The organism is Microbacterium testaceum, assembly GCF_003075375.1.
GTDB lineage: Bacteria > Actinomycetota > Actinomycetes > Actinomycetales > Microbacteriaceae > Microbacterium > Microbacterium testaceum_E.
This window is the reverse complement of record NZ_QDFT01000001.1, coordinates 115,344-173,014: the sequence shown is the minus strand read 5'-3', so window position 1 is coordinate 173,014 and position 57,671 is coordinate 115,344. Positions and strand designations below refer to the sequence as shown.

General features: G+C 72.0%; 44 protein-coding genes (2 of these 44 cut by a window edge). 26 read left to right on the top strand and 18 right to left on the bottom strand.

Features of this window, described 5'->3' with window-relative positions; all coding sequences use genetic code 11:
- Positions 1 to 1,400, bottom strand: partial view of a sensor histidine kinase gene (locus tag DC432_RS00700; RefSeq protein ID WP_116536249.1) — the 5' portion only. It extends 97 nt beyond the left edge of the window; the window shows 1,400 of its 1,497 coding nt (coding positions 1-1,400); its start codon is at positions 1,398 to 1,400; the stop codon falls past the left edge of the window.
- Positions 1,401 to 1,762: 362 nt separating this feature from the next.
- On the opposite strand from DC432_RS00700, the gene DC432_RS00695 reads away from it, so the two are divergent.
- Both DC432_RS00695 and DC432_RS16135 read left to right on the top strand, forming a co-directional pair.
- Positions 1,763 to 2,212, top strand: coding sequence for an Rv3235 family protein (locus DC432_RS00695; RefSeq protein WP_116536248.1), 450 nt, complete (start codon positions 1,763 to 1,765; stop codon positions 2,210 to 2,212).
- A 498-nt stretch (positions 2,213 to 2,710) separates the two neighbouring features.
- A complete protein-coding gene (locus tag DC432_RS16135) occupies positions 2,711 to 2,971 on the top strand; it encodes a hypothetical protein (RefSeq protein WP_133177859.1) in 261 nt (86 codons plus the stop codon).
- A 71-nt stretch (positions 2,972 to 3,042) separates the two neighbouring features.
- Here DC432_RS16135 and DC432_RS00690 read toward each other — a convergent pair whose 3' ends face one another.
- Both DC432_RS00690 and secA read right to left on the bottom strand, forming a co-directional pair.
- Positions 3,043 to 4,269 carry a pyridoxal phosphate-dependent aminotransferase gene (locus tag DC432_RS00690; RefSeq protein ID WP_108317296.1) on the bottom strand — a complete coding sequence of 409 codons (1,227 nt, stop codon included), beginning with the start codon at positions 4,267 to 4,269 and terminating at the stop codon, positions 3,043 to 3,045.
- Between the two features lie 131 nt (positions 4,270 to 4,400).
- Positions 4,401 to 7,190, bottom strand: coding sequence for a preprotein translocase subunit SecA (gene secA, locus DC432_RS00685; RefSeq protein WP_116536247.1), 2,790 nt, complete (start codon positions 7,188 to 7,190; stop codon positions 4,401 to 4,403).
- A gap of 184 nt (positions 7,191 to 7,374) precedes the next feature.
- Here secA and DC432_RS00680 point away from each other — a divergent pair, with 184 nt between their 5' ends.
- On the top strand, positions 7,375 to 8,688 hold the full coding sequence (locus DC432_RS00680; protein WP_116536246.1) for a hypothetical protein: 1,314 nt from the start codon (positions 7,375 to 7,377) through the stop codon (positions 8,686 to 8,688).
- 65 nt (positions 8,689 to 8,753) lie between these two features.
- Here DC432_RS00680 and hpf read toward each other — a convergent pair whose 3' ends face one another.
- From hpf to mtrA, 5 genes are all read right to left on the bottom strand, one after another.
- Positions 8,754 to 9,416 carry a ribosome hibernation-promoting factor, HPF/YfiA family gene (hpf, locus tag DC432_RS00675; protein WP_116536245.1) on the bottom strand — a complete coding sequence of 221 codons (663 nt, stop codon included), beginning with the start codon at positions 9,414 to 9,416 and terminating at the stop codon, positions 8,754 to 8,756.
- Positions 9,417 to 9,520: 104 nt separating this feature from the next.
- On the bottom strand, positions 9,521 to 10,195 hold the full coding sequence (locus tag DC432_RS00670; protein WP_116536244.1) for a ComF family protein: 675 nt from the start codon (positions 10,193 to 10,195) through the stop codon (positions 9,521 to 9,523).
- 91 nt (positions 10,196 to 10,286) lie between these two features.
- Positions 10,287 to 11,945: an LpqB family beta-propeller domain-containing protein gene (locus DC432_RS00665; RefSeq protein WP_116536243.1), complete on the bottom strand. Its 1,659-nt coding sequence runs from the start codon at positions 11,943 to 11,945 to the stop codon at positions 10,287 to 10,289.
- A complete protein-coding gene (mtrB, locus tag DC432_RS00660; RefSeq protein WP_116536242.1) occupies positions 11,942 to 13,624 on the bottom strand; it encodes an MtrAB system histidine kinase MtrB in 1,683 nt (560 codons plus the stop codon). The genes DC432_RS00665 and mtrB overlap by 4 nt, the downstream gene beginning before the upstream one ends.
- 7 nt (positions 13,625 to 13,631) lie before the next feature.
- On the bottom strand, positions 13,632 to 14,312 hold the full coding sequence (gene mtrA / locus DC432_RS00655) for an MtrAB system response regulator MtrA (protein WP_108318159.1): 681 nt from the start codon (positions 14,310 to 14,312) through the stop codon (positions 13,632 to 13,634).
- A 163-nt stretch (positions 14,313 to 14,475) separates the two neighbouring features.
- Between mtrA and DC432_RS00650 the strand changes: the two genes are divergently transcribed.
- The 8 genes from DC432_RS00650 (at position 14,476) to DC432_RS00615 (ending at position 24,680) form a co-directional block, all read left to right on the top strand.
- The gene (locus tag DC432_RS00650; protein ID WP_116536241.1) at positions 14,476 to 15,786 is read left to right on the top strand and encodes a glycerophosphoryl diester phosphodiesterase membrane domain-containing protein; all 1,311 of its coding nucleotides are present in this window, start codon (positions 14,476 to 14,478) and stop codon (positions 15,784 to 15,786) included.
- Positions 15,783 to 16,433 (top strand): DUF4129 domain-containing protein, encoded by a 651-nt coding sequence (locus DC432_RS16290; protein ID WP_165801153.1) that lies wholly within the window; start codon positions 15,783 to 15,785, stop codon positions 16,431 to 16,433. Before DC432_RS00650 ends, DC432_RS16290 begins: the two co-directional genes overlap by 4 nt.
- The gene (locus DC432_RS00640) at positions 16,430 to 17,599 is read left to right on the top strand and encodes a DUF4350 domain-containing protein (RefSeq protein ID WP_116536239.1); all 1,170 of its coding nucleotides are present in this window, start codon (positions 16,430 to 16,432) and stop codon (positions 17,597 to 17,599) included. Before DC432_RS16290 ends, DC432_RS00640 begins: the two co-directional genes overlap by 4 nt.
- On the top strand, positions 17,596 to 18,624 hold the full coding sequence (locus DC432_RS00635; protein WP_431739666.1) for an AAA family ATPase: 1,029 nt from the start codon (positions 17,596 to 17,598) through the stop codon (positions 18,622 to 18,624). Before DC432_RS00640 ends, DC432_RS00635 begins: the two co-directional genes overlap by 4 nt.
- Complete coding sequence (locus DC432_RS00630; protein ID WP_116536238.1) at positions 18,624 to 19,925, top strand: DUF58 domain-containing protein; 1,302 nt, start codon at positions 18,624 to 18,626, stop codon at positions 19,923 to 19,925. Before DC432_RS00635 ends, DC432_RS00630 begins: the two co-directional genes overlap by 1 nt.
- Positions 19,926 to 20,050: 125 nt before the next feature.
- Positions 20,051 to 21,073, top strand: a complete 1,023-nt coding sequence (locus tag DC432_RS00625; protein ID WP_116536237.1) for a 3-oxoacyl-ACP synthase III — start codon at positions 20,051 to 20,053, stop codon at positions 21,071 to 21,073.
- A complete protein-coding gene (locus DC432_RS00620; protein ID WP_116536236.1) occupies positions 21,070 to 23,724 on the top strand; it encodes an alpha/beta fold hydrolase in 2,655 nt (884 codons plus the stop codon). Before DC432_RS00625 ends, DC432_RS00620 begins: the two co-directional genes overlap by 4 nt.
- Entirely contained in the window at positions 23,721 to 24,680 is a 960-nt protein-coding gene (locus DC432_RS00615; RefSeq protein WP_116536235.1) for an NAD-dependent epimerase/dehydratase family protein, read from the top strand. The genes DC432_RS00620 and DC432_RS00615 overlap by 4 nt, the downstream gene beginning before the upstream one ends.
- A 275-nt stretch (positions 24,681 to 24,955) precedes the next feature.
- Here DC432_RS00615 and katG read toward each other — a convergent pair whose 3' ends face one another.
- The 3 genes from katG to DC432_RS00600 form a co-directional block, all read right to left on the bottom strand.
- The gene (katG, locus tag DC432_RS00610; RefSeq protein ID WP_116536234.1) at positions 24,956 to 27,208 is read right to left on the bottom strand and encodes a catalase/peroxidase HPI; all 2,253 of its coding nucleotides are present in this window, start codon (positions 27,206 to 27,208) and stop codon (positions 24,956 to 24,958) included.
- Positions 27,205 to 27,666 (bottom strand): Fur family transcriptional regulator, encoded by a 462-nt coding sequence (locus DC432_RS00605; RefSeq protein WP_116536233.1) that lies wholly within the window; start codon positions 27,664 to 27,666, stop codon positions 27,205 to 27,207. Before DC432_RS00605 ends, katG begins: the two co-directional genes overlap by 4 nt.
- A gap of 71 nt (positions 27,667 to 27,737) precedes the next feature.
- A complete protein-coding gene (locus DC432_RS00600) occupies positions 27,738 to 28,733 on the bottom strand; it encodes a stage II sporulation protein M (RefSeq protein WP_116536232.1) in 996 nt (331 codons plus the stop codon).
- 16 nt (positions 28,734 to 28,749) lie between these two features.
- On the opposite strand from DC432_RS00600, the gene DC432_RS00595 reads away from it, so the two are divergent.
- Positions 28,750 to 29,580 (top strand): RDD family protein, encoded by an 831-nt coding sequence (locus DC432_RS00595; RefSeq protein WP_116536231.1) that lies wholly within the window; start codon positions 28,750 to 28,752, stop codon positions 29,578 to 29,580.
- 34 nt (positions 29,581 to 29,614) lie between these two features.
- On the opposite strand, the gene DC432_RS00590 is transcribed toward DC432_RS00595, so the two are convergent.
- A complete protein-coding gene (locus DC432_RS00590; protein ID WP_108320734.1) occupies positions 29,615 to 29,821 on the bottom strand; it encodes a DUF3499 family protein in 207 nt (68 codons plus the stop codon).
- Positions 29,822 to 30,067: 246 nt separating this feature from the next.
- On the opposite strand from DC432_RS00590, the gene DC432_RS00585 reads away from it, so the two are divergent.
- Positions 30,068 to 30,499 (top strand): hypothetical protein, encoded by a 432-nt coding sequence (locus DC432_RS00585; protein ID WP_243392968.1) that lies wholly within the window; start codon positions 30,068 to 30,070, stop codon positions 30,497 to 30,499.
- A gap of 176 nt (positions 30,500 to 30,675) precedes the next feature.
- Here the strand turns inward: DC432_RS00585 and DC432_RS00580 are convergent, their stop codons facing one another.
- The 4 genes from DC432_RS00580 to manA all read right to left on the bottom strand — a co-directional run bounded on the left by DC432_RS00580 (position 30,676) and on the right by manA (position 36,623).
- Complete coding sequence (locus DC432_RS00580) at positions 30,676 to 32,073, bottom strand: DUF5719 family protein (protein ID WP_116536230.1); 1,398 nt, start codon at positions 32,071 to 32,073, stop codon at positions 30,676 to 30,678.
- Positions 32,070 to 34,913, bottom strand: a complete 2,844-nt coding sequence (locus DC432_RS00575; RefSeq protein WP_116536229.1) for a glycosyltransferase — start codon at positions 34,911 to 34,913, stop codon at positions 32,070 to 32,072. The genes DC432_RS00580 and DC432_RS00575 overlap by 4 nt, the downstream gene beginning before the upstream one ends.
- A gap of 78 nt (positions 34,914 to 34,991) precedes the next feature.
- A complete protein-coding gene (locus DC432_RS00570; RefSeq protein ID WP_058232110.1) occupies positions 34,992 to 35,315 on the bottom strand; it encodes a WhiB family transcriptional regulator in 324 nt (107 codons plus the stop codon).
- Between the two features lie 144 nt (positions 35,316 to 35,459).
- The gene (manA, locus tag DC432_RS00565; protein WP_116536228.1) at positions 35,460 to 36,623 is read right to left on the bottom strand and encodes a mannose-6-phosphate isomerase, class I; all 1,164 of its coding nucleotides are present in this window, start codon (positions 36,621 to 36,623) and stop codon (positions 35,460 to 35,462) included.
- A gap of 61 nt (positions 36,624 to 36,684) precedes the next feature.
- Here manA and DC432_RS00560 point away from each other — a divergent pair, with 61 nt between their 5' ends.
- From DC432_RS00560 to DC432_RS00550, 3 genes are all read left to right on the top strand, one after another.
- Positions 36,685 to 38,082 carry an O-antigen ligase family protein gene (locus tag DC432_RS00560; RefSeq protein WP_116536227.1) on the top strand — a complete coding sequence of 466 codons (1,398 nt, stop codon included), beginning with the start codon at positions 36,685 to 36,687 and terminating at the stop codon, positions 38,080 to 38,082.
- 101 nt (positions 38,083 to 38,183) lie between these two features.
- On the top strand, positions 38,184 to 40,097 hold the full coding sequence (locus DC432_RS00555; protein WP_116536226.1) for a glycosyltransferase: 1,914 nt from the start codon (positions 38,184 to 38,186) through the stop codon (positions 40,095 to 40,097).
- A 2-nt stretch (positions 40,098 to 40,099) separates the two neighbouring features.
- The gene (locus tag DC432_RS00550) at positions 40,100 to 41,065 is read left to right on the top strand and encodes a glycosyltransferase family 2 protein (protein ID WP_116536268.1); all 966 of its coding nucleotides are present in this window, start codon (positions 40,100 to 40,102) and stop codon (positions 41,063 to 41,065) included.
- Between the two features lie 19 nt (positions 41,066 to 41,084).
- Here DC432_RS00550 and DC432_RS00545 read toward each other — a convergent pair whose 3' ends face one another.
- Together DC432_RS00545 and glf are read right to left on the bottom strand one after the other, a co-directional pair.
- Positions 41,085 to 43,127 carry an acyltransferase family protein gene (locus DC432_RS00545; RefSeq protein ID WP_165801152.1) on the bottom strand — a complete coding sequence of 681 codons (2,043 nt, stop codon included), beginning with the start codon at positions 43,125 to 43,127 and terminating at the stop codon, positions 41,085 to 41,087.
- Positions 43,124 to 44,260 (bottom strand): UDP-galactopyranose mutase, encoded by a 1,137-nt coding sequence (gene glf, locus DC432_RS00540; RefSeq protein ID WP_116536224.1) that lies wholly within the window; start codon positions 44,258 to 44,260, stop codon positions 43,124 to 43,126. Before glf ends, DC432_RS00545 begins: the two co-directional genes overlap by 4 nt.
- Before the next feature lie 164 nt (positions 44,261 to 44,424).
- Between glf and DC432_RS00535 the strand changes: the two genes are divergently transcribed.
- From DC432_RS00535 to DC432_RS00490, 10 genes are all read left to right on the top strand, one after another.
- Positions 44,425 to 46,341 carry a DUF6541 family protein gene (locus tag DC432_RS00535; protein ID WP_116536223.1) on the top strand — a complete coding sequence of 639 codons (1,917 nt, stop codon included), beginning with the start codon at positions 44,425 to 44,427 and terminating at the stop codon, positions 46,339 to 46,341.
- 1 nt (position 46,342) lies between these two features.
- Entirely contained in the window at positions 46,343 to 47,539 is a 1,197-nt protein-coding gene (locus DC432_RS00530) for a glycosyltransferase family 4 protein (protein WP_165801151.1), read from the top strand.
- Positions 47,536 to 48,732 (top strand): glycosyltransferase family 2 protein, encoded by a 1,197-nt coding sequence (locus DC432_RS00525; RefSeq protein ID WP_243392966.1) that lies wholly within the window; start codon positions 47,536 to 47,538, stop codon positions 48,730 to 48,732. Before DC432_RS00530 ends, DC432_RS00525 begins: the two co-directional genes overlap by 4 nt.
- Positions 48,732 to 49,859 carry a glycosyltransferase family 4 protein gene (locus DC432_RS00520; protein WP_116536221.1) on the top strand — a complete coding sequence of 376 codons (1,128 nt, stop codon included), beginning with the start codon at positions 48,732 to 48,734 and terminating at the stop codon, positions 49,857 to 49,859. The genes DC432_RS00525 and DC432_RS00520 overlap by 1 nt, the downstream gene beginning before the upstream one ends.
- Positions 49,856 to 51,100 carry a lipopolysaccharide biosynthesis protein gene (locus DC432_RS00515; RefSeq protein WP_133177858.1) on the top strand — a complete coding sequence of 415 codons (1,245 nt, stop codon included), beginning with the start codon at positions 49,856 to 49,858 and terminating at the stop codon, positions 51,098 to 51,100. The genes DC432_RS00520 and DC432_RS00515 overlap by 4 nt, the downstream gene beginning before the upstream one ends.
- A gap of 34 nt (positions 51,101 to 51,134) precedes the next feature.
- Positions 51,135 to 52,193 carry a glycosyltransferase family 4 protein gene (locus tag DC432_RS00510; RefSeq protein ID WP_165801150.1) on the top strand — a complete coding sequence of 353 codons (1,059 nt, stop codon included), beginning with the start codon at positions 51,135 to 51,137 and terminating at the stop codon, positions 52,191 to 52,193.
- Positions 52,194 to 52,230: 37 nt separating this feature from the next.
- A complete protein-coding gene (locus DC432_RS00505) occupies positions 52,231 to 53,112 on the top strand; it encodes a glycosyltransferase family 2 protein (RefSeq protein ID WP_165801149.1) in 882 nt (293 codons plus the stop codon).
- 47 nt (positions 53,113 to 53,159) lie between these two features.
- Entirely contained in the window at positions 53,160 to 54,110 is a 951-nt protein-coding gene (locus DC432_RS00500) for a UDP-glucuronic acid decarboxylase family protein (RefSeq protein ID WP_116536217.1), read from the top strand.
- A 230-nt stretch (positions 54,111 to 54,340) separates the two neighbouring features.
- Complete coding sequence (locus DC432_RS00495) at positions 54,341 to 55,477, top strand: NAD-dependent epimerase/dehydratase family protein (protein WP_116536216.1); 1,137 nt, start codon at positions 54,341 to 54,343, stop codon at positions 55,475 to 55,477.
- Positions 55,474 to 57,671: the 5' portion of a glycosyltransferase gene (locus DC432_RS00490; protein WP_133177857.1), read on the top strand. 43 nt of this gene lie beyond the right edge of the window; only the first 2,198 of its 2,241 coding nucleotides appear in the window; it begins with the start codon at positions 55,474 to 55,476; its stop codon lies beyond the right edge, outside the window. The genes DC432_RS00495 and DC432_RS00490 overlap by 4 nt, the downstream gene beginning before the upstream one ends.

The window sequence follows — 57,671 nt, the reverse complement described above, 5'->3', positions numbered from 1 at the left end:
TCGCCCTGGATGAGGGTGCGCACGATCTGCGTGCCCAGGCCCCGTCCGACCTGTCCCTCGGGAAGCCCCACGCCGGTGTCGCGCACGCTGACCTCGAGCATCTCGCCCGAGCGCTCCGCGGCAATCTCGACGTCGCCCTCCTGCCCGGCGAGGCCGTGCTCGACCGCGTTGGTGACGAGCTCGGTCAGCGCGAGGGCGAGCGGTGTCGCGAACTGGCTCGGCAGGGTGCCGAACTGCCCGGTCGTGCGCGTGCGCGCGCGGGTGTTGGGAGCTGCGGCGACCTCGGCCACGAGCTTGAGCACGCGGGCGAAGACGTCGTCGAAGTCGACGTTCTGCGCCAGTCCCTCGGAGAGGGTGTCGTGCACGACGGCGATCGCCGACACGCGGCGCATCGCCTGCGTCAGGGCGTCCCGCGCCTCGTCGGAGTGCGTGCGACGTGCCTGGATGCGCAGCAACGACGCCACCGTCTGCAGATTGTTCTTGACGCGGTGGTGGATCTCACGGATGGTCGCATCCTTGGTGATGAGCTCCTGCTCCTGGTGGCGGATCTCGGTCACGTCGCGGCTGAGCACGATCGCACCGATGCGCGTCCCGCGGTTGCGCAGCGGGATGGTGCGCAGCGACACCTGGACGCCGCGCGCCTCCATGTCGGCGCGCCACGGCGCACGACCGCTGACCACGACCGGCAGGGACTCGTCGACATCCTGGCGTTTCGCCGGGAGGATGCGGGCGGTCACCTCGGCGAGCGACTCGCCCTCGAGCTCGTCGTCGAAGCCCATGCGGTTGAAAGCCGAGAGCGCATTGGGGCTCGCGAAGGTCGTGATCCCGTCGACGTCGAGCCGGATGAGGCCGTCGGAGGCACGGGGGGCGCCGCGTCGCGGAGCGGTGGGCGCCGACAGGTCGGGGAACTCCGCCGACGAGATCATGCCGAAGAGGTCGTCGGCGCAGTCGTTGAACGTGATCTGCTGACGCGACGGCGTGCGCGTCTCGCCGAGGTTGGTGTGACGGGTGAGCACGCCGACCGTCGTGACCGCGTGGCCCTCGCGTGACAGCTCGCGCACGATCGGCACCGCGCGCACGCGCGTGGGGGTCTCTTCGAACCAGTCGGGGGATGCCGAGTCGACGATGCGCCCGCTCTGGAAGGCCTCGCGCACCTGCGTGCGCCACTGCGGACGCACCCGGTCGCCCACGATGTCGCGGTAGAAGAGCGTCGCCGCTCCCCCGGGCCGGGTGTGCGCGACCGCCACGAACGAATCGTCGGGGGTGGGCACCCAGATGACGATGTCGGCGAACGCCAGGTCGGCCAGCAGCTGCCCGTCGCCGGCGAGGCGGTGCAGCCACTCGACGTCGGCCTCGCTCGAGCGACCTTGGGCGTAGACGAGTTCACTGAGTGTCGACACGCCCCCAGCCTAGACGGCGCCCCCGTTCGCGACCCTGCCCGGAGGGGCCGCAGGGTGATCAGACGCGCGAAAGCCCCCGCCCACGCCAGCCGAACCCGGTGACAGCGCGGGTGATCTGACTCGAGGGGCCGTGGACCGCGCCCGGGTGACGGCACCAGGCCGGGCGAAGCGGCCGTTCCCCCCGAACGGTGGACACGGTGACACGCATGCCCACCATGGCTGAGCGCCCGCCCGGTTTCGCCGCGCCCACCACGCCGAAACCCGCCCCCCTCACGGCGGACACATACACATGTGTGCGCGATCCGCCCTACTGTCGGCGTCACCCCCGCTCGCGTGCCTCACCTCACCGACGGAAGGGAACCATGTCCGACTCCAGCACCCGCACCCCGCCGACGCGCGAGCGCGTCGCCACCGCGCCCGCTGCCACGGCATCCGCCGACGACTTCGGCAGACAGAAGACCGCGGTCGCGGATCTGCCCCCGCCCGACGCCTTCGCCGTGCAGGTCGTCCATGGAGTGCTCGAGGTCCTCGCCGGGGTCCGCGAGGTGGATCAGCTCGCGCGCTGGCTGTCCGGTGACGTGTACTCCGCGGTCGTCGCCCGGGCCAACCTGACCGCCCGCGCGCGGAGCGCCCGCGGCCTCCCCGCTCTGCGCACCACGCACGCGGTCCGCAACGTGCACGTGTCCTCACCGGCCGACCACGTGGTGGAGGCGGCGGTCATCGTCACCACCCGCGTCCGCACCCGCGCGGTGGCCCTTCGTCTCGAGGGGCTGGACGGTCGCTGGCGCGTGACCTCGCTCGGAGTCCTGTGACGCGCTCCCGGCCCGGTTTCCTCACGACAGAACCGTGAGGCGATCGGGCCGGGCTGCGGGGCGTCGCCCCTCTTGCTCCGCCGCACCCCGTAGCCTCGATCCCGACAGTCGACGACGGCGGCGGCTCCCGACGAGCGGTGCTCGCGTCGGCAGACGCCGATCCATGTCGCTACTCGCGGCAGTCAGGAACCCAGGAACCCAAGACGATTCACCTCGGACAGCGGTCTACAACCCCGTTCGAGGGTGAAGTCGCTCGTGAAATCCGATTTTTCTGGCGCCCGCCCTTGAGCCCATCTCTTGCACGTCGGCTGGCAGCCAGAGCGTCGTCAGCCCTATGGAGAAGCGTCTGAGGCCGCCGGCCCCGTCGCGGTCAGCAACATGCACAGCCTTGTTCACCAGCCCCCTGCGACGTCGATGTCCCCCAAATGGTCGGCACGCACGCGGGATGAGCATGCTGCGCGCGGTCAATCGGTCGCGAATGAAGACAAAGGAGTCAGCATGAGTCATGACGACTACCGCACGTCACTAAAATCACGTCTTCGCGTTCTGCTCTCGCCGTGGCGCGCTCTAGCGTTCGCGGTTTCCCTCGCGTGGTTTGTGGCCGGGACTGCCGCCTCCTGGGACCAGGAAGTGGCGAACTCGTGGCTCGGCCCACTGTCGGTCCTGCCCTTGCTGCTCTGGAGCCTCTCGACCATCGTCACGGACTGGTCCTACCGCCGCAAGGGTGCGCCTCGGGACGTTCGATCCGAGCGAAGCTGATCGAGCTCGGGGCGGCGCGGGGTGCGGACCTCCGTACAGCGCGGACGGTGCCGTAGCCCCGCGCCCGTCGGCTACGCCCGCCAGGACGCCAAGAAGTTCCCGAGACGCTCGATCGCGTCGCTGATGACGCGGGCCTCGGGCAGCGTCACGATGCGCACGTGGTCGGTCGCCGGCCAGTTGAAGCCCGAGCCCTGCACCAGCAGCACGTGCTCGGCGACGAGGAAATCGCGGACGAACTTGGCGTCATCCGGGATCTCGTACACCTCGGGGTCGAACCGCGGAAAGGCGTACAGAGCCCCGCGCGGCTTGACGCACGAGACCCCCGGGATGGCCTCAAGGCCCTCCCAGGCGGCATCCCTCTGCTCGTGCAGACGACCCGTGGGCGCGATGAGCGCGTCGATCGACTGCACCCCCGACAGGGCAGCCTGCACGGCGAACTGCGCGGGCACGTTGGGACACAGACGGGTGGATGCCAGCAGGTTGATGCCGTGCAGAAAGCCCTGCGCGTGCGACTTGGGGCCGGTGATCGCCAGCCATCCCGAGCGGTAGCCGGCGACGCGGTACGTCTTGGACAGTCCGTTGAAGGTCAACACGAGCAGATCGGGCGCGACCGTCGCCATCGGGATGTGCACGGCGTCGTCGAAGAGGATGCGGTCGTAGATCTCGTCGGCGAGGACGAGCAGCGAGTGCTCGCGCGCGATCGCGGCGATGCCCTCGAGCACCTCTCGCGAGTAGACCGCGCCGGTGGGGTTGTTGGGGTTGATCACGACGATCGCCTTGGTGCGCGGGGTGATCTTCGAGCGGATGTCCTCGAGGTCGGGCTGCCACTCGCGCTGCTCGTCGCACACGTAGTGCACGGGCGTACCGCCGCCCAGGCTCGTCATCGCCGTCCACAGCGGGTAGTCCGGGGCGGGGATGAGCACCTCGTCGCCCTCGTCGAGCAGCGCCTGCATCGTCATGGTGATCAGCTCGGAGACGCCGTTGCCGAGGAAGACGTGGTCGGGGTCGAGGTGCGGGAAGCCGGGCTCCTGCTCGTAGCGCGACACCACGGCGCGGCGCGCCGACAGGATGCCGCGGCTGTCGCTGTATCCGTGGGCGTTCGGCACCGACGCGATCATGTCGCGCACGATCTGGTGCGGCGCCTCGAAGCCGAAGATCGCCGGGTTGCCCGTGTTGAGCTTGAGGATCGCGTGCCCCTCGGCCTCGAGCCGATCGGCCTCGACGAGGGCCTCCCCGCGGATCTCGTAGAGAACGTCCTTCAGCTTCGACGACTGATCGAGGGGGCGCAGCGGGCTCATCGGTTCAGGATATCCCCGGCCCGGAACGGCCAATCGACACCCGGTGGACCGGTCCGTCCCGCCCACCGCGGCTTCGGAAGACGACGGATGCCGTGCCCCGGCGGGGACACGGCATCCGTTCTCTGCGGTTCTTACTTCTTCTTCGCGGCGCGGCGGTCGGCGCGGTTGGACGCCTCGGGCCGCTCGGCGACGTCGGTGCGCTGCCCGAAGGCTCCGCGGGCCCCGGCGGGCTCGGCCGACGCGGCGGGCTGCGCTTGACGCAGACGGTTGGTCGCGGCCGCCTGCACCTGGCCGCGGTCGTTGCGCACCTCGACCTCGCCGGCGTCGTTCGCGGCGGAGTACTCCAGACGCTGCGTCTCGACGGGGGTCGGCGCGAGGCCCTTGGCCTCGACCTGCGCCGCGGGCTCGCCGTCGACGCTGCGCACCTCGACCTCGAGGTTGTAGAGGAAGCCGACGGACTCCTCTTTGATCTGTCCCATCATCGACTGGAACATCTGGTAGCCCTCGCGCTGGTACTCGATGAGCGGGTCGCGCTGGGCCATCGCGCGCAGGCCGATGCCGTCCTTGAGGTAGTCCATCTCGTAGAGGTGCTCGCGCCAGCGGCGGTCGAGCACCTGCAGCACCACGCGGCGCTCGAGTTCGCGCAGGGCCTGCTCGCCGAGGGTCTTCTCGCGGTTCTCGTACGCGATGCGCGCGTCCGAGATGATCTCGCGCTTGAGACCCTCGGGCGTGATGCGGCCCTTGTTGCCACCCGCCTCGGCGACGACCTCGTCGATCGTCACGCTCACCGGGTACAGCGTCTTCAGCTCGGTCCAGAGGGCGTCGAAGTCCCACGACTCGGTGTGACCCGATCCGGTGTGGTCGTCGATGACGGCGGTGATGGCGTCCTCGATGAAGTGCTGCACGCGGTCGGCGATGTCATCGCCCTGCAGCATGTGGCGACGGTCGGCGTAGATGGCCTCGCGCTGGCGGTTGAGCACGTCGTCGTACTTGAGGACGTTCTTGCGCATCTCGGCGTTGCGGGCCTCGACCTGCGACTGAGCGCTCTTGATCGCGCGCGACACCAGGCCCGACTCGATCGCGACGTCGTCGGGGAAGTTCGTGCGGGCGAGGATCGCCTCGGCCGCTCCGGACTGGAACAGGCGCATCAGGTCATCGGTGAGCGACAGGTAGAAGCGGCTCTCGCCCGGGTCGCCCTGACGGCCGGAGCGACCGCGCAGCTGGTTGTCGATGCGACGGGACTCGTGGCGCTCGGTGCCGAGCACGTAGAGACCGCCCGCCTCGGTGACCTTCGCGGCCTCTTCGGCCACGGTGTCGCGCACGCCCTGGTAGACGCCGTCCCACTCGGCCTCGTAGGCCTCGGGCGTCTCGACCGGGTCGAGGTTCTTCGCCTTCATCTCCTGCACGGCGAGGAACTCGGCGTTGCCGCCGAGCATGATGTCGGTTCCACGACCGGCCATGTTGGTGGCCACCGTGACCGCCCCCAGGCGACCGGCGCGGGCGACGATCTCGGCCTCGCGCGCGTGGTTCTTGGCGTTGAGCACCTCGTGGCGCACGCCCTTCTTCGCCAGCAGGCGCGAAAGGTACTCGCTCTTCTCGACGCTCGTGGTGCCGACGAGGACGGGCTGCCCCTTCTCGTGGCGCTCGACGATGTCCTCGACCACCTGGGCGAACTTCGCCGTCTCGTTCTTGTAGACGAGATCGGGCTGGTCCTTGCGCACCATCGGCTTGTTCGTGGGGATGGGCACGACGCCGAGCTTGTACGTCGACATGAACTCGGCCGCCTCGGTCTCGGCGGTACCGGTCATGCCCGAGAGCTTGTCGTAGAGGCGGAAGTAGTTCTGCAGCGTGACGGTGGCGAGGGTCTGGTTCTCGGCCTTGACCGGCACGTTCTCTTTCGCCTCGATCGCCTGGTGGATGCCCTCGTTGTAGCGGCGTCCGACCAGGATGCGACCGGTGTGCTCGTCGACGATCATGACCTCGTCGTTCATGACGACGTAGTCGGTGTCGCGCTTGAACAGCGCGATGGCCTTGATCGAGTTGTTGAGGAACGAGATCAACGGGGTGTTGGCCGACTCGTACAGGTTGTCGATGCCGAGGTAGTCCTCGACCTTCTCGATGCCGGGCTCGAGCACGCCGATGGTGCGCTTCTTCTCGTCGACCTCGTAGTCGACGCCGGCCTCGAGGGTGCGGGCGAGCTTGGCGAACTCCGCGAACCAGCGGTTGGCCTCGCCGGATGCCGGGCCCGAGATGATCAGCGGGGTGCGCGCCTCGTCGATGAGGATCGAGTCGACCTCGTCGACGATCGCGAAGAAGTGGCCGCGCTGGACGAGGTCCTCCTTGCGCCAGGCCATGTTGTCGCGCAGGTAGTCGAAGCCGAACTCGTTGTTCGTGCCGTAGCTGATGTCGGCCTCGTACTGCTCGCGGCGGACCTCGGGGGTCTGCCCCGAGACGACGGTGCCCGTCGTCATGCCGAGGGCGCGGTAGACGCGGCCCATGAGCTCGGACTGGTAGCTCGCGAGGAAGTCGTTCACCGTGATGACGTGCACGCCCTTGCCGGCGATCGCGTTCAGGTAGGCGGGCAGGGCCGCGGTCAGGGTCTTGCCCTCACCGGTCTTCATCTCGGCGATGTTGCCGAGGTGCAGGGCCGCGCCGCCCATGATCTGCACGTCGTACGGGCGCTGACCGAGCGTGCGCTTGGCCGCCTCGCGGACGGCGGCGAACGCCTCGGGCATGAGCTGGTCGAGCGTCTCGCCGGCCTCGTAGCGGGCACGCAGCTCGATGGTCTCGTTGCGCAGTTCGTCGTCGGTGAGCTGCTCGTAGTCCTCTTCGAGCGCCCCGGTCGCCTTCACCACGCCCTGCAGGCGACGCAGGATGCGGCCTTCGCCGGCGCGCAGCAGTTTCTCGAGCGGATTTGCCACGAAGAATCTCCATCTGTCGGGTGCGACGCCCGTACGGACGCCGGCCTGCGAACAGGCATACACCGCTCATGTTATCCGTGTTACCCGTTCGTGACCTGCGAGGCGGCCGCAATCCGAAAGCGCCGGGGCGCGCCCGCAGCGAACACATGGCGACCGTCGCGAGCACGCCGCCTAGGATCGAGCCATGGCCGGTTTCTGGGGCAAGAGGAAGCGCGAAGAACAGGACGCGGCGGATGCCGATCTGGCACGCCGGGCGGAGTTGGCGATCGTCGCCGCCGACGAGCGCGTGCGACTCACCTCGGACGAGCTCGACTTCGCCTGCGCCGAGCTCGGCGACAAGGCCACCGAGGACCTCGCCGCCGCGCTCGACTCGGTTCGCACGCACCTCGCCGAGGCGTTCCAGCTGCACCAGCTGAACCACGACGAGATCCCCGACACCAAAGAAGAGCTGCGCACGCGCAACGCGCGGATCATCCAGCTCTCGGACTGGGCCGAGGACCTGCTCGAGGAGCGGACGCAGGTGCTCCAACCCAAGATCGACGCGGTGCGCCGCGCCCCCGAGACGCTCGCGCGCGTGCGGGCCGACCGCGAACGGCTCGCCGAGCGCATCCCCAACGCGCGCGAGGTCGTCGAGCGCCTGTCGCGCCGCTACAGCGACTCGGCGCTCGCGCAGATCGGCGGCAACCCCGACGAGATCGAGCAGTTGCTCGACTTCGCCGTGCACACCGCCGCGGTGTCGGAGCGGCGCCGCGAGGCCGGGCAGCGCGAGCAGGCGTCGGTCGCCCTCGAGGCGGCCACCGAGGCCGTGCGCCGTGCCGAATCCCTTCTGGATGCCGTGGACACCTTCGAGATCGAGGCCCTGCGCGCGGAGTCGACGCTCGCCGCGGTGGTCGACGACTCGCGCAACGATCTCGTCGAGGCCCGCCGCGGCGCCCAGACGCCCGCCGTCACGCAGGCGATGGCGACCCTGCAGCAGGCGCTGACCGCCCTGCCGGCCTCGGGCACGCGCAGCGATCCCTTCGCGGCCCTGTCGTCGCTGCGTCAGGCCAACGCCGACCTGGATCTCGCGCGCGAGCGCGCTGCGCGACCCGTGCCCTCGCAGGAGCAGGTCGAGCACGCGATCGACGACGCCGACCGCCAGCTCGCCGTGGCGCGCGGCCTGATCACCGGCCACCGCGGCTGGATCGGCGCCGACGCGCGCACGCGCTTCGTCGAGGCCGAGCGCCTGCGCGCCGGCCTCCCCCTCGGCCCGGTCGCCGAGGACCAGCGCGACACGGTGCTCGCCACCGCACGGCGCGCCGGGTCGCTGGCATCCGAGGCTCTGCAGATCGCGCAGCGCGACATCGAGCAGTCCCGCCCCGACGACTGGGGCGGCAACGGCTACGGTCGGGGCGGCGGATACGGCCGCGGCGGCGGCATGGGCGGGGGCAACATGGTCGGCGGCATGCTCGGCGGCCTGGTCATCGGCTCGCTGCTCGGAGACATCTTCGACGGCTGACGCCCGCCCGCGAAACGCACGACGCCCCCGGCCGTGGCCGGGGGCGTCTGTCTGCGCTCAGCGGATCACGAGGCGACCTGCGCGGCGGGCGGTGCCTGCGTCGCGAGCGCGATCACCCCGTAGTCCCAGCCCTTGCGGCGGTAGACGACGCTCGGCTGATCGCTGCGGGCGTCGATGAACAGGAAGAAGTCGTGTCCGACGAGTTCCATGCGGTCGACGGCGTCTTCGACCGTCATCCACTCGGCCCCGAACTCCTTCTGCCGGATGACGACGGGCGAGTACTCCTCTTCTTCGACCTCGGCGTTCTGGATCGGCACCTCGCCCGTGGCGACCGCGCGCAGCACCTCGACCGAGGCGGGTTCGACGTCGATGCCGGACAGCTCGCCGGTGCCCTTCTCGAACTTGGCACCGCGGGGGTGGTTGCGGGCGTCGACGCGCTTGTCCTTGGCGCGACGCACCTGCTCCGAGATCTTGTCGACCGCCAGGTCGAGAGCGGCGAACTTGTCGGCGTCCGTGGCCTCGGCCCGGACGACGGGACCCTTGCCGTCGAGCGTGAGCTCGACCGTATCGTCCTCCATGCGACCGTTGCGGTAGGAGCGGTGCGTCACCTTGACCTCGAGGGCCTGCGCTCGCGGCGCCAGGTGCTCGATGCGGCTGACCTTCTCTTCGACCACCGAGCGGAAACGATCGGTGATACCGACTCCCACGCCGACGATGTTGGTGTCCATCCGTGACCTCCTTGTTCCGGGTTCCGCCCGGTCTAAGGGCGGAACGTCCGTCGCCTTCAGTCATCCTTACGCTAGTGGCCGGTCATGCTCCTGTCACGTGGAAATCACCTCGGATTCCCCTGCGGTTCCTCTGCGGATCCGTCGCGCCTCGGCGTGTGCGCCAGCGCGACGACCACGACGTGGTCCGCTCCCGCCGCGCGCAGCGCGCGTTCGGCCTCGACCAGGGTCGCCCCGGTGGTGACGACGTCGTCGACCACCACCACGACCCCGCCGCCGATCGGCCGGGCCTCGAGGGCGCCCGCCACGTTCGCGCGCCGCTCGATGCGGCCGAGTCCGCGCTGATCGCGCGGCGTCCGCGCCACCCGCAGCAGGCGCTCGGACCGGAGACCGCTCGCCCGCACGAGGAGCTCGACGGGTCGATGACCGCGCCGCCGGAACGCCGCGCGCGACGAGGGCACCGCGGTGATCCGCACGACGGGGCGGACGCCGTGCGCGCCCACGGCCGCGCGCACCGCGACCGCGAGCGCGGGACCCAGCGCCCGGGCGAGCGAGGTCCGTCCCTCCTCCTTCAGCGCGCGGATCGTCCGCGCCGCGACGCCGTCGAACACCAGGGCCGCGGTGACGACCACCCCCGACGAGACGGAGCGGCGATGGATCCGCGGGGCGAGGGCGAGGCGGCATCCCTCGCACAGAGAGACGTCGGCCGCCCCGCACCCCGCGCACGACAGGGGCAGCCAGAACGTCAGCGCCTCGGAGAGGGAGCGAAGGATCCACCGCATGCCATCACGGTGACCGACGCCGGGGTCGCGGTGAGGCGATGAAACGCTCGTCCGGGGAGAACGGGTCCGGTGGTCCCGCCGGGGAGGAGGGTCAGGACGTCGTGCCCTGCTGCGCGGCGAGAACGCGGATGCCGGATGCCACCAGCGTCCACGAGCTGCCGCGCCGACTGTAGAGGCGCCCCTGGTCGTCGAGAACGCGCACGCTGGTGCTGCCCGCGGCCAGAATGCGCGCACCGTCGGGCGCGGCCGCCTCGGTGCCGCGCCCGCCCACGTTGAGCTCGCGCAACCGGCTCGCGCCGTCGACGGTGGCCAGGACGCCCACGGTGGTGTCGTCGAGCCACGCCAGATCGAACGCCCCCTGCTGCGAGAACGACAGCACGTGGGGTGCGCCGAGCTCGACCGTGCCGTTCTCGCGCTCGATCCCGGCAAGCCAGACCTCGCGCGTGCCCGAGACGGTGACGATCGCGGCCACGCGTGTTCCGTCCCGCGAGATCTGCATCGCCGTGATCTCGGAGGCGTCCGGCCAGGCGTTGCCGACCTCGCGCGGCACCCCCTCGGCCGTGATCACTCGCACCTGCGTGGGACTCGCCGAGGGCACGCTCCAGATGGCGCCCTCGCCGTCGATCGAGGGCGCGATGAGACCGGGACGATCGTCCAGCAGGAACGTGCGACCGTCGCTCAGGGCGCTGGCGACGTCTCCGTCCTGCGATCGCACCGCAGCGAGGCTCCGGTCGGCCTCGAGTTCCACCGACGCCGGCAGCAGGGACTCCACGGCATCCGACAGGCCGTTGATGGGCTCGACGGCGTCGCCGGACAGCGAGCCGAAGACACCGAGCGCGGTGAGAACAGCCGGCGCCGGATCGACCCGGGTCACGCGCACGGGCACCTCGGATGCCGTGACGGGCGCGCCGTCGACGGTCATCTGCACGTCGCTGATGCCGGCGCTCGAGAGACTGCGCACGAGCTGCGTCTGCATGCGGTCCAGGGTGGTGCGGTCCAGACTCAGCGCCGCCTGCGGCAGCTGCACCTGCGCGACCCCGCCCGACGAGAGCGTCACCGAGCGCCCCACGAGCGAGAGCTCGTCGGGGAAGGCCGATTTGACCGCACCCGCGAGCCACGGGCTGGGCTGCCCGTCGACCAGTGCGGTCGCGACGCGGCTGGCCACGAGCGGGCGCGGGAACCACCGGACGTCCGGGACGATGAAGCTCCACGTCGGATCGAAGTACGCGACGGATGCCGACTGGTAGACGGTCGGGAACACCTCTTCGTAGAGCACCACGCCGTCCGGCGCGGAGGTGATGCGCCACTGCCCGTCGACCTGCGCGAGGGTGAAACTCAACGTCTCGCTCACCCCCGACGCGGACGGCGCGTACGCGCCGGTGGCATCCACTCCGGCGACCGTGGTCAGCGCCACCGTGACGCCCGTGCCGTCCGAGGTCGCGGCCGCGCGGCGGTCCGAGAGGCGGTCGATGGTGACGCGGGCGCGCGGGTCCCACGACGTGCCCGGCGCGAGGAACATCTTGGCCGTGGCCCAGTCGTCGGTGGGACCGGATCCCGCCCGCAGGAACCCCTCGACGATGTCGGCCGGGGCCGCCCCGTCCTGGGGGCCGTCGGGCACGAAGGCGAAAGCCTGCGTGTCGTCGGTCTGAGGTCCGCGACCCGGGTTGACGTATCCCGAGGTGGGAAGGCCCGTGCAGGCGGCGAGCGCGAGCACCAGCGCGAGGCTGACGAGGGCGAGCGCGCGTCTCATGTCGTCCTCCGGATGCCGGGGCGGGTGGCGATGGGTTGGGTCAGGCCGAACGCCTCGAGGGCGCCGCCCTGCTCGTCGTCCGGGACGAGCGGGAGGGGCGAACTGTTCACGGGCCGACCGTTGCGCGGGAGGGTCAGGACGAAGTTCGATCCGCGTCCGGGTTCGGACCACACGGCCAGGGTGCCGCCGTGCAGGCGCGCATCGCCGAGGGCGATCGACAGACCCAGACCCGTTCCGCCGATCGTGCGGACGCGCGAGGGGTCGGCCCGCCAGAAGCGGTCGAACACGCGCTCGACGTCGTCGGGGCGCATGCCCAGGCCGAAGTCGCGCACGCCGAGGGCGACGGCATCCCGATCGCTGTCCACCGACACCACGATGGGACGTCCCTCGCCGTGCTCGATCGCGTTGCCGAGCAGGTTGCGGACGATGCGGCGCACGCGTCGGGCGTCCATCTCGACCGGGGTGTACCCGCCCGGCGCGACCAGGCGGACGTCGGAGCCGTGCCCCTCGGCCAGCTGCTCCATCGACAGGATGACGTCCTCGGCCAGGTGGGCGAGGCTCGTCGCCTCGAGCTCGAGCTGGACGGATCCGGCGTCGTAGCGGCTGATCTCGAGCAGATCGGTCAGCAGCACCTCGAAGCGCTGCACCTGTGCGTGCAGCAGCTCGGCCGCGCGACCCGTCGCGGGATCGAACTCCTCGCGCTGGTCGTTGATCATGTCGGCCGCGAGACGGATCGTCGTCAGCGGCGTGCGCAGCTCGTGCGACACGTCCGACACGAAACGCTGCTGCACGAGGGAGAGGTCGGCGAGCTCCTTGATCTGCGACTCGATGCTGTCGGCCATGGCGTTGAACGAGCGGTTCAACGTCGCCAGCTCGTCCTCGCCGCGCACGGGCAGCCGCACGCCCAGATCGCCCGCCGCGAGCTTCGCGCTGGTCTCGGCGGCATCCGCGATCGGCGTCGTGACCGAGCGCAGCACGAACCAGGCGATCGCGCCGATCAGCACGACCAGGACGAGGCCGACCACCCACAGCAGCACCTGCACGAAGGCCAGGGTCTGCGAGGCGCTGGTGAGGTCGTACCCCATGTACAGCTCGTAGTAGTCGACGCCGTCCTCGGCGGGGAAGCGCAGCTGGTGCCCCACCAGGATGCCGGGCACCTCCCGCCCGTTGCCGGCGGGGAGCGCCACCGACTGCCACCACTGCAGATCGGGGCTCGACTGCACCTGGGTGCGCAGCGCCTCGGTGACCAGCCGGGACTGGAACGCGGGCGAGATGAACGGCTGCGGAGCCAGCGGCGAGGGCGGACCGATGCGGTACAGCGCGATGAGATCGCTCGAGGACTGCTGCGACAGGCGCGTGGCGATGCCGTTCATGAGGGTCTGCGCCGCCGCGGGGTCGGTGGAGTCCACCGCCGCGTCGAGGGTCGCCTGCGCCGCGGCCGTGGCGCGCTGCGCCTCGAGCAGCACCTGGTCCTTGCGGGCGGTGAACAGCTCGTTCTGGATGACGAGGGCCATCGCCACGCACGTCACGAGGATCGTCACGGCCGTCAGCGTGACGGTGATGACGATCGTGCGGAAGCGCAGCGACCGACGCCAGAGCGTCGCGAGACGGTCCCGCGTCGCCCGCCAATCCCGCACACCGCGCCGGGGCGGAGGCAGGGTCCGCACCACGCCCGTCATGGGGTGCTCAGGCCACCGCGCCGGCGCGATAGCCCACGCCGCGCACGGTGGTCACGATCCGCGGATTGTCGGGGTCGGCCTCGATCTTGGCGCGCAGGCGCTGCACGTGGACGTTCACCAGACGCGTGTCGGCCTTGTAGTGGTAGCCCCACACCTGCTCGAGCAGCATCTCGCGCGAGAACACCTGCTGCGGCTTCTCGGCGAGGGCGACCAGCAGCTCGAACTCGAGGGGGGTCAGTGCGATCGGCGCGTCGCCGCGGCGCACCTCGTGCGCGGCGACGTCGACGACCAGGTCGCCGATGCGCAGCGTCTCGTCGGCCGGGGCCTGAGCAGGTCGCAGGCGCGTGCGGATGCGGGCCACGAGCTCCTTCGGATTGAAGGGCTTGACGATATAGTCGTCGGCCCCGGATTCCAGTCCCTTGACCACGTCGGCGGTGTCCGTGCGCGCGGTGAGCATGATGATCGGGATGCCGGACTCCGCCCGCACGCGCGTGCAGATCTCGATGCCGTCCACGCCGGGGAGCATGAGGTCCAGCAGGATGAGGTCGGGACGCTCGGTGCGCCAAGCCTCGACCGCCTGGGCGCCGTCGGCGCAGAACGCCGTGTCGAATCCCTCCGTGCGCAGCACGATGCCGATCATCTCGGCCAGAGCGGTGTCATCGTCGACGACCAGGATCCGTGAAGTCATTCGGGTGTGCGTCTTCCGTCTCGAACCCGCTCGGGAAAACGGGCCACGCCCCGGGTGGGGGCACGTCTTGAAGAGAGTAGTCGACGTGTCTGCGAGCGGGGCGAGCGTGTCGGGGGTGTGTGACACGATGAGGGCACCGCCACGTGTACGAGGAGGCGCCACCGTGAACGCGTACCCGGCTTGGACCCCGGCATCCCGCCCGGGCATCGTCCCCCTGCACCCCTACGGGTTCGGCACGATCCTCGGCCGCTCGTTCGTGGCGCTGCGCCACAACCCCAAGGTGCTGCTCGGTTTCGCGCTCGTCGTGCAGGCCCTCGCGACCATCGTGCTCACCGCCGCGATCGCGGGCGTGGCGATCGCGAGCTTCTCGCGCCTCGACACCGTTCCCTACGGCAGCGACGACTTCGACGCGATCATGACCGGGTCCATCGTCATCACCGCGATCACGACACTGGTGCTCGGACTCGCGAGCGGCGCGCTGAGCGTGGTCGTGCAGGGCGTCGTGGTGGCCGAGGTGGCCCACGCGGTGGTGGCCGAGAAGCCCACGCTCCGCGCGACATGGGCGCGCGTCAAGCCGGTCTTCTGGAAGCTGATCGGCTACAGCGCCCTCGCGCTGACGGCGACCGTGCTCGCGGTGGGTCTGCTCGCGGGCATCGTCGCGCTGCTCGCGATCGCCGTGGTGTGGGTCGGCATCCTCGTCGGCATCCTCGCCCTGATCGCGCTGATCCCCCTGTACCTGTGGCTGACGCCCAAGCTCTTCCTCGTCCCGTCGGTCATCATCCTCGAGCGCGCGCCCGTCTTCCGCGCCATCGGGCGGTCGTGGGCGCTGACCCGCGGACGCTTCTGGTCGACGCTCGGGGTGGTCATCGTCGTCTCGGTGGCTTTCGGGATCGTCGCGCAGATCATCTCGATCCCCCTGAGCCTGATCTCCGGGATCGTCCCGGGGATCCTCGCCCCGACCGGCGGCGATTCGGTGACGGCCATCGTCAGCCTCGTCGTGGTGCAGATCATCGGACAGTTCGGCATCCTTCTCGTGCAGTGCATCGCCCTCGTGGTCCAGTCGACCTCGGCCGTGCTCGTCTACGTGGACGCCCGCATGCGCGTCGAGGCTCTCGACCACGACCTGCAGAACTACGTCGAGGCGCGCGATGCCGGGGCGGTGGAACTGACGGATCCCTACCTGGTCGGGGTGGGACGCGTGGTGGCCCGTCCGGCTCCGGTGCCCGCGGGGCCGGCGCCCGCGTTCGCGGGGTACGCGGCGCAGCCCGGGTACGGCGCACAGCCCGGGTACGGCGCGCAGCCCGGGTATCCCGCGCAGGCCGGCCCCGCGACCCCGCCGTACGCGGCCCCCGCCCCGGCACCCGCGGCGCCTCCCGCGTCCCCGGCCCCGCCCGCCTCCTCCCCCGCCGGTCCCCCGGCCGCCCCCGCCGCCCCCACGTCCTGGACGGCCCCCGGCTCGAACGGCGACGCGTGACGATCCCCGCCCTGAGCGCCGCCGACCTGCCGCTGCTGCCCGACCCCGATCAGGCGCGCGAGTGGGCCGAGCAGGAGCTCTCCGACCCCGTCTACCAGGCCGCCGAGCCCACCGTCGTCGACCGCATCGCGCAGGCGGTCGCGCGGTTCGTCCGCGACCTCTTCACCGTGCCCGACACGGGCGGGTGGGGCCCCTGGGCCTTCGTCGTGCTCGGGGTGATCGTGGTCGCGGTCGTCGTGGTGGCGTTGCTCATCTGGGGGCGCCCCCGCCTCACCCCCCGCGCCGCTCCCGCCGTGCACGCCCTGTTCGACGACGACGACGTCCGCTCCGCCGACGAGCTGCGAGCGGATGCCGCGGCGGCCGCCGCGCGCGGGGACTGGGATGAAGCGATCGTCCTGCGCTTCCGCGCCTTCGCGCGCGGGCTCGCCGAGCGCGGCATCGTCGACCCGCCCCCGGGCGCGACCGTCCGCGCGTTCGCGCGCGCGGCGAGTGCGGCGCTGCCGCCCCTCGCCGACGCCCTCGACACGGCCGCCGAGACCTTCGACGACGTGCGGTACCTGCGTCGCCCCGGCACGGCCGAGAGCTACCGCGTCGTGGCCGATCTCGACGACGCCGCGGTGCGCGCGCGACCGGCGGTCCCCGCGTGAGCGCGGTGGCCACCCCCGCTCCGCGCGCCCGCACCCGCGGCGCGCTGGGGTGGATCGCCCTGATCGCGGGACTGGCGCTGGTCTCGCTGATCGGGGGCCTCTTCGTCTACGGCGGCTACGCGCAGCGCGGCATCCTGGATCCGGAATCCGCCGGACCCGACGGCACGCGGGCGGTCGTCCGCGTGCTCGAGCAGCAGGGCGTGACGGTGAGCATCGCTCGCGATCGCGCCGACGCGGAACGCGCCCTCGACGCCGGCGACGCGACGCTGGTCGTGCCCGATGCGCCGATGCTGTCCGATGACGGTCTGCGCGACCTCTCCGGCCGCGCGCGCCACGTCGTCCTGATCGACCCGCGCACGCGGTCGCTCGACGTGCTGCTGAACGGTTCGTCCCTCGGCGGCTTCGCCCCCGACGTCGCGGTCGACGCCGCGTGCGAGGTACCGGCGGCCGCGAACGCGGGGAGGGCGCGCATCGGTTCGCTGTTCGTGCCCGGCGACGACGTCCGGGCGTGTTTCGGCTCCGACGGGGGCTACGGACTGATCACGATCGCCCGAGACGGCCGGACGATCACCGCGGTCGACGGCCTCGCGACCCTGACCAATTCGACGCTCCCCCTCGACGGGAACGCCGCCCTCGCGCTCGGCGTGCTGGGGCAGAGCGAACGACTCGTCTGGTACGTCCCCTCGCCCGCCGACGCCGACCCCGGCACCGCCCCGCCGACGCTGTCCGACCTGACCCCGCCGTGGGTGACGCCCGCGATCGTCCTGCTGCTGCTCTCGGCGCTCGTCGCGGCCGTCTGGCGGGGGCGGCGCTTCGGCCCGCTGGTGACCGAGCGTCTGCCGGTGACGGTGCGCGCCACCGAGACCACCGAGGGCCGCGCGCGCCTGTACACCGCCTCGGGCGACGCGGGGCACGCGCTCGACGAGCTGCGCCGGGCCGCGCGGGGGCGCATCGGTCGCCTGCTGGGCCTCGCTGCACGCACCTCCCCCGGCGACACCGCCGACGCCGTCGCGGAGCGCCTCGGCGCCGACCGCGCGCGCGTCCGCGGCATCCTCGTCGACGACCGGCCCGCCACCGACCGCGACCTCGTCGCGGCCGCCGACCGACTCCGCGATCTCGAGGCGAGCGTGCGCGCCGCCGTCCGAACCGAAGGGACCCTCCGATGACCGACACCCCCGACACCCCGGCCTGGCCCGCACCCGCGACCGATCAGCGCCGGAGCGCCGCGGACGCGCACGACCACGCCGCCCTCCGCGACGCGATGCACCGCGTGCGCCTCGAGGTGGGCAAGGCGGTGGTGGGTCAGGACGGCACCGTCACGGGACTGTTGATCGCGCTGCTCTCGCGCGGACACGTCCTGCTCGAGGGCGTCCCCGGCGTCGCCAAGACCCTGCTGGTGCGCTCGTTCAGCCGCGCCCTGGGCCTCGACACGCGACGCGTGCAGTTCACTCCCGACCTCATGCCCGGCGACGTCACCGGATCCCTCGTCTACGACGCGCGGGCCGGCGGCTTCGAGTTCCGCGCGGGTCCGGTCTTCACCCACGTGCTGCTGGCCGACGAGATCAACCGCACGCCCCCGAAGACCCAGGCGGCCCTGCTCGAGGCCATGGAGGAGCGCCAGGTCTCGTCCGACGGCGAGAGCCGGCCCCTGCCCGACCCCTTCCTCGTCGCGGCGACGCAGAACCCCATCGAGCACGAGGGCACCTACACCCTCCCCGAGGCGCAGCTGGACCGCTTCCTGTTGAAGCTCGTCGTCGAGCTGCCCGGTCGCGACGCCGAGGTCGACGTGCTGCGTCGACACGCGAACGGCTTCGACCCCCGCCGCCTCGCCGAGGCGGGAGTCGAGCCGCAGGTCACGGCATCCGAGATCCTCTCCGCGCAGCGGGCCGCGGCCTCGGTCGCCGTGGACGACGACCTGCTCGGCTACGTCGTCGACCTCGCCCGGGCGACCCGGCAGAGCCCGTCGGTGCTGCTCGGGGTGAGCCCGCGCGCGACGACCGGCCTGCTCGCCGCGGCCAAGGCGTGGGCCTGGCTCGGCGGCTACCCGGCGATCACCCCCGACCACGTGCAGACCATGCTGGTGCCCGTGTGGCGCCACCGCATCCGCCTGCGTCCCGAGGCCGAGATCGAGGGCGTCTCGGTGGATGCCATCCTCACCTCCGTGCTGCAGCAGACCCGCGTGCCGATCTGATGTTCGTCACCGGCCGCCTCGTCCTGCTCGTCGCCCTCGGCGTCGTGCCACTCGTGCTGTTCACGAGCGGCGGCGCGCCCGCGTGGGGCGTCGCGGGCGGGTGGGTGCTGCTGTGCGCGATCCTGACGGGCGTCGACGTCGCTCTCGCCGCCGATCCGCGCCGCGTCGAGATCACCCGCACGCACCCCGACCGCGCGCTGCGCGACGAGCCGGTCGCGGGCGAGATCCGCGTGCGCAACCTCGGTCGCCGCCTGCTGCGCGCGAGCATCCGCGACGCCTGGCAGCCCACCGCGGGAGCGCCGTCCGCGCGGCAGAGCGTCGTCGTGCCGCCCGGCGAACGGAGGGGCGCCCCCCTGCCGCTGCTGCCCCGGCGACGCGGCGAGCTGCGCAGCGCGTTCGTCGTGATCCGCGCCGTCGGTCCCCTGCGACTGGCCGGACGGCAGGCCCGCATCGACGCGCCCGCGCGGCTGCGGGTGCTGCCCCCGTTCACCTCGCGTCGTCATCTTCCGTCGCGCCTCGCGCGGCTGCGCGAACTCGACGGCAACACGACGCTGCAGGTGCGCGGACAGGGCACCGAGTTCGACAGCCTGCGCGAGTACGTGCGCGGAGACGACGTGCGCTCGATCGACTGGCGCGCGACCGCCCGCGCGGGCACGACCATGCTGCGCACCTGGCGGCCCGAGCGCGACCGCCACGTCGTGATCGTCATCGACACCGGACGCACGGCCGCCGCGCGGGTCGGCGACGGCGTCCGGTTGGACGCCGCGATGGAGGCGGCGCTGCTGCTGTCGGTGCTGGCCGCACGCGCGGGCGACCACGTGCACCTGCTCATGTTCGACCGCATCACGCGGGCTCGCGTGACCCGGGTGGAGGGGTCGCAGCTGCTTCCCGCCCTAGTGGATGCCATGGCCCCGGTCGATGCGCAGCTCATCGACACCGACTGGGACGCCGCCCTCGCCCAGGTGCGCGGCCTGTCGGTGCGTCCGGCGCTCGTCGTGCTGCTCACCGCCGCCGATGACCCCGAGGCGGCGCGCGGCTTCCTCGCCGCCCTCCCCGCCGTGGCCCAGCGCTCGCGCCTGCTCGTAGCCACGGCCACGGACGGTCCCGGCGAGGTCCCCGCCCACCGCGACGCCGCGGACGTGTACGCCGCCGCGGCGATAGAACGCGCGCGCCACGATGCCGAACGCGTGCGCGACGCGGTCGTGCGGGCCGGCGGCGACGCGGTGTCCGCCTCCGCCGACGACCTCCCCCCGCTGGTCGCCGACCGCTATCTGGCGCTCAAGGCAGCGGGCCGCCTTTAGCACGTCCAGCCCTCATGCAGCCCGCGACATACGTCGCGGCTTATCCTGGGGGGTACCCTTCCAGCCGTCAGCGTGTCCCCTCCGCGCGCGGCCTCGCCGTCTACGCACAGGATGCGGGAGCTCTCTTGCCAGGTAACGCCACCACGCACTTCGACGATGTGGCCCTCGTATCGGTGGCGAGCGTCCTGCCCAGCCGCGTCACGACGTCGGACGACATCGAGGAGCGTCTGGCTCCCGCGCTCAAGCGCCTCAAGCTCAAGCCGGGGCTGCTGCGCCGCGTGGCGGGGGTGAACGAACGCCGCAACTGGGCCGAAGGCGAGTCCTCGGACGAGGCGACGATCGCCGCCGGCAAGCAGGCCCTCGCCGAGGCCGGCGTCGACCCGAGCGAGATCGGGCTGATCATCAACACGTCGGTCACCCGCAAGCACCTCGAGCCCTCGGTGGCGGTGCGCCTGCACCACGGCCTCGGCCTGCCCAGCTCGGCGATCAACTTCGACGTCGCCAACGCCTGCCTGGGCTTCATCAACGGCATGAGTCTGGCCGCCGGCATGATTCAGTCGGGCCAGGTCAAGTACGCCCTCATCGTCAACGGCGAGGATGCCGACGAGATCCAGGTCAACACGATCAACCGTCTCGTGCGCGAAGACCTCGACCGCGACGCCTTCATGCAGGAGTTCGCCTCGCTGACGCTCGGCTCCGGCGCCGCCGCGGCCGTCCTGGGCCGCGCGAGCGACCACCCCGAAGGGCACCGCATCGTAGGCGGTGTGACCCGCGCGGCGACGCAGTTCTACGACCTGTGCGTGGGAAGCGTCGACGGCATGTTCACCGACGCGAAGGCGCTGCTCAAGGGCGGTCTCGACCTCGTCGTCTCGGCGTGGAAAGAGGCCAAGGACGAGTTCTCGTGGACGGGCATGGACCGCTACGTCACCCACCAGGTCTCGTCGGTGCACACCTCGGCGATCGTGCGCGCGGCCAAGCTCGACCGCGAGCGCGTCCCGGTCACCTACCCGCACCTGGGCAACGTGGGCCCGGCATCCATTCCGATCACCCTCGCGGCCGAGCAGAAGACGCTGCGCCGGGGCGATCGCGTCCTGCTGATGGGAGTGGGCTCCGGCTTGAACACCGGCATGCTGGAGCTGGCCTGGTGAGCCGTCCCCGCGTGACGGGCCCGCAGGCCACCCTTGCCCCCTCGGGGCTGCCCGGTCTCGATCCGTCGCTCTCGCGACTGGTCGCCGTCGACGGCGTCCTCGCGGACGCCGGGGCGACACGCACGTGGCACATCCTCGACACCGGCGACGCCCTCGAGCGCCGCGGCGTCGAGCCGCTGGGCACCATCGTCGCGGTGCACGGCAACCCGACGTGGTCGTACCTGTGGCGCGCCCTCGTCGCCGCCTCGCTCGCCCGCGCCGACGCGGGCCGCCCCGCGTGGCGCGTCGTCGCCGTCGACCAGCTCGAGATGGGCTTCTCGGAGCGCACTCCCCTGCGCCGGACGCTGGCGCAGCGGATCGCCGACCTGGACGCGCTCGTCACCGAGCTCGGCATCCCGGGTCCGATCGTGACGCTCGGGCACGACTGGGGCGGACCCGTCTCGCTCGGCTGGGCCGTCGAGAACCGCGACCGTCTCGCGGCGGTCATGGCGCTGAACACCGCCGTGCACCACCCCGACGGGGCGGCGCTGCCGTTCGCGCTGCGCGTGGCCACGGCGCGGGGCATGCTCGCCGCCGGCACGACGGGCACGACCGCCTTCCTCGACGTCACCCTGGCCCTGGCCGACCTCGACCCGGCCGTGCGCGCGGCGTTCCGCAGCCCGTACGCGACCGTCGCGCGCCGGCGCGGGATCGGCGGATTCGTCGCCGACATCCCCGCGACCCCCGACCACGAGAGCACACCGGCGCTGCACCGCATGTCGGCGGGACTGCGCGAGCTGACGGTGCCCGCCCTGCTGCTGCGCGGACCGAAGGACCCCGTCTTCGGCGAGGACCACCTCGACGACCTCACCGAGCGGATGCCGCACGCCGACGTCCACCGCTTCGAAGGTGCCGGGCACCTGATCGCCGAGGAGCGCCCCTACGCCGACGTCGTCCTGGACTGGCTCGACGAGAAGGTGACGGATGCCGCGACCCCGCCGCCGCGCACCCGCCGTTCGTCCCGTGCGGCCGCGCCGGCCGCGAAGGACACGGGCCGCCTGTGGGACGCCCTCGTCGCCCGCCGCGCCGACGACGACACCGCCGTGATCGATATGAGCACGACCCGCCGAGCCGAGCCGCTGCGGGTCAGCTGGCGTCAGCTGGCCGCGCGCGTCGACGAGATCGCGGCCGGTCTCGACGCGTTCGGCGTCCGCGCGGGCGACCGCGTCTCGCTGCTGGTGCAACCGGGCCCGACGCTGACCGCCGCCCTCTACGCGTGCCTGCGCATCGGCGCCGTGGTGGTCGTGGCCGACCGGGGTCTCGGCATCCGGGGTCTGTCCCGCGCCGTACGCGGTGCGGTGCCCGACGTGGTCATCGGCGAGACGGCCGGCCTCGCCGCCGCGCGCGCCCTGGGCTGGCCCGGTCGCCGCATCTCGGCGGCGGCGCTTCCGGCCGCGTCGTCCCGCGCCCTGGGCGTCGAGGCGAGTCTGTCCGACCTCGCCCGCGCCGGTCGCGGACGCACCCTGCCCGAGCCGCCCCCCGCCGACGCCGACGCCGCGGTGCTCTTCACCTCGGGCTCGACGGGCCCGGCCAAGGGCGTCGTCTACACGCATGCGCAGCTCATCGCCCTGCGCGACACCCTCGCCGCGCACTTCGGCGTCACCGCCGAGACGGGCCTGGTGACCGGCTTCGCCCCGTTCGCCCTGCTGGGACCGGCCCTCGGCACCCGCTCGGCGACGCCCGACATGGACGTCTCAGCTCCGCGCACGCTGACCGCGGCCGCGGTCGCCGCGGCGGTGCGCGCCTCGGACGCGCGCATCGTCTTCCTCTCGCCCGCGGCCGTGGCCAACGTGGTCGCGACCTCTGCGGAGCTGACGGATGCCGATCGCGCGGCCCTGGGACGCGTCGAGACGTTCCTGTCCACCGGCGCCCCCGTCAGCGTCGACCTGCTGCGTCGTGCGCAGGCGCTCATGCCGAACGCCACGGCGCATACGCCCTACGGCATGACCGAGTGCCTGCTGGTGGCGGACGTGACCCTGCCCGAGATCGAGGCCGCGCGGGGCGACCGCGGCGTCTGCGTCGGTCGCCCCCTGGGCACGGGCGAGGTGCGGATCTCCGCCCTCGACGCCCTAGGTCGCGCGATCGGCGAGCCCACCACCGACACCGGTGTCACGGGCGAGATCGTCATCTCGGCACCGCACCTCAAGCGCGGGTACTTCCGCCTGCACCTCACCGACCGCGAGGCCCGCCGCGGCCTCGGCGAGCGGTGGCACCGCACCGGCGACGTCGGTCATCTCGACGCGGACGGACGCCTGTGGGTCGAGGGCCGCCTCCCCCACGTCATCACCACCGCGGACGGACCGGTCACGCCGGTCGGCGTCGAGCAGGACGTCGAAACGGTCGACGGCGTCTCGCGCGCCGCGGCGGTGGGCGTCGGCCCGGCGGGTCGTCAGGTGGTGGTCGCGGTCGCCGAGACCGATGATCGCCGCCCGGGGCTGGCATCGCCCGATCTGACCGACGCGGTGCGCGCGGCGACCGCGCAGCGCCTGGCCGCGGTGCTGGTCGTGCCGACCCTGCCGACCGACATCCGCCACAACTCCAAGATCGACCGCTCCCGTGTCGCGGCCTGGGCCGAGCGCGTCCTCGCGGGCGAGAAGCCGACGGCGCTGTGAAGGTCCTCGCCACCGGGGCGTCCGGGTTCCTCGGCCGGGCCGTCGTCGGCGCGCTGCTCGAGGCCGGCCACACGGTGCGCACGCTGCAGCGTCGCCCCTCGGGCGTCGCGGGCGCCGACGACCGGCTCGGTTCGGTGACGGATCCGGATGCCGTGGCATCCGCCCTCTCGGGAATCGACGGCGTCGTGCATCTGGCCGCGAAGGTGTCTCTCGCCGGGGACCCGGCCGACTTCCGCGCGGTGAACGTCGAGGGCACCCGCACGCTGCTGGACGCCGCCGCCGACGCGGGCGTCACGCGCATCGTGCACGTGTCGTCGCCGTCGGTCGCGCACGCGGGGCACGCCCTCGCCGGCGTCGGAGCCGAACCGGCGGATCCGTCCGCCGCGCACGGCGAGTACGCCCGCACGAAGGCCGAGGCCGAGCTGCTCGCGCTGTCACGGGCGGGCGATGGCACGGCACTCGTCGCGATCCGGCCGCACCTGGTGTGGGGACCGGGCGACACGCAGCTCATCGCGCGGGTCGTCGCGCGGGCCCGACGCGGCACGTTGCCACTGCTGGACGGGGGCACGGCGCTGATCGACTCGACCTACGTCGACAACGCGGCATCCGGGATCGCCGCCGCCCTCGAGCGCGTCGATCAGGTGAGCGGTCGCGCCTACGTGCTGACGAACGGCGAGCCGCGCCCGGTCGGCGATCTGCTGGCCGGGATCTGCCGCGCCTCGGGCGTGACGCCGCCGCGGTTCAGCGTGCCCGCGGGCCTGGCGAAGGCCGCGGGGTCGCTCATCGAGCGCGTGTGGGCGGTGCGCCCGGGCCAGGACGAGCCGCCCATGACGCGATTCCTCGCCGAGCAGCTGTCGACGGCGCACTGGTTCGATCAGACCGAGATCCGCCGCGACCTGCGCTGGACGCCCGCGGTGTCGATCGACGAGGGCCTGCGCCGCCTCTCGCGCGCCTGACGTTCGTCGCCCGGCGACCCCTCGTCCCCCTTCTGACGGCGCATGTCCCACTTTTGGTCGCCCCGCGCACCCGCAACCGACCAAAAGTGGGACGAGGGGTCCGCTGCCCACCCCGGCGACCCCTCGTCCCACTTCTGACGGCGCATGTCCCACTTTTGGTCGCCCCGCGCACCCGCAACCGACCAAAAGTGGGACGAGGGGTCCGCTGCCCCCGACGGCGGAAGGCCCGCCCCGCAGAGGGGACGGGCCTTCCGGATGCGCCAGCGGCGCGCGGCTCAGACCAGGTCGAACCGGTCGAGCTCGGTGACCTTGCGCCACGCGGCGACGAAGTCGCGCACGAACTTCTCCTTCGCGTCGTCCGAGGCGTAGACCTCGGCGAGCGCACGCAGCTCGGAGTTCGACGAGAACACCAGGTCGACGCGGGTGCCGACGCCGACTTTCTCGCCCGACCCGTCGCGCGTGCCCAGGAACGCGTGCTTGCCGGCATCCAGGGGCTTCCACGTCGTGCCCAGGTCGAGCAGGTTCGCGAAGACGTCGTTGGTCAGGGCGCCGGGGGTGTCGGTGAAGACGCCCCAGTCCGAGCCGTCCCAGTTTGCGCCGATCGCGCGCAGACCGCCGACGAGGACGGTCATCTCGGGTGCGGTGAGGGTCAGCAGGTTGGCCTTGTCGAGCAGCAGGAACTCCGCGGGCAGGCGCGTCTCGCGCGAGGCGTAGTTGCGGAAGCCGTCGGCGATCGGCTCGAGCCAGCGGAACGACTCGATCTCGGTCTGCTCCTGCGACGCGTCGGTGCGGCCCGGGGTGAAGGGCACCTCGACCTCGACGCCGCCGGCGAGGGCGGCCTGCTCGACACCCGCGTTGCCCGCGAGCACGATCAGGTCGGCGATCGAGACCTTCTTCTCGCCCTTCGCGTCGAACTCGGCCTTGATGCCCTCGAGGGTCTCGAGCACGGATGCCAGCTGCTCGGGGTTGTTGACCGTCCAGCTCTTCTGCGGCTCGAGGCGGATGCGCGCACCATTCACGCCCCCGCGCTTGTCGCTGCCGCGGAACGTGGATGCCGCGGCCCAGGTCGTCGTGACCAGCTGCTGCACCGAGAGGCCCCTGTCGAGGATCTGCTGCTTGAGGGCGGCGGCGTCGTCGGCGTCGATGAGGGCGTGGTCGACGGCGGGGACGGGGTCCTGCCACACCAGCACCTCGGCGGGGACCTCGGAGCCGAGGTAGCGCTCGCGCGGACCCATGTCGCGGTGGGTCAGCTTGAACCACGCGCGGGCGAAGGCGTCCTGGAAGGCGGCGGGGTCCTCGGCGAAGCGACGCGAGATCTTCTCGTAGGCCGGGTCGACGCGGAGGGCCAGGTCGCTGGTGAGCATGCGCGGCTCGCGGCGGCCCGCGGAGTGCGCCTCGGGGACGAGTCCCTCGCCGCCGCCGTTGACCGGACGCCACTGGTGCGCGCCCGCGGGGCTCTGGAAGAGCTCCCACTCGTAGCCGAACAGGATGTGGAAGAACTCGTTGTCCCAGCGGGTGGGGTGATACGTCCACGTGACCTCGAGGCCGCTGGTGATGGTGTCGTCGCCCTTGCCGGTGCCGTGGCTGTTCTTCCAGCCCAAGCCCTGGTCGTTGATGTCGGCGGCCTCGGGGTTGACGCCCACGTGCGAGTCGCTCGCCGCGCCGTGCGTCTTGCCGAAGGTGTGACCACCCGCGATGAGGGCGACGGTCTCTTCGTCGTTCATCGCCATGCGACCGAAGGTCTCGCGGATGTCGTTCGCGGACAGCTGCGGGTCGGGGTTGCCGTTGGGACCCTCAGGGTTGACGTAGATCAGACCCATCTGCACCGCGGCGAGCGGACGCTCGAGCTCGCGGTCGCCCGCGTAGCGCTCGTCGCCGAGCCAGGTGGTCTCGGGGCCCCAGTACACGTCGTCGTCGGGCTCCCACACGTCGGTGCGTCCACCGGCGAAGCCGAAGGTGGGGAAGCCCATGTCCTCGAGCGCGACGTTGCCGGCGAGGATCATGAGGTCGGCCCACGAGATCGACTGGCCGTACTTCTTCTTGACGGGCCACAGCAGGCGGCGGGCCTTGTCGAGGTTGACGTTGTCGGGCCAGCTGTTCAGCGGCGCGAAGCGCTGCATGCCCGCACCCGATCCGCCACGACCGTCGGTCACGCGGTAGGTGCCGGCGCTGTGCCAGGCCATGCGGATCATCAGGGGGCCGTAGTGGCCGAAGTCGGCGGGCCACCAGTCCTGCGAGGTCGTCATGACCTGCTGCAGGTCCTTCTTGACGGCGTCGAGGTCGAGGGCCTCGAAGGCCGCGCGGTAGTCGAAGCCCTCGTCCAGCGGGTCGCGCTGGGCGTTGTTCTTGGCGAGGATCTTCACGTTCAGGCTCTCGGGCCACCACACGCGGTTGGCCGATCCCTGGGTCGGGTGGGGCAGGGCTCCGGCGGGCTCGCTGTCGGCGGGCGCTTCGCCCACGGGGAGTCGGTTGTCGTCGGGGGCGGCGCCGTCGTGGAAGACGGGGCATCCGTTCAGCGTGTCGCTCATCGGGATCCTCTCGGTTTTTCGGCTTCGGATTCCGCTCGGCAGTCGGGGCACACGCCCCAGAACGTCACCTCGGCGGTCTCGATGACGAAACCGCTCCCCTCCGGCGCGTGCAGGCAGGGCGCGGCCCCGACGACGCAGTCCACGTCGTCGATGCGCCCGCACCGGGTGCACACCACGTGGTGGTGGTTGTCACCCACCCGCAGCTCGAAGGTGCCGGAGTGTCCGGCGGGTTCGATGCGGCGGGCCAGCCCCGCGTCGGCGAAATCGCCGAGCGCGTTGTAGACCGATTGCTTGCTCGTTCCGGGGAGGGATCCGACGAGGCGCGCGAAGACGTCGTCGGCGGTGGCGTGGGGCCGGTCGCGCAGGGCTTCGAGCACGGCGACGCGCGTCGCCGTCACCCGCAGCCCGGCACCGCGGATGAGAGCATCCGCGGTGGCATCCGGCTGGCTGTCGAGCATGCGACCAGCCTAGCTATTTTTGATTGAATCAAAAATGACACGCCGGTGAACGGAGGGAATCCCGGATGCCGTCATCCCGCCGTGAGCGTCGGAGTCCCCGCCTCGTACTCGGTGAGATCGCCCGTCTCGCCGGCCCGGGCCGCGCGACGGCCCATGATCAGCATGTAGAAGAGGAAGACGCCCAGGGCTGCCGCGCCGATCGCGATCTTGACCGGCCACGGCCAGTCGCGCGGGGTCACGAAGCCCTCGACGACGCCCGACAGCGCGAGGGCGAAGACCAGGCCCACGGCGACCGTCGCGAGCGATCGACCGGCCGCGGCGAGCGCCGCGGCGCGAGTGCGGCGACCGGGGGCCACCCACGCCCAGAAGATCTGCAGGCCCGCCGCCCCCGCGACGAAGATCGCCGTGAGCTCGAGCAGACCGTGCGGAAGGATGAACTGGAAGAACACGTCGGCGCGGTCGAAGGCGATCATGATGGCCGCGGAGCTGCCCACCCCCACGGCGTTCTGCATGATGACCATCACGGGCCAGAAGCCCGTCACCCCGAAGAGCACGCACTGCGCGGCGATCCAGGCGTTGTTGGTCCACACCGTCCCCGCGAAGATCGCGTTGGGGTTCTCGCGGTAGTAGCTCACGAACTGCTCGTCGGCGTAGTCCTGCAGCTGACTCTCGGACCCCAGGGCCGCGACGGCGGCGGGATCGCCCGAGATCCACAGGGCGACCAGCGTCGACACGGCGACGAAGAACACCGCCACCGCCACGGTCATCCACCGCACGCGGTACAGCGCCGCGGGCAGTTGCCGCACGAAGAAGCGCGGAACCTGCTTCAGGACGTTGTCGCGAACGCCGGTGAGGCGCAGCCGCGTCCGCGCGAGCAGGATCGAGACGTGGTCGCCCTGGTCGGTGCGTCCCGCCGACGTCTTGATGTCGGCCAGATCCGCGGATGCCGCGCGGTAGCGGGTGACGAGCTCGTCGACCTCGGGCCCGCTCAGGCGTCGTCGGCGGCCCAGTTCGTCGAGTCGCGCCCATTCCTCTCGCCGGGCGGCCGTGAGGGCGTCGAGGTCCATGTGGTCAACTGTACGCATGGCTTCGTCCTCGACTACCGCGGCCGCGGTCGCCCTCGTGCACACGGACGCGGATGAAACCCTCACGGGCGAGGCGGTCGCGCTCGACGTGCAGCCGGTCGGCTTCTTCCTGCGTCTGCTGAGCGCGGTCATCGACCTCATCGTCGGCGCCGTGGTGCTCGTCGGAGGGGTGCTGCTGCTCGGCGTGCTCATCGATCAGGGCGTGATCGCCGAGTCGGCGGTGAACATCGGGGTGATCTCGCTCATCGTGCTCGTCCTCGTCGTGCTGCCCACCGCGGTCGAGACGCTGTCGCGCGGGCGCAGCCTCGGCCGGCTGGCGGTGGGAGCGCGCATCGTGCGCACCGACGGCGGCGCGGCGGGCTTCCGTCAGGCCTTCATCCGCGCGCTGGCCGGGGTCCTCGAGATCTGGTTCACCCTGGGGGCGATCGCCGCCGTGGTCGGGATCTTCACCCCGCGCGCGCAGCGACTGGGCGACCTGCTCGCGGGCACCGCCAGCGAGCGCACGCGGACGCGTCCTCTCCCCCCGGCTGCGCCCGGCATCCCCGCGGGGATGGAGGCGTGGGCCGGTATCGCCGACGTCTCGCGACTGCCCGACCGGCTCGCCGCCCGCATCTCGCAGTTCGTCCGCGGAGCCGACGCGCTCGACCCGCCGGCACGCGCGCGCGTCGCCGCCGAGCTGTCCCACGCGGTGCGCCCCTTCGTGTCACCGGTTCCCGAGGTGGATGCCGAGATCCTCGTCCGAGCCGTGTCGGCGGTGCGGCGCGACCGCGAGTACCGCGCGCTGCTGCTCGAGAACGAGCGGGCCGCAGCCCTGACCGAACGCGCCTGAGCGAGCGGCGGACTCCCGGCATCCGCCCGAGAGGTCAGGCGCGCAGCGTCTCGTGACGCACGACGACCCAGCCCTTGGGGACCGAGAGCCGGTCGGCGTGGATCGCGCACAGATCGTGCGCGTGGGGGTCGCCCGCGCGCCCGAGGGGGCCCAGGGCCGCCATCTGGTCGCCGTAATCGTAGGTGAGGGTGCTCATCGCCTCGCGGGCGCATCCCACCTTCGAGCAGAGTCTGTCGCGCATCGCCGGTCAGCCTAGCCAGCACCTCCGACACCACGGCCGCGCCGCGCCGCCCGCCCCCGTTTCCACCCGCCCACCCTCGTTCTCCCCCCCTCCGCCCCCGGCCCGTGCACAACGGCGGGCGGATGCCGCGACACGCCGCCTCAGACCCGCCCACCCCCGGCGTGTCCCCACGACCCCCGCCGTTGTGCACGTCGGCGCCGCACCGCGCCGACCACCCGACCGCGCGAACGTAGGATGGCAGGCATGATGCGTCGCCGTTCCCGCGAAGCGCGACCGGTCGCCCGCCCCTCGCGACACGGCCGCCACGGTCGCGAGAACCGCAGCCCCGTGGTGCGCCCCCCGCTCCCGCCCATCGACACCCGTGTCGAGCGCTTCGACGTCGCCGTCGGCGCGGCCGCGGAGTTCCTGCGTTCGGCCTGGTCGGACCTGCGCGAGGTCTCGTTCGAGATCGGCATCATGCCCCCGGCGGCGGCCGACGGCATCCCGCGCTGGACGGTGCTGCGCGACGAGAAGCGCATCATTCTCTACCGCGTGCCGATCGAACGCCTCGGGCACCCCCACCACGACGACGATCTGCACCGGCGGATGATGATCGAGGGCGCCGTGTTCCGCGCGGCCGCCGAGTACCTCGACCGCGACCCGTGGGACCTCGGTCCCGAGCGCTTCCGCTTCTTCTGAGCCGCACGGCGCGTCGGCGGGGCGCTCAGGCCGCAGAGGCGTCCTTCACGCCGGCCGAGCGAGCCGCGCCCCGTCCGCCGGACCCCGGCCCTCCCGATGCCACGGCGGGACGGTCGCCACCGCCCCGCCCGCTCCCCTGAGAGGCCGGCCGATCACGGCCCCCGGCCCGCCCGGCCCTACGGCAGGACGGTCAACGCCGAGGCCGCGGCATCCGCGGGCCACAACGGATACGACGCGAGAGCGCCCGTTCCCACGTACGACGTCGACGCGCGCACCGGCGCCGTCGACTCGAGGCGGTAGACCCCCGCGGTCACCGGGACCGCGACCGATCCGTTCGCCGCGACCGTCGTCGACGTGGCCTCGCCGCCGTCGGCCGGTGTCAGCGTGACGGCGGCCTCGGCGTCGCCGGCGGCGAGCACGAGCGAGGCGCTGCTCCCGGCCCCGTCGGCGACCGCGACGACGGTCGGCGCCGAGATCTCGGGGGCGTCGGCGTACCAGGCGAAGTCGGCGCCCTCGCCGAAGCCGGTGGTCGACCACGTCGCGCCGACGATCGGGGCCGTCGCCGAGACGTCGACGGTGTAGGCCCCCGCCGACAGGCCCGACAGGTCGAGCGAGGTGGGAAGCCCCGCCGTCAGCGGCACGTCGGTGGGAGGGGTCGCGGATGCCGTGGCATCCACCGGGGTCACCGTCACCGTCGCGGTGGCGTCGGATCCGGGCGAGAGCAGTCGCAGCACGGTGCCCGCCTGACCCTCGGCGGAGGTGACGACCTGGACGCCCGGCATGACCAGACGCGTGTCGGCCTGGCGGGCGGGGGCGACCTGGTCGCTGCCGCCGGGCAGCAGGACGCGGGTGAGGCTGGCCTGCAGTGAGGCGTGGACCGGGGCGCCCGAGGCCTCGACGCGCACGACGGGGCTCTCCTCGCCGAGCAGGAGCCCCGCGAGGGGCACCACCCGGCGCTGACCGGCCGGGACGACGAGGTTCTGCCCGCTCGGCGGGGTCTGGACCCCCTGCGCGCCGTACACCGACAGCTGGACCGTCGCGGGGACGTCTCCGGGGTTGGCGAGGACGACGAGGTCGTTGGCTCCGGTTGTGGTCGCCCCGCCCACGAGCCAGGACTCGGCGAGGGGCGCGCGACACGCCGAGGCCGAGAAACCGATGAGGTCGGTCGACGCCACGGTCGCCGAGCCTGCCGCGGCGAGCGGCGTCGACGCGCGATCGCGCGGAGCCGCGCGCAGGGCCTGTGCGTCGCCCGAGCCGTCGGCGGTCGCTCCCGTCAGCGCGCTCGTCACGGCGGCGGAGTCGGCGGGACCGCTGACGATCTGCTGCGAGGCCGCGGCGGTCAGGCCGTTGGCGGAGTCGGCGCTGCGCCCGAGCGCGAGGAGCGGCCCGTCGCACGCCAGCAGCGTGTCGCTGGCCTCGGGCGTGGCGTCGACGCGGATCGGTTCCGCGCGGTACTGCGGCCAGGGCGCGGCGATCGCCGCAACCGTTCCGACCACGGCGGCGGCGGCCACCGCGGCACCCGCGATGAGTCGCGCGCTCGTGGCGGCGACGCGGACGAGTCGACGATCGCTCATCGGGTTCCTCCCGGGGTCGGGCCCACGATGCGCGGCGTGCGGCGCGCGGTGCGGCGAGACGCCGCCGTCGGGACGGCGAGCAGCAGGGCCACGACGATGACGCCGAGCGAGCCCAGGGCCACGAGGCGCTGCAGGCCCACGCGGTGGTCGTCGAGCGGGGCGCGCGGCGCGACCGCGGTGTTCACGCGCCACAGGTCGCCGCGCGAGGTGGCGCCGACCGGGTCGAGCAGGTCGCGCTGGTCCAGGGACGAGGCGGCGCTCAGGCGGTCTCCGCGGATGACGTCGGACTCCCCGTCGGGCGGGGAGGCGAGCAGGACGAAGGCGATGCCCTTCGCGGCGAGCTTCTCCACGACGTCGGTCGACGAGGGGGTGACGAGGTCGGCCGCCAGGCCCGCGAGCTCGGTGTCGCCCTCGTCGGCGGCGGTGCGGGTCGCCTGCACCGTGCTCTGGCCCGTCAGCGTCGCGCTGCCGCCCCAGACGACCTGCACGCGCAGACCGTCGTTGCGGGGGTCGAGCACGATCGTGCCGATGTCGAGCGAGCCGCGTCCCTCGGCCGCGACGTAGGCGGGCAGGGTCGAGACCGGTCCGTTCGTCACGACGGTGCGCCCGCTCTCGGGCCCGGCGGCGGTGGCGGTGAGGGCGGGGGCGACCGCGACCGCGAGCGGCAGGAGCGCCAGCAGGGCGCCGATCGGGCGCAACGCCGACACCCGCACGTGCACACCCGCGTCGAGAGCGATCACGGCGGCGCCCACCAGGCCCACCCAGGCGAGGCTGAGACCCGCGCCCGGCCACAGCGCGACGGCGGTCGAGTGGTCGAACGACACGGCGATGCCCACGGCGGCGAAGGCGGTCGCGAGCCCGGTGACCGCGATGACGATCAAGCCGGATGCCGCGATCCACCGCGGAGTGAGCACCGACAGCAGCGCGAGGACGGCCAGCGGCGCGATCAGCAGACCTACCCACCACACCGTTCCGCCGGTGAGGCTCGCCCATCCGCCCGGGTCCGAGGTCGGGAAGCCGGCCGCGAGCAGGGCGCGTCCGAGTGGATCGGCTGCGGCTTCGGCGCCCGCGTACGGAAGGCCCGGGTCGGCGAGCAGACCCCAGGGGTTGCCGGCGCGCACCTGCGTCCAGACGAGCGGAGCGAAGACCACCGCCGAGGGCACGACGAGCCACACCACGCGCGCGATGCCCCGGCCGGCCACCAGAGCGACCACCACGAGCGCCGCCGACCACAGCACGACCACCGCGGGCGCCAGCGAGGGCGCGCACGCGAGCACCGCGATGAGCAGAACGGATGCCGCTCCCGCCGGCGCCCACGAGCGGTGCGCCACACTCGCGGCGAAGAACAGCCACGGCAGCAGCAGGTGCAGCAGCACCGGCGCGGGGCGGCCCTCGTTGAGGGCGGCGAGGAAGGTGGGGGCGAGGGCCCACGCGACGGCGGCGACGATGCGCAGCAGCGACGACTCGGTGACGCGGGTCGCGGCGAACCAGCCGCCGAGCACCGCGAGCGGAAGAGCAAGCACCCACAGCACGACGAATGCGCGCGAGGGGTCGCCGGGCGACAGCGTGCCGAGCAGCGCGACGAGCGCCGAGAACGGGTCGGCCGGGCCCACGGCATCCCACCCGAGAGGACGTGCGCCCCACGCCGCGTCCTGCCAGAGCTGGGTGACCGTGGCGCGCAGGGGGACGAGGCCTCCCCCACCCAGCACGGGCCAGGCGAGCAGCGGAGCGAACAGGGCCGCCGACACGGCGAGCGCGCCCAGCACCGCCCACGCGCCGCCGCCGGTGAAGAAACGCAGCTCGGAGCGCACGGGAGCGTCGGGATCGGCGACGTCGCCCTCCCAGCGCATGCGCATGTCGGCGCGCGAGACGCGCAGCGGCGCGATGCGCGACCATCCGACGCGGCGCGAGGTGCGGATGCGCCGGCGGGCGCGCGCGACGGCGGCGGGTCGGGCCATCACCAGCAGGGTGGCACCGAACTCCGGGAGCACGCGGTAGGGGACCTTGGTCACCAGGTGCATCACCGTCCGCCACAGCGCGAGCGGCAGGAACGACAGCCAGTGCAGCAGGACGACCGCCGCCGGCGCGTACACGAGCCGTCGGTGCAGCTGTGCGGTGCGGGTCGCGAAAGCGCGGCGGCGCGCGCGTCGGCGTCCGCGGGCCATGGCGGCGACCCCGTCGCCGGCGACGGCGACGCGGGCCGAGGGCACCAGTGAGACGAGGTGGCCGGCCAGTCGGGCGCGCACGCCCAGGTCGAGGCCCTCGTCGGCGCCGCCGAGGGCGGGGTCGAGGCCGCCCAGGGCCGTCCAGGCGTCGCGGCGGACGAGGACGCCGCGGATGTCGGAGCCGAGCACGTCGGCGTCGGTGTCGCGCTGGCCCTGGTCGAACTCCCCCGCGGCGAGCTCGACCGTGTTGCCGTAGCGGTTCATGCTCACGCCGAGCGACAGGATCGAGTCGCGGTCGTCCCAGGCGACGAGCTTCGGCGCGGCGACGACGAGCGGCGGCGACAGTTCGAGAGCCCCGGCGAGACGCACGAGGGCGTCGGGGTCGGGCGCGGTGTCCTGCGCGAGCAGCCAGACCGCGTCGCCCGTGAGGCGCGGGGTGGCGAGAGCCGTGGCGGCGGCGAAGGTGGTTCCCGCGGATGCCGTGATCACACCCTCGGCGCCCGACGAGGCGGCCAGGCGGGTCAGCGCCGGGTCGGCGCCGCAGAGGACGATCGTGAGCGCGTCGACCGGTCGACTCTGCGCGGCGAGAGCGGCGAGGGTGCGTTCCAGGTGGTCCGCGGCGGGCGTGCGTCCTTCGGGACGCACGACGAGGATGGCGTGTACACGGGCGGGCATGACGCGGATCAGCCTAGGCGGGCGTTCCGTCGATCACGGACGCCGCGCCGTCGGGACGAGGATCGTGGGCGCGGGGGTTCAGGCGCGACGCTTGAGCTTGCGGCGCTCGCGCTCGCTCAGACCGCCCCAGATGCCGAAGCGCTCGTCGTTCTGCAGCGCGTATTCGAGGCACTCGGACTTGACGTCGCACGAGGTGCAGATGCGCTTGGCATCGCGGGTCGAGCCGCCCTTCTCGGGGAAGAACGCCTCGGGGTCGGTCTGCGAGCACAGCGCGTCGGTCTGCCACGCGAGGGTGTTCTCTTCGGTGGCGTCGATGTCGCGACGGACGCCGGGTACACCCAGGTCGACCGGATCGACGAACCAATTGTCCGGGACACCGGACCGGTACTGCGACGTCGCCATATCGTCCTCCGCCTCGTTCAAGCCCCCATGACGCGGTTCCGCGCAGTCATAATTACACCCGTGTGATTCGGATTGGTCAAGTCGCGGATCGTAAACCCTCAAGGCCGACGTGAACCTTTACGATCCGCCACGGCGTGTCGCGGGTCATGCCCCCGGCATCGCGACGAAGACCTCGCCGCCCCCGTCGGCGACCAGCGGCGACTCGTCGGGCGTCGCCAGCGCCGCCTGCCCGGGACGCAGCGCGATGCGATCCCCGGATGCACCGGTGAGGGTCGTCCCGCCGGCCACGCCGAGCACGATCGACACCCCGCCGAGCTCGAGACGCGCGGGCTCGCCGGCGACGAGATGCCCGAGCGCGAAGTCCGCGATCCCGGGAGCGAACACCTCGGCGCCCGCGCCCGCCGGCGTCGCCGCCAGGAAGGGCGGCTCCGCCGGACGGAAGTCCACCAGCGCCAGCAGCTCGTCGACGTCGATGTGCTTGGGCGTCAGGCCCCCGCGCAGCACGTTGTCGCTCGCCGCCATGATCTCCACGCCCAGACCGGCGACATAGGCGTGCAGCACACCCGCGGGCACGAAGATCGCCTCGCCCCGGCGCAGTTCGACCAGGTTCATCAGCAGGGCGACGACGATGCCCGGGTCGGCCGGGTAGGCGCGGTGCAGCGACCGCGTCAGTGCCAGCTCGGCACCGAATCCCTCGGAAGAGGTGGATGCCGCGGCATCCACGATCTCTTCGATCTCGGCGGGACGCGCCGCGCCGAGCAGCCACCCGATCGTCGAACGCAGGGCCTCGGCGGGGTCGCCCGCCGAGAGGTGTCCGCGCAGCGTGCGGACGGCCGGGGCATCACCGAGGGAGTCGACCAGCGCGCGCGTCGCCGCGATGTCGCGCAGACCCGCGAGGGCGGTGAACGTGTCGCTCAGGGCGACGATCACCTCGGGTTTGTGGTTGTCGTCCTTGTAGTTGCGCTCCCCCGCGTCGCGCGGCACGCCGGCCGCCTCTTCGCGCGCGAAGCCCTCGACGGCCTGCTCTTTCGACGGGTGCACCTGGATCGACAGAGGCGCGCCCGCCGCCAGCAGCTTGAGCAGGTAGGGCAGCTTCTCGGGGATGCCGTGCGCGGCGGCGACGGCGGGCAGCCACGCGTCGAGCGTGCGGCCCGTGCCGTCGAGAACCTCGGCGGGCGAACCGGGGTGGTCGCCGAACCACACCTCGGCCTCGGGCGCACCCGAGGGTTCGCGGCCCTCGAGGTCGGCGATCAGCGTCGGGCTCCCCCAGGCGTAGTCGCGGGGCGTGTTCGAGAGGGGGATCAGCACGCCCGACAGCTTACTTCGCACCCCTGTACCGACGGATGCCGACGGGTAGCCTGAGCACACCATGGCGATGTACACGAACCACCCCGTGTCGGCGCTGCCGACGGCGCCGACACGCGAGACCACCGGGCACCTGCTGCTGCGGGCCTGGTGCGTTTTCCTGCTCGTCCTCGCGCTGGGCGGAGTCGGCCTGGTCAACGCCGTCGGCCCCATCGTCACCGCCGTCGTCGTCATCGCCTCGGCGATGGTCTCCGCGGTCGTCTGGCTGGTCACGCGCCCGCCGCTGGCCGTGCGACGCCTGCCCTGGCTCGCCTTCGGCTACCTCGCGTGGGCGACCGCGTCGATCGCGTGGAGCGCGTGGCCCGCGGCATCCGTGCTCACCTGGCTGCTGCTCGTGATCACGACGTTCCAGGGCCTGTTCGTGGGAGCCGTGCTGACCTGGCGCGACGTCGTGCGGGCGGTCGCCTCGGCGGCGAAGTGGGTCGTGGGGCTGTCGCTGCTGTTCGAGGTCGCCGTCTCGCTGCTCGTGCGGGGCCCGCTGCTGCCGGGCTTCGTGATCCCGTCCGAAGGGACGGACCCCGTCGCCTACTGGTCGCGCGACAACCTGCTCGACGGCGGACGCATCCAGGGCGTGTTCGGCAACGCCAACCTGCTCGCCGCCGTCATGCTCGTCGCCATCATCGTCTTCGCCGTGCGTCTGGCCGCCGGAGCCCCGCGGCGCGTGCTGCTGTGGGTGTGGATCGCCGTGGCGGCGTTCCTTTTCGTTCGAGCGGGCTCGGCGACGGCCTACATCGCCGCCGCCTTCGTCGCGCTGGTGCTCGGGACCGTCCTGGTCATGCGCACCGCGCGGCGCCCCGGCGAGCGCACGCGCTGGTACCTGCTCTACGCCGCGATCGGCCTGGGCGGCGGCGCCGCCATCTGGTTCGGCCGCGACGCCCTGTTCGGCGTGCTCGGCCGGGGAGCCGACCTGGTCGGACGCGAGGGCGTCTGGGCGGAGGTCATCGCGCGCGCCGATCAGCGTCCGTTCATCGGGTGGGGGTTCTCCACTCCCTGGATCGCCACCGAACCCCTCATCGACGGATGGATCATCGACGACGGGCGCACCGCCGTGCAGGCGCACTCGATGTGGCTCGACGCGTACCTGCAGCTCGGTGGCATCGGCGTCTTCCTGCTCGCTCTCGTCTTCCTCGCCTACGTGTGGCGGTCCTGGTTCTTCGCCGTCGACCGGCCCCGCTGGGACCTGCGCGACGACCGTCCGCACTCCCCGCTCACCCTGCTGCCCACGCTGATCGGCGCCCTGCTCGTGGTGCAGGGGCTCACCGAGTCGGGGCCGCTGCTGCTCTGGGGCTGGATGTTCGTCGTGCTGTTCGGCGCCAAGATCAAGCAGACGCCGCTGGTGGGTGTCGGGCCCAGCGAGCAGAGCATCTCGATCGAGCGGGGCGAGCTCCCCCAGCCGTCCTGAGTGCGCGTCGGGGCGGCATCCGCTCAGGGCGCCGTCCGACGCGCCGGGTAGACTTCCCGCTGGCCACCCGCGGCCCCTGCGCCTAGACGAAAGACTCCTTCGTGACGTACACCCTGCAGAACGCCGTCCTGCCGCTCGACCGCGATCCCGATCTCCTCCCCCTCTACGTCGACCCCGAGACGTGGTCGACGATCGACGAGGAGCCGGTGCGCGTCACGAACATCGCCCAGCTCGGCAACATCCTCGACCGGCACACCGCCCGCATCATCGCCGGTCTGCGCGTGTCGTTCGGCACGTACTTCAACGCGTTCCCGGCCTCGTACTGGCAGCACTGGACCGCGGTCCGCCAGGTGCGGTTGACCGTTCGCACCTCGGGCGAGGCGACGATCCTCGTCTACCGCTCCAACGGCGGCGGCACGAAGCAGCGCATCGAGACGCGCGAGGTCCAGGGCGACCACGCCGCGTCCACCTTCGACCTCGTCCTCGACCAGTACAGCGACGGGGGCTGGATCTGGTTCGACGTCGCCGCCGACCAGAGCAACGCGCTGTTCGAGGGCGCGGAGTGGACGACCGAGCAGGAGCCCGTCCGCGGCGGCAAGGCGAGCATCGGCATCACCACGTACAACAAGCCGGATTACTGCGTCGAGACGCTGAACGCCCTCGCCGACGCCCCGGATGTGCTCGACGTGGTCGACCGCGTCTTCCTCATCGACCAGGGCACCGATCTCGTCGAGGCGCAGGAGCCGTTCCCGGCCGTCGCCGAGCGCCTCGGCGAGACGCTGCGCGTGCTGCGCCAGCCGAACCTCGGCGGTTCGGGCGGATTCGCCCGCGCCATGGTCGAGACGCTGGCCCGCGAGGACAGCGACTTCGTCCAGCTGCTCGACGACGACGTGCGCATCGAGCCCGAGTCCATCCGACGCTCGGTGGTCTTCGGCCGATACGCCTCCGTGCCCACCATCGTCGGCGCACACATGTTCGACCTGCTCGACCGTCCCAAGCTGCACGCGTGGGCCGAGGTGGTCGACGACGCTCCCTTCATGTGGCGCGCGCTGTTCCAGGAGCGCCTCCCCCACGACTTCAGCGTCGCCAACCTGCGCCAGTCCCCCCTCCTGCACATGCGGCTGGACGCCGACTACAACGGGTGGTGGATGTGCCTCATCCCGACTTCCGTGCTGCGTGAGATCGGTTTATCGCTGCCGGCCTTCATCAAGTGGGACGACGCCGAGTTCTGCGTGCGGGCACGGGATGCCGGCTTCCCCACCGTGTCGATGCCGGGTGTGGCGCTCTGGCACGTCTCGTGGGTCGGCAAGGACGACTCGATCGACTGGCAGGCGTACTTCCACGCCCGCAATCGGATCGTCGCGGCCCTGCTGCACTCGCGCTCCGAGCGCGGCGGCACACTGATCCGCCACAGCCGTCGGGTCGACCTCAAGCACCTGATGATGATGCAGTACTACCCCGTCGAGCTGCGTCACCGCGCGCTGCGCGACATCCTCTCGGGACCCGACCACATGCGCGCGAATCTCGCGACGTCGATGCCCGATGCGCGCGCCGTCGCCAAGAAGCACCCCGAGACCGTCGTGCACAAGGATTCCGGCGTACCCCTGCGCTCGCGGCGCGGTCGCCAGGTGTTCAAGCGGTTGAAGGCTCATCAGTTCGACAGCCCCACGGGGATCGCCCTGCGCACGTTCACCGCCCGCACGCTCGTGTCCCACTGGTTCCACACGCCCCGACCCGAGAACGTCGAGCAGCCCGAGGTCGAGTTCGGCAAGGGCGATGCCAACTGGTGGCGGGTGCCCCTGTACGACAGTGCACTGGTCAGCGCCGCCGACGGATCGGGCAAGAACATCTACACGCGCGATCGCGCGATGTTCCGCCGCATGCTGGTGGACAGTTGGCGTCTGCACCGCCGCCTGCAGCGCGAGTGGCCCGCTCTGTCGCGCCGTTACCGCCGGGCTCTGCCCGATCTCGTCTCCGAGAAGAACTGGCGCACGACCTTCGAGAAGAACGCGTGACCGTGACCGCCTTCGACCCGAAGACCGCGACGATCGTCGTCGTCACCTACAACCGCACCACCCTGCTCACGCGCCTGCTCGAGAGCATCGAGCGCATGGACCCCGCCCCGGGTCACCTCGTCGTCATCGACAACGCCTCGACCGACGACACCACCGCGGTCGTGGAGTCCTTCCGCGACCGTGTGCCGACCGAGCTCGTCTACCGCCGCCTCGAGACCAACACCGGGGGCTCGGGTGGCTTCAGCGAGGGCATGCGCGTCGCCTACGAGCTGGGTTCCGAGTGGATCTGGCTGATGGATGACGACGTCGAGGTGGTCCGCGACGGCCTGGCCCTCATGGGCAAGTGGACCCCGCGGTTCCGCAGCATCCAGGGACGCCGCTACGACTTCGACGGCAGCGAGTTCTACTGGCAGTACCGGGTCGCCGAGTCGATGGCGATCCCGATCCCCTTCGCTCCCGCGAGCTTCGACGACTCCGGCTTCAAGCCGATGAACTCGGGATGCTTCGAGGGCATGTTCATCCACCGCGACGTCGTGGCGAAGATCGGCCTTCCCGACCCCCGCTTCTTCATCTACTGGGACGACCAGCTCTACGGCTGGCTCGCCTCGCGGGAGACCGAATCGGTCATCGTGAACGAGTTCGTCCTGCGACGCACCCGCGAGATCAAGCAGTGGGACATGGGCATCCGCCACATGAACGCCTCGAGCGACGCCTACCGGTACTACATCATGCGCAACCGCGCGTACCTGCAGAAGTACTACCGCGCGGTCGGCGTCTACCGCCCGCTCCCCTTCGCTGCGGGCACGGCGCTGACCTTCGTCAAGGAGCTCATCCGCCTCGCGGTCGTCGAGCGCAAGGTCACGGGTACGAGCCACCTGTTCCGCGGCCTGCGCGACGGGCGCGTCATCTCGCGCGACGCGTCCTGGAAGCCGATGCCGCCGCTGGAGCCGATCTCGACGACGGCGTGAAGGCGCCGCGGCGGGGCGGTCAGCCCAGTCGCTCCGGGAGCTGCTCCGAGAGGTTCGGCGCGAGCGTGCGCGCGTAGCTGCGGGTGAGATGGTTGTCGTCGCGATAGACGGCCACATTGCCGATCACGCCGACGCACAGATCGTCGGGGCAGATCCACGGCGTCAGATCGAGGAGCGACAGCCCCGGCCGATCGGCCAGGACCTCGGCCGGGTTGCGGTCGGCCAGGGAGGCGGATCGCGGAGCCGCGCAATCGCGGGGGTCCTCGGCGCCGATGACGCACTCGAACATGTCATAAGCGAAACGGGGGTTGTCCCGTACTCCCAGGACGGGGATGCCGGCATCCTGCATCCGGTCCAGGAAGCGCTCGATACCGGGGCGCAGCTGCTCGTCGTCCTCGCCCGGGTCCGAACGGGTGAGGACCGTCAGGACGGCGTCGGGACGGACCCGCTCCACCAACTCCAGGGATTCCTCCCGCCATTGATCGCACTGATCGTCCAGGCCCGGTTCGTCGAGCCCCATCGAGCACCCGCCCTTTATCAGCGAGACCACGGCCCATCCGTTGTCGGCGGCTGCCGGGAACAGCGCCGCCGAGATCTGCTGCGCGTGGGAGTCGCCGATGACCGCGACCGTCCGGCGGGCGCGGGTGATGTGCTCGGTCTCTCCGCACGTTCCGTTGAGGATCGCCGTCTGCGTCTCCCACTCCCCCGTGCACCCGCGGTCCGATTGCTGCCATTCCGCCTCGAGGAGGGTCGGCAGCGGAAGCACCGGGGCGTCCGCCGGGATCTCGGCCAGAGCGGGATCGCGCAGCACGCCCGCGCCGGGGTTCATCACCGTGGCCCGCGCCTCGACGGCGCGCTCGCGCGCCCACGTCGTCGCCTGCCACGCACCGACGGGGAGGGCGACGACGCTGACGGCGGCCGCCACGATCGCCAGCGGAACCAGCGGGGAGCGGTCCGACCGCCGCCACCCGCGCAGCGGCGCGTCCACGACCCTCGTCAGCACCCGCGCGAGAAGCAGCGAGAGCGCGACGATCCCGATCCCCCCGACGACCCCCACCTCTTCGCGGTCGTTGACGACGAGGAAGGTGATGAGCACGGGCCAGTGCACGAGGTAGAGCGCGTAGGCGTTACGGCCCAGGGCGCGCAGGGGGCGGGATGCCAACATCCGAGCCGGGCCGGCCCCCCGGCCGTCGGGCGCGCCCGCCGCGACGATCGCCGCGGCGCACAGGACCGGCCACAGGGCGAGGAAGCCGGGGAACCCGCCGCGGACGTCCAGGACCATGCCCAGCACCAGCAGGGCGGCCAGGCCGGTCCAGCCGACGACGGCGCCGGCGACACGCCCGAGGCGGAGATGCGGAAGGGCGACCACGAGCAGGGAACCCGCGGCGAACTCCCACAACCGCGCACCGGTGTCGAAGTACGCGGCCTGCTGCGCCGTCGCGGTGCGGATCACGGAGTAGACGAACGAGAGCACGAAGACCGTGCCGAAGACCACGCCGACGACGCGATCGGCGGAGACTCCGCGGCGTCGCACGATCCACTGGCACGCCGCGAGCAGCACCACCCACAGGACGAACGCCTGCCCCTGGACCGACATGGACCAGAAATGCTGCAGGGGGCTGAGCGCCTGCGACCGGGCGTAGTAGTCGACGGCATCCACCGCCAACAGCGTGTTCTGCACGTAGAACAGCGACGCCCACGTCTGCTCCCACACCGCTCGCCAAGCGGTCTCGGGATAGACCAGCCAGACCGTGACGAGGACGCCCACCAGGGTCACCGCCGCCGCGGGCAGCAGCCGCCGGAAGATTCCCAGCAGGTGGGTGACCGGTCGGACCGGGGAGGGACCCGCCATGCGGCGGAGGAACCCGCGCGTGAGGAAGAACGCCGACAGCATCAGGAAGACGTCGACTCCCCCCGACACCCGCCCGAACCAGACGTGGTACGACACCACGAGCAGGATGGCGACGGCGCGGAGGCCGTCGATGTCGGCGCGGTAGGCCCAGCGCGCCCCCTCACCGTCGACGGCGAGGGGGGAGGAGGACGTCGCGGGCGCGGGGGTCACGCCAGCTGGTTGTTCCACATCGACAGGGCGGCGCCGATGGCCATGTGCATGTCGAGGTACTGATAGGTGCCGAGGCGCCCTCCGAAGTGGACGTCGCGCTCGCCCTTGGCCAGCTCGCGGTACGCCAGCAGACCGGCGCGGTCGTCGGCGGTGTTGACCGGGTAGTACGGCTCGTCGGCGCGGGTGGCGAAGCGGGAGTACTCGCGCACCACGACGGTCTTGTCCGTCGGGTACCGGTCGGCGCGCTCGGGGTGGAAGTGCTTGAACTCGTGGATGCGCGTGTACGGCACGTCCGCGTCGGCGTAGTTCATGACGCTCGTGCCCTGGAAATCGCCGATCGGCAGGACCTCCTGCTCGAAGTCGAGCGTGCGCCACGACAGCTCGCCCTCGGCGTAGTCGAAGTACCGGTCCACCGGCCCGGTGTAGACGACGGGGACCTGCCCGACCGTGGCCTTCTTGTTCAGCGGCTGCGACTCGTCGAAGTAGTCCGTCGACAGCTTCACCTCGATGTTCGGGTGATCGGCCATACGCTCCAGCCACGCGGTGTACCCGTCGACGGGCAGACCCTCCCACGTGTCGTTGAAGTACCGGTTGTCGTACGTGTACCGCACGGGCAGGCGGGAGATGACCTCGGCGGGCAGATCCTTCGGATCGGTCTGCCACTGCTTCGCGGTGTAGTCGCGGATGAACGCCTCGTACAGGGGGCGCCCGATCAGCGCGATGCCCTTCTCCTCGAGGTTGGCGGCATCCTTCGCATCGAACTCCCCGGCCAGCTCGTGCACGAGGGCGCGCGCCTGATCGGGGGTGTACGCCGCCTGGAAGAACTGGTTGATCGTGCCCAGGTTGATCGGCAGCGGGAACACCACGTTCTTGTGCGTCGTGTACACGCGGTGCACGTAGTCGGTGAACTGCGTGAAGCGGTTGACGTACTCCCACACCGTCGGGTTCGACGTGTGGAACAGGTGCGCGCCGTACTGGTGCACCTCGATGCCCGTCTCGGGCTCATCCGCGGAGTAGGCGTTGCCGCCGATGTGGTGACGACGATCGATGACGGTCACCTTGCGACCGGCGGCGGCCGCACGCTCGGCGATGGTCAGACCGAAGAAACCGGATCCGACGATGAGGAGGTCCATGGAGAAGGGCTTTCGTGTCGGGTGACGGGGCTCACCCCCGCGGGAAACGTCCGCTCGATACTACCCGCGGCGCCTCCGAGCCTCGGCGGCCCCGCTCAGCGGCCCCGCAGAGACCGTCCGATACGATGGCGTGTCGAAATGACCGCAGACGGAGACGGAATCGCATGAGTGAGTGGATCAGCGCGGTTCCGGCGTACCTCGTCGTCGCTCTGGTCCTGATCCTCCCGGGCGCCGCGGTGATCGTCACCGGATGGGGGTGGCGCAGTCCCGGACGCCTGCTCCTCGCGCCGGCCGTGTCGGCCACGATCGCGGCCGTCGCCGCATCCGTGGCTCCCCTCGTCGGCCTGCGCTGGAGCGTGCTGCCCCTCGCTCTGGTCACGCTCGTGGTGGTCGGCATCGCGTTCCTCCTGCGCCGCCGCGCGTCAGCGGACCCGCGCCCCGCCGGGCCCGGCACCGGCGTCCTGGCCCTTCTCGCCCTCGCCCTGGCCGCCGTCGCCAACGCCGTCAATTTCGCCCGCGCCTTCGGCGCACCCGGCAACATCGCGCAGAGGTTCGACAACATCGTCCACCTCAACGCGATCGCGTCCGCGCTGCAGAACGGCAGCGCGTCGCCCTTCCAGATCGGTTCGACGTCCGACATCGGCTTCTACCCGAACGCGTGGCATGCGTTGACGACACTCGGCGCCGAGCTGACGGGCGCCGCCGTCCCGGTCGCGGTGAACGGCGCCAACCTCGCCGTCGTCTCGATCCTGTGGCCCGCGTCCGTGATGGCCCTGGCCGGCGCCTTCTTCGCCGAACGTCGGACCGCGTTCATCGCCGCCGCCGCCCTGTCCACCGGGTTCGGCGCGTTCCCGGCCCTGTTCTTCAACTGGGGCGTGCTGTACCCGAATCTCGTCGGGTACGCCATGATCCCGGCGGCCCTCGCCGCGGTCGTGACGATGCTGCCGGAACGTGGCACCGCGGCGCTCGTGCGTTCCGCGCTGCTGGTCGCCCTGCTCGCCGGAGGGACGTTCCTGGGGCACCCGAACGCGTTCCTCAGCCTTCTGTTCTTCGCGGCCGCGGTCGTCATCACCTCGGCCGCCCTGCGCGCGATCTCCGCGCGCACGCGCGGAGCGGTGCTGTCCCTCGTCGCGTCCGTCGTGGCCTTCGGCCTGGCGCTGGCGGCGACCCTCGCGGTGTTCCGGACGGGGGCGGAGCACTCGGGATGGACCCCGTGGCAACAGCTCTCGCAGTCCCTGGGCGAGGGCCTGTTCGTCTCCCCGCGCGGCTACAACCCCACCACCCTCATCTCGATCCTGCTGATCGTCGCATTCTTCGCGGTGGCGCGCCGCTCGCGATGGCTCCCGGCGGTCATGCCGTTCGCCGTCGCGGTCGCCCTCTTCGCGATCGCCTCCGGTCTGCGCATCGACAGCCCGCTGCGCCAGCTGCTGACGAACCCCTGGTACAACGACTCCAACCGCCTGGCCGCTCTGCTGCCCCTCATGGCCATCCCGGTGGCCACCCTGGGAGCGATCACCGTGGTGGACCTCGCCCGGCGAGCGATGCGGCGGACGCGGGCGCCCCGCTGGATCGGCGTCGGCGCGGCGGCGGTCGGCGTCCTCGCGCTCTTCTCCGTCGCGACCGGTCCGAACGTGCGCATGGCGCTGGATCAGGTCTCCGAGGCGTACGCCTACACCGACAGCTCCCTCATCCTGTCGTCCGACGAAGAGGCGTTGTTGGAACGTCTCGACAGCGAGACTCCCGAAGATGCCCTGATCGCCGGGAGCCCGCGAACCGGGACGTCTCTCGCCCTCGCCTTCGCCGACCGCGAGGTGACGCAGAAGCACGTCTTCGGCAACCCCTCACCGGAGGTGCTGTTCCTCAACGCGCGTCTGCGCGACATCGACTCCGACCCGGCCGTGTGCCGGACCGTCGACCGCCTCGGCGTGGACTACGTGCTCGACTTCGGAACCCAGGACGTCATCGATCAGGCGGGGGCCGCGGCATATGCCGGCATCCAGGACCTCTCCCCCGGCACGCACCTGGTCCTCGTCGACGAGCAGGGACCGTCCGCGCGTCTGTTCAAGATCGAGGGGTGCTGACATGTCCCGCTCCTCGACGATCGCCGTCGCCTACGACTGCCTGTTCCCCTATTCGACGGGCGGCGGCGAACGCCAGTACCGCGCCGTCGCCGACGTGCTCGGCGACAAGGGCTTCGACGTGGAGTACCTCACGGCGACGCAGTGGGACGGTCGGACGCCGGTCGAGGAGAACTTCCGCATCCTCCCGATCACCGGTCGGCTCTCGCTGTACGACGCCGGAGGGGTGCGCCGCATCCCCGCAGCGCTGACGTACGCCGCGTCGCTCTTCGCCACCCTCGCGCGCCGTCGCCGTCGCTACGCCGCGGTGATCGTGAGCGGTCTGCCGATCTTCAACGTCTTCGCCGCACGACTGGCGCTGCTGGGTTCGGGCACGCGGCTCGTGGTCGACTACCTCGAGGTCTGGCACCGCCGCCAGTGGGTCGAATACTCCGGCGCCGTCACCGGCACGATCGCGTGGGCGCTGCAGCGCGCGGCGATCGCCCTCACCCCGCTCGCGACCTGCCACTCCCAGCTCAGCGCGTCACGACTGCGCCGAGAGGGCCTGCGCCGCGAGCCGCTGGTCAGCCCGGGCCTCATCGACGGTGCCGTCGAGGTGGCTCCGCCCGCCCCGGCGGCGTCCCCGCCCTATGTGCTGTACGCGGGACGCCACATCCCCGACAAGCGCGTCGAGACGCTGCCGGCCGCCGTCGCCGCCGCGCGCGAGACGATCCCCGACCTGCGTCTGGTCGTGACCGGCTCCGGCCCGAGCTCCGACGCCGTGCGTGCCGCGGTGCGCCGGGTCGGCGGCGAGGCGTGGACGGACTTCCCGGGATTCGTCTCGGATGCCGCGCTGCACGACCTGCTGCACGGCGCCTCCTGCCTGATCAACCCCTCGCGGCGCGAGGGCTACGGCCTCGTCGTCGTCGAGGCGAACGCCCACGGGACGCCCGTCGTCCTCGTCGCCGACGAGGGCAACGCCTCGACCGAGCTGATCGACGCCGGCGTGAACGGCGTCGTCTCCCCCAGCACCCGCCCAGAAGAGCTCGCCCGGGCCATCCGGGACGTCATCGAGGGCGGTGACGATCTGCGCCGCACCGCACGCGCCTGGTACGACACCGCGCTCGAGACCCGCACCATCCGCCGCACCGTCGAAGGGATCCTGTCGGCTCTGCCGCTGCCGACTCCCGCGCCGGTGAAGACGAAAGAAGACACCCCGTGACCAGTCCCGATTCGACCACCGTCGAACTGACGATCCTCATGCCCTGCCTCAACGAGGCCGAGACGCTCGAGGTCTGCATCCGCAAGGCGCAGGGCTTCCTGCAGCGCAGCGGCATCCGCGGCGAGGTGCTCATCTCCGACAACGGCAGCACCGACGGCTCGCAGGCCATCGCCGAGCGCCTGGGCGCCCGCGTGTCGCACGCTCCCCGCCGGGGCTACGGCGCCGCGCTCATCAACGGCATCGAGACGGCCCGCGGCACCTACGTGATCATGGCCGACGCCGACGACAGCTACGACTTCGAGAACCTGGAGCCGTTCGTCGAGCGGCTGCGCGCGGGTGCCGACCTGGTCATGGGCAACCGTTTCCGCGGCGGGATCGCCCCGGGCGCCATGCCCCCGCTGCACAAGTACCTCGGCAACCCCGTGCTGTCGTTCATCGGCGAACTGTTCTTCCGTCCCGGCATCCGCGACTTCCACTGCGGCCTGCGCGGCTTCAACCGCGCGCGCATCCGCGAACTCGACCTGCAGACCACCGGCATGGAGTTCGCGTCCGAGATGGTCGTGCGCGCATCGCTCGCCCGCTACCGCATCGAAGAGGTCCCCACCACGCTGAAGAAGGACGGCCGCTCGCGTCCGCCGCACCTGCGCAGCTGGCACGACGGATGGCGTCACCTGCGCTTCCTGCTGCTGTTCGCGCCCCGCTGGCTGTTCGTCTACCCCGGTCTCGTCGCCTTCTTCCTCGGCGCGATCGCGGTCGCCGTGCTGGCCTTCGGGGGGATCAACATCGGAGGCGTCGGATTCGACGTCACGACCATGGTCTACGCGAGCGCGCTGAGCGTGATCGGCTTCCAATCCCTGCTCTTCTTCTGGTTGACCAAGCTCTACGCGACCCAGGAGGGCTTCCTGCCGACGAGCGAGCGCTACCGGCGGATCGTGGCGAAGTGGTCGGCCGAACGCGGCCTGCTGATCGGCGTCGGACTCTTCGTCCTCGGCGTGGTCATCGGCATCGTCCAGGTCGCCGTGTGGGGCAACCTCGACTTCGGTCAGCAGAACGCCGCGCAGGCGGTGCGCATCGCCGTCCCGAGCGCCCTGCTGATCATCCTCGGTTTCCAGACCGCCATGATGAGCTTCTTCTCGGGCGTGCTCACGACGCCGCGGCGCGAGCAGCGCCCCGAAGCCGTCATCGAGAGCTGATGTCCGAGCGACGCATCCTCGTCGACCTTCTGGGTTTCACCGGCTCCCGCGGGGGCACCGAGACGTACGTCCGCGAGCTCCTGCCTCGTCTGGCGGAGCGGATGCCGGACGTCCGGTTCGCCGCCCTCACCGGGCGAGCGGGTTCGGCGAGGGTCGCCACGTTCTTCCCGGGCCGGGTCCGGACGCTGCCGTGGGTGGGATCCGACCCCGCGACCTGGGCGCTGGGCGCGGTCGTCGCGACCGACCTCCTCGCGCGACGCGACGGCGCCGACCTCGTCTGGGCCCCGGCGAACTTCGGGCCGATCCTGCGCGGAGCGCCCCGTGTGGTGACGGTGCACGACGCGATCTACGACGAGGTGCCCGGCGGACTCGCCCAGCGGGCGCAGCGGGCCGTCACGTCGTTGCTCATGCGGCGTTCCGCCCGGACCGCGGATGCCGTGATCACCGTGTCCCACGCGGCGGCCGCGAGCATCGCCCGGCATCTCGACGTCGCGGCCGAGCGGATCACCGTCGTGCACAACGGCAGCACCGAACCCCACCCCGTCGCGGAACCGCGCGGCATCCTGGACTCTCTCCGTCTGCCCGCCGACCGCCCGCTCCTGCTGAGCGTGGGCAATCGGATGCCGCACAAGAACTTCGCGGGCCTGCTGCACGCCCTCGCCGCGATCGAGCCCGGCGCGCGTCCGGTCGTCGTGATCGCAGGGAGCCGTCTGCCGGATCCGCTCGACGCCGAGGTGACGCGTCTGGGGCTGCAAGACGACGTGGTGCTCCCCGGGTGGGTGAGCGACGATCAGCTCGAAGCGCTGTACCAGGTCGCCGATCTGTACGTCTGCCCGTCGCTGGTCGAGGGGTTCGGGCTGCCGGTCGTCGACGCGCTGCGCCGCAGCGTCCCCGTCCTGGCGAACGACGTACCGGTCCTGCGCGAGGTCGGCGGCGACGCCGCGCGGTACGCGGATGCGACGGATGCCGAGGCCTTCGGCGCCGCGATCGTCGCGGCCCTCGACGCCCCGTCCGATGCCGGTGCGCGCGCCGACGCGCAGGCGTGGGCGTCCCGATTCACGTGGGACGCCGCAGCCGACGCGACAGCGCTCGTGCTCACCGCGGCACTCGACGGAGCGCGCGGGTGAGCGCCGCACCGTCGATGCGCCGGCGATTGCTGGGATTCCTGCTCGTCCCCGCCATCGCCGCCCTGTCGCCGATCATCGCCCTGCCCGCCGTCACGCAGATCGCCGGCCCGGGCGGCTGGGCGAGCGCGATCGCCGGCGAGTCGATCGGCACCTTCGCCGCCATCGCCATCGGGTGGGGCTGGGCCACCGTGGGGCCCGCCCTCATCTCGATCGCCGGCGACGCCGACGAGCGCGCCCGGCTCTACCGCGAGTCGCTGGTGGTCCGCGTCTCAATAGCGGTCATCGCCCTCCCCGTTCTGGCGGTGATCTGCTGGTTGGTCGCCTCACCGGGGGCCGAGTGGCTGACGATCCTGATGGGGATGCAGGGCGCGCTCATCGCGATGTCGTTCACGTGGTTCTCCGCCGGCATCGGCGACCCCCGCACGATCGTGATCCTCGACGCGGCGCCGCGCCTGCTGGCGAACCTGGCCGCGGCCGGGCTGGTCCTGGCCACGGGGATCGTCGTGCTCTACCCCCTGGCCGGGATCATCGTCACCCTGACCGGTACCGCGGTGTTCACGGTCCGGCTGCTCCGCCGGCATCCCGGCCCCTGGCCGCGGGTGCGGGATCTTCCGCGTCTGCTGCGCAGCAACCTGGCCGTCGCGCTCAACGACGCCGGTCTGAGCGGGTACTCCAGCGTGCCCGCGCCCGTGGTCAACGTGACGGCCGTTCCGACCGCCGCGGCCGGCTACGCGACCGCCGACAAGATGCTCAAGCTCGGGCAGTTCATCCCCATGACCCTCGCCAACGCCCTGCAGGCGTGGATCGGCGAGGCGCACGGCCCCCACCGGGCGCGCCGGATGAGCATCGCGATCGGCCTCGCCGCCGCCACGGGACTCCTCGGGTGGGCGGGGCTCTCCCTCGTCGGCCCCTGGCTGACGAGCGTCTATCTGCCCGCGGCACCGGCACCTTTCGACATCCTCCTGGTCATGGGTCTGACGTTCTTCTTCTTCTCGGTGCGCACGGCGGTGGCGCGGCTGGTGCTGTTCCCCGCCGGTCAGGCAGCGGCGGTCATGCGCGCGACCCTCATCGCGACCGCGATCGGCATCCCCCTGATGATCGGCCTCGGCATCGCCTGGGGCCCGCTGGGCGCGGCGATCGGCTATGCCGCGACCGAGGGGGCCGCGACCCTCCTGCTCTCCCGCCGCTGCGTGCGGGTGCTCCACGATCTGCGCCACTCGACCGTCGAGGCGGCGCCGTGAGCGCGCCCCCGACGCCGCCCGAAAGGACCACGCGATGACCGTCGCCATCAACGGCCGCTTCCTGATCGACTCGTTCGGCGGCGTCCGCCGTTTCGCGACCGAGCTCACCCACCACCTCGCCGCGTCTCGCGACGACGTGGTCGTCCTCGCACCGTCCTCCGCCGACACGACCGATCTCGACGGTGTGCGGGTGCAGACGGTCGGCCGTCTCGCGGGGCCCGCCTGGGAGCAGTTCGAGCTGCCGCGGTGGCTCCGCGGCCACGGGTCGCCTCTGCTGCTCAACTTCGCCAACATCGCGCCCGTGTTCTGGCGGCACCAGGTCACGGTGCTGCACGACATCGCCCCCGCCATCCGCCCGCAGGACTTCACCCTCCCGTTCCGGGTGCAGTGGCAGCTCGCCGTGCGGTTCGGGATGCTGCGACGCGGCCAGCACCTCGTCACCGTCAGCCACGCCTCGCAGCGCGAGATCGCCGAACGGTTCGGGGTGGATGCGTCCACCATCGAGGTCGTCTACGAGGGCGCGGACAGCCTCCCCGTCCCGCCCGCACCGGATCGGACCGGCGCCCGCACACGCGTCGTCGCGTTCGGCCGCCACGGCGCGGCCAAGAACACCCACGCCGTCCTCGACGCGGTGGCGCAGCTGCCCGCCGATTCCGACATCGACGTGGAGTTCGTCGGCAAGCTGGACCCCGAGCTCGAGCCGTACGCCGCCGCGAAGGGCATTCCCGCCGATCGCCTGCGGTGGACCGGACCGGTCAGCGACACCGAGCTGGCGGCGGCCTTCGCGCGCGCCGACGCGTTCGTCTGGCCGTCGCTGCACGAGGGCTTCGGGCTGCCCCCGCTCGAGGCCCAGCGTCTCGGCGCGCCGGTGCTGGCATCCGACATCCCGATCAATCGCGAGATCCTGGGCGACTCGGCGCGCTATTTCCCGGCGACCGAGCCCGCCGCACTCGCGCGCCTGCTCACCGAGATCTCGACGTCCGCCGAGCTGCGGGCCGCGCTGTCGGGCGCCAGCCGCGCCAACGCCGAGAAGTTCACCTGGGATGCCACGACCTCCGCGTGGAACGCGATCATCGCCCGGCGGGCGCGCTGATTCTCCGCGGGGCCCTTCGGACGGGCAGAATCGACTCGTGAACATCGGCTTCGTCGTGACGACCCTGGGGCGCCTCGAGCCGCTCCGCGCCCTGCTGACCTCGTTGGAGGCGCAGCTCCGCGACGGCGACCACGTGGTGCTCGTCGCCCAAGGGGCGCAGGATGCCGTCGCCGAGCTCGCACGGGAGTTCGCCGCCCGGGGCGTGGCCGTGACCGCGACCGTTTCGGAGCGCGGTGCCTCGCTCGGGCGCAACACCGGCGTCGCGGCTCTCCCCGCCGGCGAGGCCGTGGTCACCTTCCCGAACGACAACACGACCTATCCGGCGGGCACGGTCGAGGCGCTGCACGCGGCCGTCGACGACCAGGCCTTCCGCGCGGGCGGCTTCACGTCGTGGGACGAGCGGGGTCCGAAGACCACGCTGCCCGCGCCGGGGACGCCGCTGGACAAGTACAACGTCTGGGCCGTGATCGAGATGGGCATCCTCATGCGCCGCTCGCTCTTCGACGCGGTGGGGGGATTCTCGGAGGCGATGGGTCCGGGCTCGGCCACCCCCTGGCAGGTCGCCGAGGGGACCGACCTCCTTCTGCGTGCGATGGCGTACGAGCCGTCGCTCGAGCGGTCGTTCCGCTGGCTTCCGGCGCACGTGCACGTCGACGGGATCTCGACCGGTTTCGGTCTGACCACTGCCGAGCGGCGCCGCAAACTGCGCGCCTACGGCCGGGGCACGGGCCGCGCCTTCGCGACGCACGGGTACCCCCTGTGGTGGCGCGCGGCCTTCACCGGAGCCGGCCTGCTGTACGGGGTCCGCAACCCCCGGCCGATCACCGTGCTCGACGGGTGGCCGATGTTCCTCGGGCGGCTCGAGGGCGCCCTCGGCCGCACCTTCGGGCAGGCGCGGATGGTGTCGACCACCCGCTGACGCGGCGTCCCCCGGGCCCCGCAGGGGGCCGCTGATAGGGTGAGGAAGTGTCAAAGAGAGTTCTGATCACCGGCGGCGCCGGGTTCATCGGGTCCCACCTGTCGGAGCGCCTCCTCGCCGAGGGCAACGAGGTCATCTGCGTCGACAACTTCTTCACGGGTTCGCGCCGCAATGTCGAGCACCTCTTCGACAACCCCCGCTTCGAGCTCATGCGTCACGACGTGACGTTCCCGCTCTACGTCGAGGTCGACCAGATCTACAACCTCGCCTGCCCCGCCTCGCCCGTGCATTACCAGCACGACCCCGTGCAGACCACCAAGACCAGTGTCATGGGCGCGATCAACATGCTCGGCCTCGCCAAGCGCCTGCGCGTGCCGATCCTCCAGGCCTCGACGTCCGAGGTCTACGGAGACCCGGCCGTCCACCCCCAGACCGAGGACTACTGGGGCAACGTCAACCCGATCGGCACCCGCTCCTGCTATGACGAGGGCAAGCGCGCGGCCGAGACGCTCTTCTTCGACTACCGCCGTCAACACGATCTGTCGATCAAGGTCATCCGCATCTTCAACACGTACGGGCCGCGCATGCACCCCAACGACGGACGCGTGGTGTCGAACTTCATCGTCCAGGCCCTGCGCGGTGAGCCCATCACCATCTACGGCGACGGTTCGCAGACCCGCTCGTTCTGCTTCGTCGACGACCTCGTCGACGGCATGGTGCGCCTGATGAACACCGGCCACGACGTGACCGGGCCCATCAATGTCGGCAACCCCGGCGAGTTCACCATGCTCGAGCTCGCCAACGCCGTGCTCGAGATCGTGGGCAGCGACTCGACCATCGAGCACCGCCCCCTCCCCCAGGACGACCCCAAGCAGCGTCAGCCCAACATCGACCTCGCCCGACGTGAACTCGGCTGGGAGCCGACGGTCGCGCTGCGCCCGGGCCTCGAGCGGACCGTGGAGTACTTCCGCGGGGCGCTGGCTGCGGCAGGCGCCTGACCGGCAGCCCCGATCGCGCGTCCGCGCGGCGAGGATCGGTTCCGGTGCCCGCCGGACGGGCCGAGGCCGGACCGGCCGACCGCTTCACCCGCTCGTCCGGTCCGACCGCACCCGGGGCCTCTGTCCCCGATGTGGCACCATGAAGGCGCGGTGAGCCGGCGGTCGTGCGGCATCCGCTGCCGCGGACCTCGGACCCGGGTGTCCCCCATCTGACCTAGCGGAGTGGAACTGTGCGCGAACGTGTCTTGATCACCGGAGGAGCCGGGTTCATCGGCAGCCGACTCGCCCTGCGTCTTCACGCCCAGGGGCACGCCGTCCGGGTTCTGGACAACCTGCTCCCCCAGGTTCACGGCGCGGACCCCGACGTCACCTCCCCGCTCCTGGCGACCGCGCGCGAGGTGGCCGAGGTGCACAGGGGATCGGTGACCTCGACCGACGATCTGCGGACCGCGCTGGCCGGTGTCGACGTCGTCGTGCATCTCGCCGCCGAGACGGGCACCGGTCAGTCCATGTACGAGATCGACCGCTACGTCGAGACCAACGTGGGCGGAACAGCCAAGCTCCTGGACCTCCTGACGAATGAGCCGCACGGAGTCCGGCGCATCGTGGTGGCGTCGTCGCGGGCCGTCTACGGCGAGGGCGCCTACCGCACCCGGACGGGCGACCTGGTCTACCCGCCGCACCGGAGCGAGCAATCGATGGCAGCGGGCGTCTTCGACGTTCGCGGCGAGGACGGGGAGGTGCTCACGAGCATCCCCACGACCGAGGACGCCCTCCTCCATCCGTCCTCTGTCTACGGCCTCACCAAGCAGATGCAGGAGTCCCTTGTGATGACGGTCGCCGCGTCGATCGGCGTGGAGGCGGTCGCGCTGCGGTATCAGAACGTCTACGGTCCCGGTCAGTCCCTCGAGAACCCGTACACCGGGATCCTCTCCATCTTCAGCACCCTCATCCGGCGCGGCGAGGCCATCGACGTCTTCGAGGACGGCGAAGAGAGCCGCGACTTCGTCTACATCGACGATGTCGTCGAGGCGACGGTGCGCGCCCTGTCCCGCCCGGCGGCCGCCGGCCGAATCCTGAACGTCGGGTCGGGCGTGCCGACGACGGTCAACGAGGTCGTCGACGCTCTCCTGCGTCATTTCGGCGCGTCGGTCCCCGTGTCCGTCACCGGCGGTTACCGCCTCGGCGACATCCGCCACAACGTCGCCGATGTCCGACGGCTGGCGGCCGCGCTCGACTTCGTGCCCGCCGTGTCGTTCGACGAGGGCCTGCGCGAGTTCGTGGAGTGGGTGCGGACCGAGCCGATCGGGTCGGCCTCCTATCGGCGGTCCTTGGACGAGATGGCCGCTCGGAAGCTGCTCAAATGACGGCCCCCCGGCGGCCGCATCGCGCGGTGGTCCTGGTCGCCCGCCTTCGCCGGCACCGTCTGCTCGGCCGCGTGGTGCGGCAGATCGATCGGCTCTGGTGGGCATGGGTCATCCTCCGCTCCCGTGTCGTGGACACCTCCTACGTGAGCGCCCAGCTCGGCCGCAGAGTGGGGGTCGTGGGAGCGATCGTCCGCTATGTGGCGCGTGGCTACGCCCAGGGACTCCGTCTCAATCCGCTCTTCGTGGACACCGCCGTCGGCGATCACCTCCCCGATGCGCATCGCGTCCCCGCGCTCTACGCCTATCTCATCGCCGACCCCCGCCGTCTGACCATCAGCCCCGTGTGGGACGCATCGGCGTATCTGGAGCGGCATCCGGCCCGCGCCACGGAGCGCGGCGGGGCCCTGGGCGCCGCGTGGCGACGTCGCGACGGGGAATCGCTTCCCCTCGAGGGGCCGGGCGGAACGCGTGTGCCCTGGTCTCACCTGCACACGCGGATGCTGGATGCCACGTCCCGCGCACGCCGGGACGAGTCCGACGCGCGGAGCTGGATCCGCGCCGACCGTCCGGGCGGAGTCGAGTACATCCTCGTCCTCGACGCGGACGAATGGGACTTCGACGAGTCGATCGCGCTCGCGGCAGAACTGGCGCGAGAACCGGACTCCGGAGTCACGATCGTGCAACGCGGCGGTCGCATCGAGGATTGGGCGCAGACCGTCCTGCTCGCGGAGGCCACGGACAACATCCGCGCGATCCGCACGAGTGGATCCGCGTCGGCCTCGGAGCCTGTCGACCTCGCCGATGGATGCCACGCCGAGGTCGTGGTGTGGCGGGGACCGAACATCGATGCCACCGCCGACACCCTGCGCGGGCTCGCCGCGAGGGCGAGCCGTGGTGCCGTCGTCGGCCCCCTCTGGCTGGATGGAGACGGCACCATCGCCGCGGCGGGTGCGGCCTCGGAGGGCCGGCTGCTCGCCGGACACCCTCGGGAGGACGCGGACGAGCTGCCCGGTGCCCCCGATACGGCACCCCCGGCGATCGCCGGTTCGACCTTCGCCGCCCCTCGCGATCTCGCCGCGTTCTCGCGTGTCGACAGCGTCGATCACGCCGCCTGGGCCTCGCTCGACGCGCGCGACCGGGGCGTACCGGTCTCCGTCCGAACCGATGCGAGCGTGAGGACCCGGTCGGTCGCTCCCCCACCCGACCTTCCCGCGGGACTCGACGGGGCGACGGACCTCGTCTCGGCCGCGGGCTGGACCGCGGTCGGTGACGGGCCGCTGCCTCGCCTGCGGCGCCGACGCCAGACGGTCACCTTGAAGGACGGGACCGTCGTGCCCTCGTTGCGGTGGGCGCTGCGCACCGCAGCTCCCGTGGGGCCGCGCGGCGAATGGTGGGGCGATGTGCACTTCGCGCGAGCGCTCGCGGACGCACTTCGCGAGCTGGGGCAGAACGTGGTCGTCGACGCGTATCCCGCTCGGAACCGGCGCACCCGCCATCTCGACGACGTGACGGTGGCGCTGCGCGGACCGGAGCCGATCGATCCCAGTCCGTACGGGCTCTCGGTCCTGTGGGTCATCAGTCATCCCGACGAGATCGACCTTCGCGCCCTGAGCGGCTTCGGCTTGATCTACGCCGCTTCCACCCCGTGGGCCGCACGCGCCACCGTGGACTCCGGCCGATTGATCTCGCCGTTGCTCCAGTGCACCGACCCCTCGCGCTTCCGTCCCTCGGGACGAACCCGCTCCTCGGACATCGTCTTCGTCGGCACGGCCCGGGGAATCCACCGCCCCTCCATCGTCGAGCCCGTCCGCGCGGGTGTCCCCGTCCGCGTCTACGGTCCCGACTGGCGCGGGTGGATCCCCGCTTCCTCCATCGCAGGCACGGGGGTCCCGAATGCAGACCTCCCGGGGCTGTACGAGAGCGCGTCGGTCGTCCTGAACGATCACTGGCCCTCCATGCAGCAGCACGGGTTCATCGCCAACCGTCCCTACGACGTCGTCGCGGCCGGCGGACGCGTGATCAGCGACGAGGTGTCCGGCATCTCCGAGGTGTTCCAGGGCGCCGTCGCCACCTATCGGACGACCGACGAGCTTCTCGCACTGCTGCGCGGCGACCTCGACGACGCCTTCCCCCCGCCCGAGCACCTGGCCGCCATCTCGCGGACCATCCGCGAACGGGATTCCTTCCTCGCGCG

What these genes read in the sequence shown, in the direction of transcription:
- DC432_RS00665 (WP_116536243.1), bottom strand. Translation starts at nt 11,945, where the DNA reads ATGAGACGCGCGCTCGCCCTCGTCAGCCTCGCGCTGGTGCTCGCGCTC.
- DC432_RS00670 (WP_116536244.1), bottom strand. Translation starts at nt 10,195, where the DNA reads ATGCGGTGGATCCTTCGCTCCCTCTCCGAGGCGCTGACGTTCTGGCTG.
- DC432_RS00580 (WP_116536230.1), bottom strand. Translation starts at nt 32,073, where the DNA reads ATGAGCGATCGTCGACTCGTCCGCGTCGCCGCCACGAGCGCGCGACTC.
- DC432_RS00570 (WP_058232110.1), bottom strand. Translation starts at nt 35,315, where the DNA reads ATGGCGACGTCGCAGTACCGGTCCGGTGTCCCGGACAATTGGTTCGTC.
- DC432_RS00520 (WP_116536221.1), top strand. Translation starts at nt 48,732, where the DNA reads ATGTCCGAGCGACGCATCCTCGTCGACCTTCTGGGTTTCACCGGCTCC.
- hpf (WP_116536245.1), bottom strand. Translation starts at nt 9,416, where the DNA reads ATGGACACCAACATCGTCGGCGTGGGAGTCGGTATCACCGATCGTTTC.
- DC432_RS00605 (WP_116536233.1), bottom strand. Translation starts at nt 27,666, where the DNA reads ATGCTCGACAGCCAGCCGGATGCCACCGCGGATGCTCTCATCCGCGGT.
- DC432_RS00695 (WP_116536248.1), top strand. Translation starts at nt 1,763, where the DNA reads ATGTCCGACTCCAGCACCCGCACCCCGCCGACGCGCGAGCGCGTCGCC.
- DC432_RS00535 (WP_116536223.1), top strand. Translation starts at nt 44,425, where the DNA reads ATGAGTGAGTGGATCAGCGCGGTTCCGGCGTACCTCGTCGTCGCTCTG.
- mtrB (WP_116536242.1), bottom strand. Translation starts at nt 13,624, where the DNA reads ATGACGGGCGTGGTGCGGACCCTGCCTCCGCCCCGGCGCGGTGTGCGG.
- DC432_RS00590 (WP_108320734.1), bottom strand. Translation starts at nt 29,821, where the DNA reads ATGCGCGACAGACTCTGCTCGAAGGTGGGATGCGCCCGCGAGGCGATG.
- DC432_RS00630 (WP_116536238.1), top strand. Translation starts at nt 18,624, where the DNA reads ATGTTCGTCACCGGCCGCCTCGTCCTGCTCGTCGCCCTCGGCGTCGTG.
- DC432_RS00595 (WP_116536231.1), top strand. Translation starts at nt 28,750, where the DNA reads ATGGCTTCGTCCTCGACTACCGCGGCCGCGGTCGCCCTCGTGCACACG.
- DC432_RS00600 (WP_116536232.1), bottom strand. Translation starts at nt 28,733, where the DNA reads ATGGACCTCGACGCCCTCACGGCCGCCCGGCGAGAGGAATGGGCGCGA.
- DC432_RS00635 (WP_431739666.1), top strand. Translation starts at nt 17,596, where the DNA reads ATGACCGACACCCCCGACACCCCGGCCTGGCCCGCACCCGCGACCGAT.
- DC432_RS00510 (WP_165801150.1), top strand. Translation starts at nt 51,135, where the DNA reads ATGACCGTCGCCATCAACGGCCGCTTCCTGATCGACTCGTTCGGCGGC.
- katG (WP_116536234.1), bottom strand. Translation starts at nt 27,208, where the DNA reads ATGAGCGACACGCTGAACGGATGCCCCGTCTTCCACGACGGCGCCGCC.
- DC432_RS00560 (WP_116536227.1), top strand. Translation starts at nt 36,685, where the DNA reads ATGGCGATGTACACGAACCACCCCGTGTCGGCGCTGCCGACGGCGCCG.
- DC432_RS00530 (WP_165801151.1), top strand. Translation starts at nt 46,343, where the DNA reads ATGTCCCGCTCCTCGACGATCGCCGTCGCCTACGACTGCCTGTTCCCC.
- DC432_RS00585 (WP_243392968.1), top strand. Translation starts at nt 30,068, where the DNA reads ATGCGTCGCCGTTCCCGCGAAGCGCGACCGGTCGCCCGCCCCTCGCGA.
- mtrA (WP_108318159.1), bottom strand. Translation starts at nt 14,312, where the DNA reads ATGACTTCACGGATCCTGGTCGTCGACGATGACACCGCTCTGGCCGAG.
- DC432_RS16135 (WP_133177859.1), top strand. Translation starts at nt 2,711, where the DNA reads ATGAGTCATGACGACTACCGCACGTCACTAAAATCACGTCTTCGCGTT.
- DC432_RS00690 (WP_108317296.1), bottom strand. Translation starts at nt 4,269, where the DNA reads ATGAGCCCGCTGCGCCCCCTCGATCAGTCGTCGAAGCTGAAGGACGTT.
- DC432_RS00575 (WP_116536229.1), bottom strand. Translation starts at nt 34,913, where the DNA reads ATGCCCGCCCGTGTACACGCCATCCTCGTCGTGCGTCCCGAAGGACGC.
- glf (WP_116536224.1), bottom strand. Translation starts at nt 44,260, where the DNA reads ATGGACCTCCTCATCGTCGGATCCGGTTTCTTCGGTCTGACCATCGCC.
- DC432_RS00680 (WP_116536246.1), top strand. Translation starts at nt 7,375, where the DNA reads ATGGCCGGTTTCTGGGGCAAGAGGAAGCGCGAAGAACAGGACGCGGCG.